The sequence below is a fragment of the Tardiphaga sp. 709 genome, from assembly GCF_032401055.1.
Classification (GTDB): Bacteria; Pseudomonadota; Alphaproteobacteria; order Rhizobiales; family Xanthobacteraceae; genus Tardiphaga.
In genome coordinates this window covers 4,052,016-4,108,592 of sequence record NZ_CP135529.1, presented here as the reverse complement: position 1 = coordinate 4,108,592, position 56,577 = coordinate 4,052,016, and the positions used below count along the sequence as shown (strand labels likewise).

54 protein-coding genes, 1 tRNA gene, 1 pseudogene and 1 riboswitch (1 of these 57 cut by a window edge) are annotated in these 56,577 nt (G+C 59.8%); of the genes and pseudogenes, 26 read left to right on the top strand and 30 right to left on the bottom strand.

The genetic code is table 11. The features are described 5' to 3' along the window. The 6 genes from RSO67_RS20020 to RSO67_RS19990 all read right to left on the bottom strand — a co-directional run. Window positions 1-829 carry the 5' portion of a DUF3300 domain-containing protein gene (locus tag RSO67_RS20020; RefSeq protein WP_315840272.1) on the bottom strand. Its footprint begins 797 nt before the window's first position, so only the first 829 of its 1,626 coding nucleotides appear in the window; it begins with the start codon at window positions 827-829; its stop codon lies off the left edge, out of view. A gap of 115 nt (window positions 830-944) precedes the next feature. Next, entirely contained in the window at window positions 945-2,846 is a 1,902-nt protein-coding gene (locus RSO67_RS20015; protein ID WP_315840271.1) for a HAMP domain-containing sensor histidine kinase, read from the bottom strand. Between the two features lie 374 nt (window positions 2,847-3,220). Continuing rightward, window positions 3,221-4,024, bottom strand: coding sequence for a DUF2092 domain-containing protein (locus tag RSO67_RS20005; RefSeq protein WP_315840270.1), 804 nt, complete (start codon window positions 4,022-4,024; stop codon window positions 3,221-3,223). A gap of 94 nt (window positions 4,025-4,118) precedes the next feature. Next, window positions 4,119-4,538: a hypothetical protein gene (locus tag RSO67_RS20000; protein ID WP_315840269.1), complete on the bottom strand. Its 420-nt coding sequence runs from the start codon at window positions 4,536-4,538 to the stop codon at window positions 4,119-4,121. A gap of 11 nt (window positions 4,539-4,549) precedes the next feature. Beyond that, a complete protein-coding gene (locus RSO67_RS19995; RefSeq protein WP_315840268.1) occupies window positions 4,550-5,782 on the bottom strand; it encodes an HlyD family secretion protein in 1,233 nt (410 codons plus the stop codon). Then, the gene (locus RSO67_RS19990; RefSeq protein ID WP_315840267.1) at window positions 5,775-6,221 is read right to left on the bottom strand and encodes a hypothetical protein; all 447 of its coding nucleotides are present in this window, start codon (window positions 6,219-6,221) and stop codon (window positions 5,775-5,777) included. The genes RSO67_RS19995 and RSO67_RS19990 overlap by 8 nt, the downstream gene beginning before the upstream one ends. A 157-nt stretch (window positions 6,222-6,378) precedes the next feature. Here RSO67_RS19990 and RSO67_RS19985 point away from each other — a divergent pair, with 157 nt between their 5' ends. Next, window positions 6,379-6,834, top strand: a complete 456-nt coding sequence (locus tag RSO67_RS19985) for a hypothetical protein (RefSeq protein WP_315840266.1) — start codon at window positions 6,379-6,381, stop codon at window positions 6,832-6,834. Window positions 6,835-6,870: 36 nt separating this feature from the next. Beyond that, entirely contained in the window at window positions 6,871-7,671 is an 801-nt protein-coding gene (gene ppk2 / locus RSO67_RS19980) for a polyphosphate kinase 2 (protein ID WP_315840265.1), read from the top strand. 42 nt (window positions 7,672-7,713) lie between these two features. Here the strand turns inward: ppk2 and RSO67_RS19975 are convergent, their stop codons facing one another. The 3 genes from RSO67_RS19975 to RSO67_RS19965 form a co-directional block, all read right to left on the bottom strand. Then, on the bottom strand, window positions 7,714-8,157 hold the full coding sequence (locus tag RSO67_RS19975; protein WP_315840264.1) for a hypothetical protein: 444 nt from the start codon (window positions 8,155-8,157) through the stop codon (window positions 7,714-7,716). 230 nt (window positions 8,158-8,387) lie between these two features. Next, a complete protein-coding gene (locus RSO67_RS19970) occupies window positions 8,388-10,052 on the bottom strand; it encodes a SulP family inorganic anion transporter (protein ID WP_315840263.1) in 1,665 nt (554 codons plus the stop codon). 23 nt (window positions 10,053-10,075) lie between these two features. Beyond that, window positions 10,076-10,735: a YoaK family protein gene (locus RSO67_RS19965; protein ID WP_315840262.1), complete on the bottom strand. Its 660-nt coding sequence runs from the start codon at window positions 10,733-10,735 to the stop codon at window positions 10,076-10,078. Window positions 10,736-10,894: 159 nt separating this feature from the next. On the opposite strand from RSO67_RS19965, the gene RSO67_RS19960 reads away from it, so the two are divergent. Both RSO67_RS19960 and RSO67_RS19955 read left to right on the top strand, forming a co-directional pair. Next, entirely contained in the window at window positions 10,895-11,752 is an 858-nt protein-coding gene (locus RSO67_RS19960; protein WP_410001900.1) for an alpha/beta hydrolase family protein, read from the top strand. A gap of 75 nt (window positions 11,753-11,827) precedes the next feature. Then, window positions 11,828-12,394, top strand: a complete 567-nt coding sequence (locus tag RSO67_RS19955; protein WP_315840260.1) for an invasion associated locus B family protein — start codon at window positions 11,828-11,830, stop codon at window positions 12,392-12,394. A gap of 41 nt (window positions 12,395-12,435) precedes the next feature. Here the strand turns inward: RSO67_RS19955 and RSO67_RS19950 are convergent, their stop codons facing one another. Further along, window positions 12,436-13,047 (bottom strand): response regulator transcription factor, encoded by a 612-nt coding sequence (locus RSO67_RS19950; RefSeq protein WP_315840259.1) that lies wholly within the window; start codon window positions 13,045-13,047, stop codon window positions 12,436-12,438. A 356-nt stretch (window positions 13,048-13,403) separates the two neighbouring features. On the opposite strand from RSO67_RS19950, the gene RSO67_RS19945 reads away from it, so the two are divergent. Further along, entirely contained in the window at window positions 13,404-14,087 is a 684-nt protein-coding gene (locus RSO67_RS19945) for a helix-turn-helix domain-containing protein (RefSeq protein WP_315840258.1), read from the top strand. On the opposite strand, the gene RSO67_RS19940 is transcribed toward RSO67_RS19945, so the two are convergent. The 3 genes and pseudogenes from RSO67_RS19940 to RSO67_RS19930 all read right to left on the bottom strand — a co-directional run bounded on the left by RSO67_RS19940 (window position 14,065) and on the right by RSO67_RS19930 (window position 17,922). Further along, on the bottom strand, window positions 14,065-14,523 hold the full coding sequence (locus RSO67_RS19940; RefSeq protein WP_315840257.1) for a potassium channel family protein: 459 nt from the start codon (window positions 14,521-14,523) through the stop codon (window positions 14,065-14,067). The two genes, RSO67_RS19945 and RSO67_RS19940, sit on opposite strands and share 23 nt — an antisense overlap. Before the next feature lie 29 nt (window positions 14,524-14,552). Then, a complete protein-coding gene (locus RSO67_RS19935; RefSeq protein WP_315840256.1) occupies window positions 14,553-15,413 on the bottom strand; it encodes an alpha/beta hydrolase in 861 nt (286 codons plus the stop codon). Window positions 15,414-15,422: 9 nt separating this feature from the next. Then, window positions 15,423-17,922 (bottom strand): annotated as a pseudogene (locus RSO67_RS19930) (alpha/beta hydrolase). A 131-nt stretch (window positions 17,923-18,053) separates the two neighbouring features. On the opposite strand from RSO67_RS19930, the gene RSO67_RS19925 reads away from it, so the two are divergent. From RSO67_RS19925 to RSO67_RS19905, 5 genes are all read left to right on the top strand, one after another. Continuing rightward, the gene (locus RSO67_RS19925; RefSeq protein ID WP_315840255.1) at window positions 18,054-18,980 is read left to right on the top strand and encodes an alpha/beta hydrolase; all 927 of its coding nucleotides are present in this window, start codon (window positions 18,054-18,056) and stop codon (window positions 18,978-18,980) included. Beyond that, entirely contained in the window at window positions 18,977-19,591 is a 615-nt protein-coding gene (locus tag RSO67_RS19920) for a hypothetical protein (RefSeq protein WP_315840254.1), read from the top strand. Before RSO67_RS19925 ends, RSO67_RS19920 begins: the two co-directional genes overlap by 4 nt. 85 nt (window positions 19,592-19,676) lie before the next feature. After that, window positions 19,677-20,324, top strand: coding sequence for a 3-oxoacid CoA-transferase subunit A (locus tag RSO67_RS19915; RefSeq protein ID WP_315840253.1), 648 nt, complete (start codon window positions 19,677-19,679; stop codon window positions 20,322-20,324). 3 nt (window positions 20,325-20,327) lie between these two features. After that, complete coding sequence (locus tag RSO67_RS19910) at window positions 20,328-20,978, top strand: 3-oxoacid CoA-transferase subunit B (protein ID WP_315840252.1); 651 nt, start codon at window positions 20,328-20,330, stop codon at window positions 20,976-20,978. Window positions 20,979-21,000: 22 nt separating this feature from the next. Further along, on the top strand, window positions 21,001-21,459 hold the full coding sequence (locus tag RSO67_RS19905; protein WP_315840251.1) for a MaoC family dehydratase: 459 nt from the start codon (window positions 21,001-21,003) through the stop codon (window positions 21,457-21,459). Between the two features lie 16 nt (window positions 21,460-21,475). Here the strand turns inward: RSO67_RS19905 and fabI are convergent, their stop codons facing one another. The 5 genes from fabI to RSO67_RS19880 form a co-directional block, all read right to left on the bottom strand. Further along, window positions 21,476-22,267 (bottom strand): enoyl-ACP reductase FabI, encoded by a 792-nt coding sequence (gene fabI / locus RSO67_RS19900; protein ID WP_315840250.1) that lies wholly within the window; start codon window positions 22,265-22,267, stop codon window positions 21,476-21,478. Beyond that, on the bottom strand, window positions 22,264-23,478 hold the full coding sequence (locus RSO67_RS19895) for an acetate/propionate family kinase (RefSeq protein ID WP_315840249.1): 1,215 nt from the start codon (window positions 23,476-23,478) through the stop codon (window positions 22,264-22,266). Before RSO67_RS19895 ends, fabI begins: the two co-directional genes overlap by 4 nt. 5 nt (window positions 23,479-23,483) lie before the next feature. After that, complete coding sequence (locus RSO67_RS19890; RefSeq protein ID WP_315840248.1) at window positions 23,484-24,446, bottom strand: phosphate acetyltransferase; 963 nt, start codon at window positions 24,444-24,446, stop codon at window positions 23,484-23,486. 34 nt (window positions 24,447-24,480) lie between these two features. Further along, complete coding sequence (locus RSO67_RS19885; protein WP_315840247.1) at window positions 24,481-26,703, bottom strand: DUF3141 domain-containing protein; 2,223 nt, start codon at window positions 26,701-26,703, stop codon at window positions 24,481-24,483. Window positions 26,704-26,767: 64 nt separating this feature from the next. Further along, a complete protein-coding gene (locus tag RSO67_RS19880; protein ID WP_315840246.1) occupies window positions 26,768-27,859 on the bottom strand; it encodes an AI-2E family transporter in 1,092 nt (363 codons plus the stop codon). A 145-nt stretch (window positions 27,860-28,004) separates the two neighbouring features. Here RSO67_RS19880 and RSO67_RS19875 point away from each other — a divergent pair, with 145 nt between their 5' ends. The 4 genes from RSO67_RS19875 (at window position 28,005) to RSO67_RS19860 (ending at window position 31,897) form a co-directional block, all read left to right on the top strand. Continuing rightward, a complete protein-coding gene (locus tag RSO67_RS19875; RefSeq protein WP_315840245.1) occupies window positions 28,005-28,526 on the top strand; it encodes a GNAT family N-acetyltransferase in 522 nt (173 codons plus the stop codon). An 85-nt stretch (window positions 28,527-28,611) separates the two neighbouring features. Further along, window positions 28,612-29,712 carry a calcium/proton exchanger gene (gene cax, locus RSO67_RS19870; RefSeq protein ID WP_315840244.1) on the top strand — a complete coding sequence of 367 codons (1,101 nt, stop codon included), beginning with the start codon at window positions 28,612-28,614 and terminating at the stop codon, window positions 29,710-29,712. 229 nt (window positions 29,713-29,941) lie between these two features. Further along, a complete protein-coding gene (locus RSO67_RS19865; protein WP_315840243.1) occupies window positions 29,942-30,796 on the top strand; it encodes a metal-dependent phosphohydrolase in 855 nt (284 codons plus the stop codon). 765 nt (window positions 30,797-31,561) lie between these two features. Continuing rightward, window positions 31,562-31,897, top strand: coding sequence for a hypothetical protein (locus RSO67_RS19860; protein WP_315840242.1), 336 nt, complete (start codon window positions 31,562-31,564; stop codon window positions 31,895-31,897). A gap of 53 nt (window positions 31,898-31,950) precedes the next feature. On the opposite strand, the gene RSO67_RS19855 is transcribed toward RSO67_RS19860, so the two are convergent. Beyond that, window positions 31,951-32,024 (bottom strand) — tRNA-Gly (locus RSO67_RS19855). Between the two features lie 164 nt (window positions 32,025-32,188). Between RSO67_RS19855 and RSO67_RS19850 the strand changes: the two genes are divergently transcribed. The 4 genes from RSO67_RS19850 to RSO67_RS19835 are packed head-to-tail and all read left to right on the top strand — an operon-like array spanning window position 32,189 to window position 34,580. Next, complete coding sequence (locus tag RSO67_RS19850) at window positions 32,189-32,767, top strand: methylated-DNA--[protein]-cysteine S-methyltransferase (protein ID WP_315840241.1); 579 nt, start codon at window positions 32,189-32,191, stop codon at window positions 32,765-32,767. Window positions 32,768-32,776: 9 nt separating this feature from the next. After that, window positions 32,777-33,619, top strand: coding sequence for an AraC family transcriptional regulator (locus RSO67_RS19845; protein WP_315840240.1), 843 nt, complete (start codon window positions 32,777-32,779; stop codon window positions 33,617-33,619). A 35-nt stretch (window positions 33,620-33,654) separates the two neighbouring features. After that, window positions 33,655-34,056, top strand: coding sequence for an SRPBCC family protein (locus tag RSO67_RS19840; RefSeq protein ID WP_315840239.1), 402 nt, complete (start codon window positions 33,655-33,657; stop codon window positions 34,054-34,056). After that, entirely contained in the window at window positions 34,053-34,580 is a 528-nt protein-coding gene (locus RSO67_RS19835) for a hypothetical protein (protein WP_315840238.1), read from the top strand. Before RSO67_RS19840 ends, RSO67_RS19835 begins: the two co-directional genes overlap by 4 nt. Before the next feature lie 7 nt (window positions 34,581-34,587). Here RSO67_RS19835 and RSO67_RS19830 read toward each other — a convergent pair whose 3' ends face one another. Both RSO67_RS19830 and RSO67_RS19825 read right to left on the bottom strand, forming a co-directional pair. Continuing rightward, complete coding sequence (locus tag RSO67_RS19830) at window positions 34,588-36,033, bottom strand: MATE family efflux transporter (RefSeq protein WP_315840237.1); 1,446 nt, start codon at window positions 36,031-36,033, stop codon at window positions 34,588-34,590. A 129-nt stretch (window positions 36,034-36,162) separates the two neighbouring features. After that, a complete protein-coding gene (locus tag RSO67_RS19825; RefSeq protein WP_315840236.1) occupies window positions 36,163-37,215 on the bottom strand; it encodes a hypothetical protein in 1,053 nt (350 codons plus the stop codon). Window positions 37,216-37,343: 128 nt separating this feature from the next. On the opposite strand from RSO67_RS19825, the gene RSO67_RS19820 reads away from it, so the two are divergent. Then, window positions 37,344-38,684 carry a sorbosone dehydrogenase family protein gene (locus RSO67_RS19820; protein ID WP_315840235.1) on the top strand — a complete coding sequence of 447 codons (1,341 nt, stop codon included), beginning with the start codon at window positions 37,344-37,346 and terminating at the stop codon, window positions 38,682-38,684. 2 nt (window positions 38,685-38,686) lie between these two features. On the opposite strand, the gene garD is transcribed toward RSO67_RS19820, so the two are convergent. Next, the gene (gene garD, locus RSO67_RS19815) at window positions 38,687-40,231 is read right to left on the bottom strand and encodes a galactarate dehydratase (RefSeq protein ID WP_315840234.1); all 1,545 of its coding nucleotides are present in this window, start codon (window positions 40,229-40,231) and stop codon (window positions 38,687-38,689) included. Window positions 40,232-40,392: 161 nt separating this feature from the next. Here garD and RSO67_RS19810 point away from each other — a divergent pair, with 161 nt between their 5' ends. Then, complete coding sequence (locus RSO67_RS19810) at window positions 40,393-41,247, top strand: NAD-dependent epimerase/dehydratase family protein (RefSeq protein WP_315844313.1); 855 nt, start codon at window positions 40,393-40,395, stop codon at window positions 41,245-41,247. Between the two features lie 19 nt (window positions 41,248-41,266). On the opposite strand, the gene RSO67_RS19805 is transcribed toward RSO67_RS19810, so the two are convergent. Next, window positions 41,267-42,259 carry an aldo/keto reductase gene (locus RSO67_RS19805; RefSeq protein WP_315840233.1) on the bottom strand — a complete coding sequence of 331 codons (993 nt, stop codon included), beginning with the start codon at window positions 42,257-42,259 and terminating at the stop codon, window positions 41,267-41,269. A 139-nt stretch (window positions 42,260-42,398) separates the two neighbouring features. Between RSO67_RS19805 and RSO67_RS19800 the strand changes: the two genes are divergently transcribed. From RSO67_RS19800 to RSO67_RS19785, 4 genes are all read left to right on the top strand, one after another. Further along, entirely contained in the window at window positions 42,399-43,292 is an 894-nt protein-coding gene (locus RSO67_RS19800; RefSeq protein ID WP_315840232.1) for a LysR family transcriptional regulator, read from the top strand. 231 nt (window positions 43,293-43,523) lie between these two features. Next, on the top strand, window positions 43,524-44,183 hold the full coding sequence (locus RSO67_RS19795) for an outer membrane protein (protein WP_315840231.1): 660 nt from the start codon (window positions 43,524-43,526) through the stop codon (window positions 44,181-44,183). A 343-nt stretch (window positions 44,184-44,526) separates the two neighbouring features. Next, window positions 44,527-45,222: a Crp/Fnr family transcriptional regulator gene (locus tag RSO67_RS19790; RefSeq protein WP_315840230.1), complete on the top strand. Its 696-nt coding sequence runs from the start codon at window positions 44,527-44,529 to the stop codon at window positions 45,220-45,222. A gap of 437 nt (window positions 45,223-45,659) precedes the next feature. Next, window positions 45,660-45,866: a hypothetical protein gene (locus tag RSO67_RS19785; protein WP_315840229.1), complete on the top strand. Its 207-nt coding sequence runs from the start codon at window positions 45,660-45,662 to the stop codon at window positions 45,864-45,866. Window positions 45,867-45,882: 16 nt separating this feature from the next. Here the strand turns inward: RSO67_RS19785 and RSO67_RS19780 are convergent, their stop codons facing one another. After that, window positions 45,883-46,989 carry a 2'-deoxycytidine 5'-triphosphate deaminase gene (locus RSO67_RS19780; RefSeq protein ID WP_315840228.1) on the bottom strand — a complete coding sequence of 369 codons (1,107 nt, stop codon included), beginning with the start codon at window positions 46,987-46,989 and terminating at the stop codon, window positions 45,883-45,885. A 107-nt stretch (window positions 46,990-47,096) separates the two neighbouring features. After that, window positions 47,097-47,176, top strand: a riboswitch (SAM riboswitch). An 82-nt stretch (window positions 47,177-47,258) separates the two neighbouring features. Between RSO67_RS19780 and RSO67_RS19775 the strand changes: the two genes are divergently transcribed. Beyond that, window positions 47,259-48,440 carry an O-succinylhomoserine sulfhydrylase gene (locus RSO67_RS19775; protein WP_315840227.1) on the top strand — a complete coding sequence of 394 codons (1,182 nt, stop codon included), beginning with the start codon at window positions 47,259-47,261 and terminating at the stop codon, window positions 48,438-48,440. 152 nt (window positions 48,441-48,592) lie between these two features. On the opposite strand, the gene RSO67_RS19770 is transcribed toward RSO67_RS19775, so the two are convergent. From RSO67_RS19770 to RSO67_RS19760, 3 genes are read right to left on the bottom strand one after another with little or no spacing between them, the layout of a single operon-like run. Continuing rightward, complete coding sequence (locus RSO67_RS19770; RefSeq protein ID WP_315840226.1) at window positions 48,593-49,564, bottom strand: SGNH/GDSL hydrolase family protein; 972 nt, start codon at window positions 49,562-49,564, stop codon at window positions 48,593-48,595. Next, on the bottom strand, window positions 49,564-50,322 hold the full coding sequence (locus tag RSO67_RS19765) for an SGNH/GDSL hydrolase family protein (protein WP_315840225.1): 759 nt from the start codon (window positions 50,320-50,322) through the stop codon (window positions 49,564-49,566). Before RSO67_RS19765 ends, RSO67_RS19770 begins: the two co-directional genes overlap by 1 nt. Continuing rightward, window positions 50,319-51,575 (bottom strand): OpgC domain-containing protein, encoded by a 1,257-nt coding sequence (locus tag RSO67_RS19760; RefSeq protein WP_410001760.1) that lies wholly within the window; start codon window positions 51,573-51,575, stop codon window positions 50,319-50,321. The genes RSO67_RS19765 and RSO67_RS19760 overlap by 4 nt, the downstream gene beginning before the upstream one ends. 230 nt (window positions 51,576-51,805) lie before the next feature. Here RSO67_RS19760 and apaG point away from each other — a divergent pair, with 230 nt between their 5' ends. Then, window positions 51,806-52,198 (top strand): Co2+/Mg2+ efflux protein ApaG, encoded by a 393-nt coding sequence (gene apaG, locus RSO67_RS19755; RefSeq protein ID WP_315840224.1) that lies wholly within the window; start codon window positions 51,806-51,808, stop codon window positions 52,196-52,198. 865 nt (window positions 52,199-53,063) lie between these two features. On the opposite strand, the gene RSO67_RS19750 is transcribed toward apaG, so the two are convergent. The 3 genes from RSO67_RS19750 to RSO67_RS19740 form a co-directional block, all read right to left on the bottom strand. Beyond that, window positions 53,064-54,062 carry an Hsp33 family molecular chaperone gene (locus RSO67_RS19750; RefSeq protein WP_315840223.1) on the bottom strand — a complete coding sequence of 333 codons (999 nt, stop codon included), beginning with the start codon at window positions 54,060-54,062 and terminating at the stop codon, window positions 53,064-53,066. A gap of 274 nt (window positions 54,063-54,336) precedes the next feature. Further along, window positions 54,337-55,275 (bottom strand): ornithine carbamoyltransferase, encoded by a 939-nt coding sequence (gene argF / locus RSO67_RS19745; protein ID WP_315840222.1) that lies wholly within the window; start codon window positions 55,273-55,275, stop codon window positions 54,337-54,339. Continuing rightward, a complete protein-coding gene (locus tag RSO67_RS19740; RefSeq protein WP_175369590.1) occupies window positions 55,275-56,513 on the bottom strand; it encodes an aspartate aminotransferase family protein in 1,239 nt (412 codons plus the stop codon). The genes argF and RSO67_RS19740 overlap by 1 nt, the downstream gene beginning before the upstream one ends. Window positions 56,514-56,577 lie beyond the last annotated feature (64 nt).

Here is a 56,577-nt window from a genome sequence, read left to right as displayed (position 1 = left end):
CCTGGCGATGCGCCGGATTGTGCTGCCAACCGTTTCCAATGTTGGTCGTGCGATGGTTGACGTAAACGTTGCGGTTACCCCAGTTGACGCCACCGCCCCAATAATTGCCCCAACGACCGATCGCCCATGCGGTGCCGAAGGCGACACCCGCCGCGACAACCCCCGCACCGATATAGGACGGGTACCCGAAGTAATACGGTGGATAGTCTGCATAAGGCCAAGACCCGTACACCGTTGCCGGATCGTAATACGGCACGTAGACCGCGGCAGGATCCGCCTGTTCGATCACGACCACCTGCTTGCTCTCCTGGGTCTTGACGCTCACCTTTTGCTGCTTGGTGGTGACGAGCTTTTTGTTGTCGTAGGCTTTCGCCCGCAGCCGCTGGATCGCATCCATGATATCCGGCTGTTGAGCGAGCAACGCATCGCCAAGGCTCTTTGTCCAGTCGACCTTGTCGCTCATCATCGCCAGGACGTCCGGAGTGCTGACCAGAGCCTTGACGCTGTCGTCCCACGCCTGCTTATCGACCGCTTCCTTCAGCGCGTCCCCCTTAAGCGACTTGCGTTCCTTCGCCCAACGATCTGCCTGCACCACCTCCAGCGGGTAGGTCGATGCTGCCAGTACATTCGCGAGCAGTTCATCGGGATAAAGTGCAATGGGTGCGACCAAAGCTTCGAGTTGCTCAGGCTTCAGCAGCTCTACGCTGGGCGCAGATTGGCTCACGGGAGCGCCTGAAGCCGGCGCCTTGTCAGCCGTTTGAGCCGAGACAGCAACAGGGATAGTCATCATCAATGCAAGCGTGATCAGGATCTTGCGCCAGCAGAACATCTCACCCTCCTCCGGGCTTCACTCCGGAAAGCATCGGTCGAAGCGAGGTGGGTCCTTTGATCAAGATCAAGGAAAGGTAGCGTTGCGCAGTGCTGCGATGCGGGAATTTCGGGCTTTATAGTGGCGTGAGCCGCCCGCGAGCAATTGGGATCGTGATGATAAAAAGCGCGCCGCCCGATTCTTGATTCACTGCGGAGATCCGTCCGTTGTGCGCCTCGACAATGGTGCGAGCGATGGCGAGCCCCATTCCCAAACCTTGCGGTTTGGTGCTGAAGAAAGGATCGAAAACTTTCTGCATATCGCCATTTACAATTCCAGGACCAGTATCGCCGATCCTGATTTCGGCGTGCTGATCCAGTCGAGCCGTCGATACGCTGACTTCACCAACTCGCGCGTCCGCCTCCGAGACTGCATCCATTCCATTGATGATCAGGTTGAGAATGACTTGTTGTAGCTGAACGGGATCGCCCTTGATGCGCAACTCTCCCGAGGCGGCAGCGAATTTCAGTACGACGCCGCGTCGATCGGCCAACGCCGCCACAAACCCGATCGCCTCCCGCACCGTGTCGTTCAGATCAATGTCCCTGATCTCGAACGGCGTTTTCTTCAATACGCTGCGAAGCCGTCGGATCACCTCGCTGGCCCGCTGATCGTCACGCCTGATGTCGGCCAGAATTTCCCTGACCTCGGCAAGATTGGGCGAGGTTTCCTTGAGCAGAAACTCCGCCGTCTCCGTGTTGGTGAGAATAGAGCCGAGTGGCTGGTTCAGCTCATGCGCAATAGAGGTCGTGAACTCTCCGGCGGCCGAATACCGGTTGACGTGCGCAAGTTCCGCCAGTCGCTGCCGCACTTCGACCTCGGCAAGACGCCGCCGACGACGTTGCTGCAACAAAGCGCTGATCAACCCCGCCTGGACCAAGATCACGGATGCGGTGAGCAAAATCTGCCAGCGATACTGGACCCAAATATCGGGCTCGCGGAACAGGATCGTACTGCCCGGCGGTAGATTGCTCTCGCTGATGCCCCAGCGCTGCATTTTCCGCCAGTCGTATTTTGGTGCGGCAAATTCAATCGGTTCGAACTTGATGTCCCCGGGCTTCTCACCACCAAGAATTCGGATCGCAGCATTGACGGTCTTCTTGCTGGTCTCGGCGATCGAATGCATCGGACCACCAACGGTTTCTCCATTAAAAAATGGCTCTTGGTAGGAAAAGATCGGCGCATTGGCCACGGCATGAAGGCTACGCAAGGCCAGGTCACCTTCGTGAACAACGCCAGCACTGTCGACTGACATGAGGCCCCAGAACAGGACGGTATGCGGCGGAAGCACAGACGCTCTTTTGAGGATTTCCGCGAACGAAAGATCGGCGTAGTAGACAAAGTTGACCCGATCTTCCAAGGGCTTCAATTCCCGCTTCAGCTCTTCGAGCCAGAATTTCTCCAAAGCAGAGGCGCCTATCACAACGGCGATGGTCTGCGTCTCCGGCAAGACCTGAAGGATGTTTCTGAAAGCGGCCAGAAAATCATTCCGAACCGAAATGACGGTGTCATTGTCCGTGACGTTCACGCGGTTCACAAGCCGCTGCTCCACCACAGTCAGAACCATCGGAGTCTCGGGAAAGAGACGCTCGCGATACTTCTGAACGAACCTTGCCGCGGGCGCCCCGATGCTCAACACGATATCGGCGGGATGGCTCTGGTAAAGCGAGTTCAAATAATCGACGAATGGAGCTTCCGGGCCTGGACTGTTGAACCTCGCCGTTAATAACCCGTGTTCCTGGATGTCCAGCGGCCATGGCGATTGCTGCTGAAGCTCGGCCTTGATACTCGCGGCGTATTCACTCCAGGGACGAAATTCCCGACCAAACGAATGCAGCAGCAGCACGCGTTTTACTTCGCTGCGCTCGGCGGCGCCAGCAGATCCGGTTGGGGCGGACATCCAGACCAGAATGCAGACACAGAGACGCGCGGCAAGGCGTGATAGATCTACGACAGCAACAGAGATCCGTCGTCTCATCCCTCTTCACCAACCGTCTGAGACCCGCGAACGACTACGATCGCACAGTGTCAGCGTGTGCACATTTCTGCAACAGCTGGCTTCGGCAGCGCCTGTCTAGCAAACCGTCGCAACCCGCCCGTAGGCGTCCACGACTTGCCTGCATGATGACCCATAGTAAGCGCCCGCCGCTCCGGCCGCAGCCCCCACTGCGACGGCCCGGCGCGTGGTCCGGCGCGCGACCCCCGCATAGCTCATTGGCGTTAGTGGTCGCCCCACTCTCGCTTCAGCTACCGAGAATAATCCGTGCTCTATGACGGCTTCTCCGCTCCACGACAGTCCCGCTGCAGAGGACATAAGTACGGCTGCCACCATGATCGCTCTTCGCACAAGTCTCATTTCCTTGCTCCCGATGGTGTTCCTGGGGGAATCTCATCGAATTCCGCCATAGCGCCGGAATTCAAATCGACTTTGGTCACGCCGGCAGGCGGCTTGAAGACGAAAGCATCGGCGTCAGCGACGGCGTCGGTCTTCCAATCCCTGATCCGGAGCGTGTATTGCGGCGCTCCAGTCACCGCCTTGCTCGTGATCACGTATTTTCGAGGCAGAGGCCGCGCTCCACTCTCTATCCATATTTGCCAATCAGTATCCACGCCACGGAACGCCAGATGCTCGCATTCGACGCCATCGATCATGCCTTGCCCGATATGTTGCGCCAGGACGACATTGGACATCAACTCGTCATAAGCGTTTGTCAGCAACAAGTCCGTGCCCGGCATCGCCACGCCTGACTTTGCCTGAATCAGATCAACGAGCTGGTCGACCGTGCCTACAAGATCGGCCTGCACATATGCCTTGGCATTGTTTCCATAGATCGACGCCGTCTTCCCGTCGTAGATGAAGTCAACGTCGGTATAGCCGCCCGTTCGACTGATGCGAAGCTTGTCCGGTCGCGAGAGCTGAATCTTTCCAGAGCTGGTAAACTGGATCTTCTCCAGCTCCGGCGTCACGACCTCGACATCACTATCGAATGTCGCGGAGATCGACTTTTGGGCCGCTGTGTAGTCCGACATCGCCTTAAGCAATTTCGCCGGGTCGTCCGCTCTCGCCGGCTGCATCATGAATGCGATAAAGGCGGCGACCAGTGTGATACCGGCAACGTGCTTTGCATTACTATTGGCTTGTCTTCCCTTGTTCATGGTATTTCTCCACTGATCCAATCCATCCTTCGGCACTGAATTTATTGATCTAGGTCCGGCCCGCCTTAAGCTCATCGAACAGGCGCTAACTCCGCTAGATCTGACAACGGTGGTATTCCACCTTCATATCCACCATTCCCGGAAACTCACGAGAGACCGTGTTTTCATCAATCACGTTCAGGATGAATTGGACGTGAGAGAGCATGATGCTGGAGGCACAAGCAGCGACCAGGTTGATGGTCTTATCGCTTTCCTTCTTTGATCTGATCTTGCAGATCTCGTGCTTGCCCCGAAGTCGATCTGCTTCGGCGATGAATCCGCCGCCATACACTCCGGAAAAATTTGTAAACCCTATCTTTTTCTCGCGCCCTTTACGGGTGAACACCTTGTTGCACTGATCCACGCTTGTCGCCCAAGCTCCAGCAAGCTCGATGGCCCTTGCACTTGGCAACGAAAGCAACGTTGCGGAAAACAAAACCGTCGCAACAACGATCATTTTTTGAAGCGCAATCATTTGATCTCCCCTCAGTGACCGCTCAGAACAAGCGTCTTGATTGGCAACAACAACGCCTGGATCCGAAGCAGCAACGCATGCACCAGTCCGGTTGCATCGACTGCATGCAGCGCAAAACCCTTCAGCGCGCCGGTCTTTGGGTCGGCAATTTCGTCATGGTTACTGGTGTAGGCATTGACGACGCAGGCACTACCCGGAGTAACTCCCTCAAGACCACCTTTGTAGAGTGGCTCCAGGAAGACGAGAATCGAGCCGGGCCTTTGCAAGTTCTGCGGATCGATCAAAAGCTCGCCTCCCCGGAACTGGCCGGCAGCGATGAAATCCTGCACGCCTGTGACGACCAACGGAATGACGGTCCAAGGTTTTGAAATACATGTCGCTTCCGCGATCATACCAGTCCTCATGACCTGGGCCTCGATCTGGCCAAATCCGGCTTGTATGCTGCGCCGACCCGCGCCTTCAGGAATCAGGACTCCCGCCGGTCGCATAAGCGGGTTGACAACATCACCGACGCGAAGAAGAAATTGTTCAACGCGACCATCGACGCCCGCGCGCACGTAGGTTTTATCGACATCCACCTGTGCTTGCGCTTGCGCCGCCTCGGCGCTCGCCCTCTCGGCCGGCAGAAGTGTGGAAACACGTAACTGGGAAGACTCCCTCGCCGCCGTCGCTGCATCGATACCAGCCTGCCGCTGATCCACGAGGACCTGCAGCTTTTCAATATCGCGCTGCGGCACAATGCCCGGATTTCGACGTTGCAGCTCGGTCTTGACGTCGAGCTCGTCCTTAGCTTGCTGGTGGGCTGCTTTCGCTTCCCCGATCTGAGCATCCGCCTTGGCAACGTCGGTTCGCGCCGAAATGAGTGATGCCTCCACTTCGACAATCTTTCGCTTGGCGGTCTCCAGAGCTGCGTCCTGCTTCGAACTGTCCAATCTAAACAGAACGTCGCCTTTCCTGACTTCAGCAGTAAAGTCGACATTTACCTCAGCGACACGACCGGAGGCTTCAGGAAGGATTGGTACCGTCCGGAAATAGATGGCCGCCGACGTTGTCGAAGGGTGAAAATAGAAAATCATCGTGATCAGCCCGATCGTCAGCATTAGGCAACCGGTGATCCCCCACCTCAGTTCGTACCAGACGGAGAAGAACGTGATTTCCTTGCCGAACCGCTTCCCCTGTCGGTAGCGGCGATAGAGGTAATCGGGCAGGATTGTCACCAGTGAACAGATCATGAGTTCAAGCATGGTCGCGCACCTTTTCTTCCGTCAAGGAAGGCTGATCACCGGCTTTGCCGCGGAGCACGGGCTCGACCTCGGGTTCAGCGAAAGGCGCACCAGCCGTGGCGTTCGCGATACGCTCGACAGATTCGGCAATGCTGCGCATCGGCGTGCCAAAGTCTGGCAGATCGATCATCGCCAGAAGTAACCCCGCTATCCAGAAGATATGCATGTGAGTGAATAGCGAGATCAGGCCAAGAACGCCGACAATCTCGAACTGCATCTTGTGCGACTTGTGCGCCATGCGTTCGGGAAGGCTGTGCAGTTTCCAATACAGCGTGCCCACCCACAGCAGGGTCGCGACGAGAAAAAGACCCATCACCACCATGAGGGTATCCGCTCCGTCAGCGCCGGGAACGAAGAATGGCACGTGATGAGGAGCTGCCGGGTGCATCTGTCCGCTCAAATCTACTCTCCTTTCCGCGCGCCCAACGTTCCACAGCCGCGCTCTGCATCGTGCCCTCCCACGGTGTGGTCTGCTTGATTTGGATCAATAAAATGCGGTCGGCCGTACTTAACCTTGTGGCAGCGTTGAAACCGATAGCCACCAGGAGCCCTCAATCATGTCTCGCAGCATCGACGATCTCATCCCCACCGCCACGCAGATCCGCAAAGAGGCGGCGCTTAAAGAGGCCGAGGCGGCTGACCAACATGCCCGCATCACCGCGGCTGCTGAGGCCGAAAAGCGCGCGCTGATCGAACGGCTCAGTCAACCGTCCGGCAAAACCGAAGCCGAAAAAGTCCAACTTGCCTCAACCGTCATCCAGCGGGCGGTGCGAAACGGCTTGACGGAAGTCCAGGTCTACCGCTTTCCAAACTCCCTATGTACCGACAAGGGTCGCGCCATCAATCAGCAAGAAAAGGGGTGGGAGAAAACTTTAACGGGAATTCCTGCTGAAATCTTCCAGCTCTGGAGCGACTATTTGCAACCGCGCGGCTACCGCATCGGTTACCAGACCATCGACTATCCCGGCGGTATACCCGGCGACATTGCCATTACAATCTCCTGGGGAGATTGAGTGTAGTTCGCGCCAAGCTGATCTTGGAGTTATGACATGTCAGCTGATGTCTCAACGGAGCGCTTAAAGCGCAAGGATTACGAGAAAGAGCTAGAAAAGCTCCAAGTCGAACTTTGCCATTTGCAGGAATGGGTTAAGGCCAAAAATCTGAAGGTCATCGTCATATTTGAGGGACGCGATGCCGCTGGCAAGGGCGGCGCCATCAAGGCCCTCACGGAAAAGGTGAGTCCGCGGGTTTTCCGCGTCTGTGCCCTGCCAGCCCCGTCTGACCGGCAAAAATCCCAGTTGTTTCTTCAGCGCTACATCGAGCAATTCCCAGCAGGCGGAGAGATCGTGATCTTCGACCGCAGCTGGTACAATCGCGCCGGCGTCGAATACGTCATGGGCTTCTGCAGCCCGGCCGAACACAAGCGCTTCCTGGAATTGTGCCCACTGGTTGAGAAATTTGCAGTAGATGCTGGCATCATCTTGATCAAGCTATGGCTTGAAGTCGGGATGGAGGAGCAGGAACAACGCTTCAAGGCGCGCATCGATGACCCTCTACGGCAATGGAAGCTAAGCCCGATGGACACCGAGTCGTTCGATCGCTGGTATGACTATTCCCGAGCGCGCGACATGATGTTCAACGCGACCGATACGAAACATGCGCCATGGCGACTGGTCCGATCCGATGACAAGCGGCGGGCTCGGCTCAACATCATCTGGCATATCCTCAAGACGATCCCTTACAAGAAGATCGCGCGAAAGAAGATCAAGCTGGCAAAGCGATCCAATAAGGGGCGCTACAACGATCAGACCGGCTTGCGCCGCATGAAATTCGTCGAAAATCGGTACTGAAACAAACGAAGCCGCGCGCAGCGCGGCCCGTTCGAATCTTGCTTACTTCAGCCGTATCGTAACCCCGCCGACAGCGGCGGATACTTCGGCGCCAACTTTGGGGCCGCTAAGCTGCAGGATCACACCATTGCCATTCTGCAATTGCACACTTCCGGCTCCGGCCGCCACCGCGCCACCCGCTCCGACCACTGCATAAGAGCCTTCGATCGAAGCCGGCCCCTTCAGATTGATAGCACGGCCGACAAGCTTGGTGGTAGACGCGCCAATCGTAAAACCGACGCTCATACCTGAGACCGTGAATGGATATTGTTTTCCGCGATACCTCAGCACGCCCTCACCGCCACCAATTCCGACGATGAAGCCGCCCTTGGTGAATATCACGGCAACCTGACCCATGTCCGCACGCGAGGGCGTACTGAATCCGGTGATCGCAGCAAGCACAGTGACCACTGTAGCCACAATTGCATAGACGCTGAATTTTCGCATGACTTTCATTTCCTCTGTTGTCAGACTGAACTATTGAGCCAAGATCATCGTGAACTATTCGATTGCCATGACGATAATGGGCGGTTTGATCCGGTCACTTGTGGAGACGTCATACTTCCGAGAAGTCTAGGAATTCAGCTCGTTCTCGCGCCATTCCGACAAACGTCTGTTGATCCAAGTCAACGCAACGTAACCTCATGAGCGACAATCCGCGTCGCAGCGCAACAAGGTCACTCTCGCCTCAGATCGCCAAGCACATTATCCATCCTTCGGGTCCAGTTGGCGCTGTCGGTCTTTTCCGCGAATCCATCGGCTTGCAAGACATCGCGGACCTGGCCACGAGCGCCGACGATCTGGAAGGCGATGCCGTGAGAGACAAGCTGGCCATGGAGGTCGTGAAGCATCTTTACGCCCGCGAGATCCATGAAGGGTGACGATGAGAGGCCGCAGACAACAATCTTGGTGTCCGGCAACGCCCGAACCTTTGCCAGCACGTTCTCCATCACCGTTTCCGCATTGATATAGAGTAACGAGGCTTCCGGGCGGAACGCGAGCACACCTGCAATCGACTCCACGTCAGGGTGCCGCGCGCTATCGGCATATCGACCTGTTCCTGGCAGGCGCCCGAGAATTGCTACGTTCGGCTGTGAGGCGCGCGCCAGTAACAGGAAAATGGAGGCAAGCGCAGCCAGAAGGATACCCTGAAGGATTCCTAACATCAGCACAGATACGAGAGCAATCGCTGCCGCATAAAAATCGATCCGGCTGATGCGCCACATTCGCATGAGGGCAGCTATATCAATCAATCTATAAACTGCCGTGCATACGATCGCAGCGAGCACCGCCTTGGGTAAATTGGTCAGTAGATCCGTGAGAAAAAGCAGGCAGATGGCCAACGCGCCCGAACAGATAACGAGAGCGAGTGGCGTCTTCGCGCCGGCCTGATCATTGACGGCGGATTGGGATAGTCCTCCCGCAACGGGATAGCCGTGACCAAACGCGACTGCCATATTTGCCGCGCCCAGCCCCAAAAACTCCTGTCGCACATCAATGACGTAACCGTGTTTCGCCGCGAAACTGCGTGCTGCTGCGACGCCTTCGACATAGGCAAGCAACATAATGCCGGCAGCGAGAGGAAACAGTTCGTCGAACTCCAGTAACCCAAAGGTCGGCACAGCAATGCTCGGCAAGCCCTTGGGAATTTCGCCGGTGACGGGAATGCCGAGCGCCGGCAAGCCGAGCGCGGTTGCGACAATGACCGAGAGGATCACGACCGCAAGTCCCACCGGTCTGCCGGGCCATAGACGTTCGCCTTGAAGCAGCAGGAGCGCAACAAGCCCGATCACAAGCACGATCCACTGTATGCCGCCGAGTTGCCAAACAAGTGTAGCAACGCGATCAAAGAAATTTCGCCCGCCGCCAGCAACGCCAAACAGGCTTGGCAATTGCGTCATGATGATGGTCAGGCCGGCGCCAGCCTTGAAACCCACCAGAATGCTGTCGCTGATCAGGCGCACCAGCATGCTTAGCCGAAAAACCCAGGCAATCACGCAGAGGCACGCAACGGCCAGGGCCGCGATACTCGCAATCTGCATATAGCGAAACGCGTCGCCTGCGGCGAGCGCTCCGACCGTGGCAGCGACCATCAAAGAGATCGCCGAAGTCGGGCCGACGGCGAGTTGCCGCGAAGAGCCCAGCAACGCATAACCAACGCCGCCCAGCATGTAGCCGTAGATGCCGACCTGTGGCGGCAGACCGGCAAGCGCCGCATAAGCGAGCGATACCGGGATCGCATAGGCGGCAAGCGTAACGCCCGCGATCGTGTCGTGGCGAAGCCAGGCAGCCCGGTATTCGACAAGCCACTGCGCCGGCGGGAAGATCGATCGGAAATTCATGCCCGCCTCCCTCGGTCAACTCTCTATCCTGCTTCAGCCGTGCGGATTCGGCCGCAACGCAAAAGAACAAGCAACAACGCGGCGACAGGAACGGTCAATGTGAGCGCTGGCGTCCTCTCTGTAAGGAAGGCACCCACAGCCGCACCCGTACCGAATGTGGCGCAAACCGCGATGAAGATGCAGGACTTCCGTAACAGACCGACCTGCGAATCCCCGGCCATCAAGGTAAATGCGCCGTCAATCGCCTGGCGAAGATTTCCCGTTATCATCACCGAACTGTAGTTTGCACCTTCGACCTTGGTGAAAACCGACGTCTGCATTGCGGCCACCATAGAGACGCCCAGCGTGCCGGCAACGTCCGGCACTCGATTGTGCAGCACACCGACAAGGACAAGAACTGCGATCTCGACGAGGATGCTGATTGGTCCAGCTCGATTACCGGCAACACGGCGCAGCCACGCGGCGAGCACAACACCGACCATGAATGCAAAAAGCGATGGTACGAAGTGGAACGCCTCCTTCCACTTCCCGACCATCGCGTTCACCCACAAGAACACCAGATTGGCGGTTTGCGCATTCGCCAGAACGCCGTGGGTGATCCAGGTATAGGCATCGAGATAACCACCGGCGAAGCCCAGCAGCAGCGCGACCAGCAGGCTCTCTTCGCGGCGGATCACCGACATGCGCCACATACATACTGAACCACATCGAGCCAACAAACGCCGGCTTCCCGCCGGTTTAGGTTGATCTGAATCAACTATTTTCGAATTTTCTGCGGTCAGCTCGCAACACGAAAATGCAGGGCTAAGGCGCGCATGCATATCATCCACCGGATCATCGTGATGGCGGTTCTTGTGTTCGTCGCCTCCGCGGAGTCGACGCAAGCCGCGGAAACACCTGATGCTGCGCGCATTCAGGAGGAACTCTGGGTTCTGCCGCTGCCGATGCCGATGTTTTCTTACCTGGTCCGCCCGGCAGGCACCGGCCCGTTTCCACTCGTGATCATGAACCACGGCGTCGCTCTCAACCCAACTGACCGCAGCTTTTTTCCACTCGTCGAATTTCGCGATGCGGCCAAATGGTTTGCAAGGCGAGGTTACCTTGTGGTGGCACCAGTCGGAAGCGGATATGGCGCGTCGGCCATCGATATTCCCGAGCATGGGATCTTCGGTCCATTCTTCTCCAAGGTCGGCAAATGTACGAATCCCAATTTCCGCGATGCCGGCCTTGCGGTCGCCAAAGTAGATCTCTGGATTATCGATTATCTGACCACCGAAAAACAGATCGTGCCGAATGATGTCATCGTCGTTGGGCAATCCGCCGGCGGCTGGGCCTCTATCGCTCTATCGAGTGTCAATCCATCGCAAGTCAAAGCGATTATCACCTTTGCAGCCGGCCGCGGTGGCCGTGTTGACGGCAAGCCAAACAACAACTGCGCACCGGACAGGCTCGTCGAGGCTACGGCAAATTTCGGTCGCACGTCACGGATCCCGATGCTGTGGATCTATATCGAGAACGATACGTTCTTCGGCCCTGCGCTATCAAAGCGCATGCATGCGGCCTTCACCGCAGCTGGTGGTCAAGCCGAATATCATCTGATGCCACCGTTCGGAAACGAGGGACATTTCTTCATAGGCTCACCGGAAGCTATTCCGATCTGGTCGCCGCTGGTGGCGACGTTTTTGGATAGCCGGAAATAAGACGGCCGACGCCGGAGAACAGATGTGACAGGATCGCACCGCAACGAGCGGCACCGCAGCCATGAAGGGTATCTAATGGCAGCACTGCTTCTTGCCGCATCGACGAACATTGTATTCAGTCAATCCGTAGCGTCTCAACCGGGCCCGCTGCCCGCCCTTACAGGGACAGAAATAAGCCCCCGCGGTCGGCGCGACGTGAAGGACGTTACTTTTGGGGATTGGAAAAAAGTCTGCTTCAAGCCAGGCGGGGCAAAGGTGCTTTGCCGCACATCGATCACTGGAATCTTTTCTACCGGTCAAATGGCTGTCCGGCTCGACATCACCGAGCGCGAAGGCGATACCGCCAGGCGGATACAGATATTCTCTCCAGTCGGAATGTACCTGCCGAATCCGGTCGAACTCGTAATCGACCAAGGCAAGCCTTACCGTTTTCCCTACACCTGGTGCCTGACAAACGCCTGTATCGCTGGCGCCAAGGCCCCTTCCCCACTGATCAAAGAGATGAAGCAGGGGCGGATCCTGCGGCTGCAATTCGTGGATTCGAGCCTCCTGCTACTCACCACGTCAGTACCGCTCAGCCCGTTTTCTGCCGTTTACAAGGGCGCTCCGGCCCAAACGTTTGAACAAGATATCGACGAATGAACACACTGGAATCCGCAATTAGACAGAGATCGGCACTTCTTTCATCCCCGCATACCAAGTCTTTCGGCGACGGAAACAAGCTCAGCAAACGAAACGACTTGCATCTTCTCCATGACCTGATGGCGGTGCGCCTTTATCGTGCGCTCGGTTGTTCCTAGCTCATAGGCGATCTGCTTGTTGATTTTACCCCGTACCATCAAGTCGAACACCTGCCATTCCCGCGGCGTGAGGGATAACAAGAGGCTGCGAAATGACGCGAGCTCACTACGTTGCCCGCTTTCCACCTCCAAACGCTGCAGTGCCCGCTCGATCGCATCGATCAACTGCTGCGACGTCACTGGCTTCGTCAAAAAATCTTCCGCACCAGCCTTGATAGCCTGCACAATCGTTGCCGCATCGACGTGCGCGGTGACGAACACGATCGGCATGCTGAACCCCCGCTCAATCAATTGGCTTTGTAACTCCGGACCGCTCAACCCGGGCATCTGTATATCGAGCAGAATGCACCCTGGCCTCACGGTGAACGGCAATTGATCCAGCAACTCTGTCGCTGATGCGTATGTGGCTACTTCATACCCGGCTACTTTCAGCCGCCGCTCGATCGCGGTTCGATATGAAACATCGTCGTCTACGACGTGAACGAGGCCCGGCATTTTACTCGAACTCCGATCAATATGGCGGAAAAGCGCTGCTAAGGCATTGGTTCCGGCCGAACGTCTTACGCAGCGCGCCAGACCTTCTCATCGATGCGTCACTGTTCATACGATATCGAAGATGGACCGAACGCATTCCGAGATCGAAATATGCAGTCGTGATGAGGCGCCATCTTCCATCCTCGGCACTATATTACGCACCGTTATGTTGCTCTTTGGTGCAATGAACCTTGAGACAATGGTCGCAGGTTCCAGCTTATTCTTAAATCTACTTCAGCGCGAGCGGCAAAAGCAGGGTGCTTTTGTCGCAGTGCAGAATTGAGGGAAAGTCATTTAGTAAAAGTGGGGAGTGGACCATGTTTGCTCGCACGACAATGAGCTCAACACCTCGCCCAAACTCTCTCCGTGAACTCGGCATGGATAGCGAATCTAATCCCATCGTCAGTCTGAACGAATTCACGTATAAGAAGCGCTCTGAAATCTACGGCGAGAAGGAGCCTGCAGAATACGTCTACCAAGTAAAATCTGGCGCGGTGCGAAGCTACAAGCTTCTGTCCGATGGGCGTCGGCAGATCGGCGCATTTCACCTCGCCGGCGATATTTTCGGGTTGGAAAACGGTGGTGAGCACCGGTTCACAGCGGAAGCGATTGTCGACACCACCGTTCGCCTCATCAAGCGACAAAGTTTGGAGATTGTCGCCGAGAGCGACACCATGGTCGCCCGCAATCTGCTCAACATGACCACAAGTAACCTGCAACATGCGGAAGACCACATGCTTCTGCTCGGCCGCAAGACTTCGCTGGAACGGGTCGCCGCGTTTCTGCTTGAAATGGACAAGCGGTTGACGGCCGCTGGCATTATGGCACTGCCGATGTCGCGCCGCGACATCGCCGATTATCTCGGCCTGACGCTGGAAACTGTTTCACGCGTATTGTCTCGGCTGCATGAACTCGGCACCCTTGGCTTTGTCGGCAACACCCAACGGCAGATCGTGCTCATGGACCGAAGTCGGCTCGCTAGCCTCGATCTTCAAAACTGAAACCGCGGGCACCGATTTTGGCGAGATGATCCAGTGTCTTTTGCAGCACTTCGAACAGGACTGCCGCTGACCAGCCAAACATCAGTATGCCGTTCATGGCGGTCATCGGCCCGATCAGCCGCCAGGCCTGCACCGGTGTAATGTCGCCGTAGCCAAGAGTCGTGTAATTCACAAAAGCGAAATAAAGTAGATCGCTCCCTTCCGGGGTTGCCCCCACTATTGCGTAGGCCAACGCCCAGGCAAGCATTTCCAGCGTGTGCGCAATCATTAGCACAGCTGCTACCTCGACCATCACGGCCATCAGGTGAAATTTCGGTCGCACGGTGTGCCGCAACCCGGCTTTGCGCGCGATGCCCACGGCGCCAACAGTCACCAGCGCGTGGATCATGATCGTGATCACGGTTACGATCGAGCCGACAAAAAACTGAATCGCCATAACTCTACCAATCTACGATAAGCCCGCCGCTATTGGAGAGCACCGAACCAGGCGCCGAAGTAACCGGCATATAGCGCCGGCACCTCCAGATTCATCGAATGTCCGATCCCTGGCACGACGACGAGCCGGCAATCCGGCATTGTCGCTGCCATGGTCCGTAGATCGGGCAATGGAATCCACCCGTCGCGTTCGCCCCAGAGCACCAGATGCGCGTGCCGGATTTCGGGCATCCGGCGCTCCAGCTCTCCGCTTTCCTTCTCCCGGTTGAGATTGACAGGCGTCCCGATCCAGATGCCTTCAGACACACCAAATGTCTGCTCGACGATCCGGTCGAACAGCGCCTGGATTTCACCGGTCCCCTCGCGGAACCGTGGGATCGCGTTGGGTGCCATGCTCTCCGGCAGGAATAGCGAGGACGCTGCGGTGGCCATCACCGTGCGTGTGAGTTGCTTGCTCGCCATCATTGCCCGGAAAAGGCTGAGCTGATCACTGTTGAAGGCCATGCCGATCGGTGTCACCGGATCGAGAGCAAATATCCGCCCGAAGCGCTCCGGCTGCATCAACAACATCCGCGCGGCAATGATGCCACCAGTCGAATGGGTTGCAAGATGGCAGAACTTGATGCGCAGCGTATCGAGCGCGGCGAGCATATCCTCGGCGTGCTGCTGCATGGAGTAGTTCCTGTAATCGCTCGCAGGCTCCGGCCGGTCGCTGTCGCCGCAACCGCGCCAATCGATTCCAATCACGCGCAGTCCGCACGGAAACAAAGGCGCGGCGAGCTCAATCCAGTCCTTGCTGGCGAGATTGCCGTGGATAAAGACCACGGTTACGTCGCCTGCTCCCCATTCGCGCCAGCCCAGTGAAACCTCGCCCGCCTGCACCCTTGGCATAGGGCGGACCTATTTGTTCAGACCAGCGGTCGGGGCTGCACCGGGCGGTGTCGGCGCCACCGGGAGCACCGACGCAACGGCGCCCCTGATCATGCGATCGGTCCCGAGCGGCGAACTGGTATCGACCTTTCCCTTCGTCACGAAGTCCACCACGTCGGCGGAATATTCAACCGGATTGTCCGTGTGAATGAAATGTCCGGTCTCCGGATAGATCTTGAGCATCGGCCGGTTGCCGGCGTTCGTCATCCGCGACATGAACGGCGTGATCACATCGCGGCCGAGGTCGGTCAAGCCGTTAAAGGCAGGTGTCGGGATAAACGGCTCCTTGTCGCCGAACGCAAGGAAGATCGGCGCCTTGACCTCGGTCAGCCGTTCGTAAAGGTTCTTCGGGTCATCCTGCTGCAGCTCCGCACCTATCGTGTAGATATCGAAGATGAAGACGTTGCACCATTGTTCGAGCTCCTTCGGGTTCCCCTTGGTCAAGCCGACGCGCTGCTCGGTATGCAAGCGGGCATATTCACTGTCGCTGAAGAAGTAACCGCTCTTCGCAGCTGATACGGCCCCGGTCTCCGGGTCACGCTTCTTGAAGTAGAAGAAATCGCGGATGCCCTCCTCTGGCCGGGCGATCTCTGCGGCCAGGATCCCGGTCTGATCCCATGCCTGCTTCCACTTGGCGAAGTCACGGCCGAAGGATTCGTCGAACAGACGCGCCTTCTTGTCCTTGGCGACCGTGATGTCGCGCGGATATTCCTCAAGACCGGAAGGCGCCTCGAGCGCAAGACTTTGCACCGCATCCGGCCAGGTCAGGGCGTAGCCCATCACGAACTGGCCGCCGAGAGAGTGGCCAAGGTAATGCGCCTTCTTGACGTTGAGCTGGTTGACGACGAGATCATAGATCACCTCGCGCATATCCTGCATGCTGCGCGCCGGGCTCTTGTCGAGATTGCCGGGCCCGGACATGCCATAATGAGGCAAATCGGGCACGATCACGCGCACGCCACTGCGCAAGGCATATTGCATGATATTGCCGTAGTGCCCGCCGAAAGCGCCCTTGCCGTGAATGATGACAAGGACCTTCGGATCCCTGTCCGTACCGGCATATTCGTCCATGTAGCCGATCTGCCAGGACGTCCCACGCTTGTCCTTCGCGGTCGCATATTTGACCGGATAGGGATAGATCACGTAGTCCTTCCAGAACGATTTTGTTTTGTCGATATTTTCGGCAACCCGAGGGATACGATAATTCTTGTCGACGAACTGCTGCGCCCGGTCGAGGCTCGCCACGTCGTCCATGAACGCGACGAATTTCGGATCGTTCTTCCGATTGTTGATGATCGGAAACACACCGTAGTGAGCAACCGGGCTCTCCTCGGAGATAAGGTCTGCGCCCGGAACGCGATCGACGGCGCGCTGGGCAAGCTTGAAATTCAGCCAGAGGTCGTTGGTGATATGCATCACCAACGTGCGAGCCTGAATGCGCCCGAGGTTCTCATTGATATTGTAGGTTTCGCCGATACGGTTGCGCCAGACCAGATCCACCGCATCATATAGTTTAGAGCGGTTATTCACGTTGAGACCGGCTTTCTCATTCGGCGGGTCCCAGTAGAAAACTTCCCGACGCGAAACTCTGGTTTGTCCTGTAGCCGAAATCATAGCCGGTCAGACCAAGAACCGACCAGCCGAAGGCCATGCCCGGCAGCGGGTGTTTCTCCTTCGGTAGCTTATAGTAATCGCCCTTGGTCGATTGCCAGACCGGGTCGGACTGGATAGCGGCCGTCATGAGCTGGAACGTCCAGTTGCCGACTGGATCCCCGGCGTCAGACTGCGTCGTACCGCCAATCGGCATCAGCGCACCGATATATTCGGGATGCAGCACGCCCCAAACATAAGTCTGCGTGCCCCCCATCGAGACGCCGGCGACCAGCGCCACGCGCACGACCTTCAAATGATCGCGCAACATCCGATAGTTGGCCTGCACCATGTCAAAGTAGCTGTACTGCGGAAATTTGATACCAAGGCCGTCCGAAGGTTTGCTGGCGCCCCAAGTGCCCAACGGATCGACCATAATGACATAGTAACGGTCGGTATCGATCGGTCGTCCGGGACCAATGATAGGCACGCCGCCTGATAGCGCGGCGCCCTTGACCCATTGCTCATACATGTCGGTAGAGTCGCCGGAATAGTAGGAATTTATGACCACCGCATTGGTGATCTCACCGGCGGCATTGCGGCGCGGGTTTCCGACTGCGACATAGGCCGTGCGTAGCTTACCACCACCGAGCGACTCCAGCGTGACTCCACCCTCGCCGCCGTCTTCCCACTTGGCGTGGTCGTTGAGGTCATACTTACCGCCCAGCCGGAAGTTTGATATCTCGTAGTATTTCTTCAATCCATCATGCTGGACTTGCGACGAGCGACGCGTGAAGGGCTGTGCGGTCGCTATCGCTGTGCCGACGAGCAGTATGATCAGACTGACAGCACAACGTTTCGTGGCGTCTGCCCCGGTCATGACCGCATCCTCCCAATGGCGTTTCGTAAAAGTGTTCGGCGAGACTTCCCGGAAAGGCTTGATCTAGCTCAATGGAATCGACTTTCGGGAGTTGAGTATCGCAGCGATCAAATCGCCAACCGGTCAGCGCAATGCCGTTCCTGAAGTATGGTACGTATCGGATACGCTATGAACTTGACGGCCCGGAGGACGCACCCGTCTACGTTCTGGTCAACGGGCTGACCCAATACGCCGAACTATGGACTGCCTATCGCGACGCGCTGGTCGCAAGGCGCTTCCGCGTTGCGACGTTCGATCTGCTTGGCCAGGGTGCGTCCGATAAGCCCGCGCTTTTCATCCGTCAGGACGATCACGTCGCTGCACTCCACCTTCTGATCGAAGAACTGGGTAAGGGCCCCGTTTTTCTCGGAGGTATCAGCTTCGGCGGTCTCATCGCACTACGCTATGCCATCGAACACAGCCAGCGGCTCGCCGGCCTCGTGCCAATGAGCTGTTTTGCGGAGCTCCCGCCTCAACTCTATCTACTTGGCAATGCCCTGCGCACCGGATTGATCCTTGGCGGCACAAGCTATCTTCAGGACTTGCTGCTGCCCATGAATGTCAGCGACCAATGGCTGCAGCCGGTTCTCGAAACGCTCGACAAGGTCAAGAGGCAGGGCTGGCTGATCAATGACGTCTACGCACTGCAGAACCTGATGGAATCCTTCCTCGATTTCCAGCCGCTGACGTCGCAACTACATCGTATCGGCGTGCCGACGATGATCCTGAATGGCGAATTCGACTTTCTGACGCCACGCGCGCTTCACGAAACCCTGCGTATCCACATTCCCGATAGCTCGCTCACGATCATTCCGCGCGCTTATCACGCCTTCACGCTCGAGAAGCCAGCACTCACCGCCGACCTGCTCGCACGCTTTGCGGAGGATGTGCTGGCAGGTCGCTGGCAAGGCAAAAAGTCTGTCCATGTTGCGCCGGAGGAAGCCGGTGGCGAGATTATGCCGTTTCCCGCCGGCTACGACCATCTGCGTGCAATTCCGGTGCAGGGAACGATGCGATGAGCGGGTTCTTCGGGCCACTCGATACCAATGGCTGCGTGCCCCCGCATCAGCAGACGCGCGTGGCCGCATTCTTGGTCTCGGCCCATGGCGCGCTGGCGCGGCAGTTCGCGTTTGCCTTGCCGCTCAAGCTGGACTCCGCCTGGCAAACCGAATTGAACGCGCAGTTTTATCGCGAAACCGAGATCGTTTCCCTGTTGCTGCGTGCGACATCGTGGACTCCCGATCTTGCCCTGAGCTATCTGGTGGGATCCTGGGAAACAACATGGCTGCCAAAGCCAATCGAAGGCATTCCCGATCCACCCCTGGCGCTGGCGGGTGATCTCGCCGCCCGCGCACATGCCATACATGCTGGCATCCGCCCGGCGGCCCTCCTGCCGGTCGATGCCAAGGCGCATGATCCGTTCGTCACGGCGCTGCGCCGTATTGAACTTGAAAGCGGCCGCCTGCTGCAGGCGCAGATTCTTCTTTTGAAGGGCCCGAACCTTGCGCCCTTTCGCGATCCCGTGAGCGTCGCCCTCGAACAGCGACATACCCAGGTTCGCGAGCTATGGGCGAATGCCCTCAAGAGCGTTGGCATTTCCATTCGCGAAGGAAATGATCAGAAGTCTTGACGCAGATCAAAGGAGCGCCGGGTTGATGGACCAACACTTCGTCATGGTCGCCTTTTCTTGATCGCCTGTCGACCGGAGCCTCCTCATGAAGGCCGTTTCCCTGGAAGAAGCCATTGCGGTGATCCCGGCCGGTGCAAGCATCATGGTCGGCGGGTTCATGGGTGTCGGCACGCCTGAGCGCCTTCTCGACGAGCTGGTACGGCAGAGGAAATCGAATCTTTCTCTCATCAGCAATGACGCGGCCACACCTGGAAAAGGCGTTGGAAAGCTGTTTGACGGCGCACACGTGACCCACATGATCGGGACCCATATTGGGCTCAATCCGAAAGCCCAGCAACAAATGCTGGGCAAGCAGATCACCGTCGATCTCATCCCGCAGGGCACTTTCGTCGAGCGCATTCGCGCTGGCGGCTGTGGGCTTGGCGGCGTACTCACGCCAACAGGCGTCGGTACGCTCGTCGAGGAAGGCAAGCAGAGGATCGATGTCGGCGGGAAGATATACTTGCTGGAAACCGCGCTGCGCGCGGATTTTGCATTGGTGCAGGCATTTCTCGCCGACTACGCCGGCAACCTTTCCTACGCCCTCACGGCACGTAACTTCAATCCGGTCATGGCGATGGCTGCGGATACCGTGATCGTCACCGCCGAACATATTGTTCCGGTCGGCGTGATCGCGCCTGACCATGTCATGACTCCTGGCCCCCTGGTCGATTATCTCGTTGCGAACGGGTGATCCATGGATGCGCAAACCATCATCGCCCGCCGCGTGGCGCAGGAGCTTCGACCTGGCAACCTCGTCAATCTCGGCATCGGCATTCCGACACTGGTGGCTAACTACGTGCCAGCGGGCCTGCACGTTTACTTTCAGTCCGAGAACGGCCTGATCGGCACCGGTCCCATCCCGGAGCAAGGCATGGCCCATCCTCTGCTGACTGATGCCGGCGGCAAGCCGATCAGCGCCCTGCCCGGCGCCGCCACCTTCGACAGCGCGATGTCGTTCGGCTTGATCCGAGGCGGTCATGTTGATCTCACCGTGCTCGGCGGTCTGCAGGTCGATGCCGGCGGGCGCCTCGCCAACTGGATGATCCCTGGCAAGATGGTGCCAGGGATGGGCGGCGCCATGGATCTCGTCAGCGGCGCTAAGCGCGTCATCGTCGCCATGCAGCATGCGGCCAAAGGAAAGTCCAAGATCGTCGCGAGGTGCAACCTGCCGCTGACGTCGGCGCGGCCGATCGATCTCGTTGTCACCGATATGGCAGTCATCGCGTTTCCCGGCGGCAATGCAACTTTGCTGGAGACGGCGCCCGGCGTCAGCATCGCCGAGGTGCTGGCGGTGACCGAGGCGGAGATCGCTGTTCCAGACAATGTCCCTGAAATGAAGCTGTAACCGTGCACAGGAACGAATCGCGATGCGAATTTTCAACGGGTTCGATGAGCTGAAAGCCGCCGTAGGTACGGAGATCGGCGTTAGCGACTGGATCGAGGTGACACAGGATCGGATCAACACTTTTGCGGAAGCAACCTGCGACGAACAATGGATTCATGTCGACCAGGAGCGGGCGGAGGCAGAGATGCCGGGCGGCAAGACCATTGCTCACGGCCTGCTGTCATTGAGCTTGACGCCGATGTTCATCCGCTCGGTGATGGGTTTGAAAGGGTTGAAGAACACGCTGAACTATGGCGCGGATCGCGTTCGCTATCTCTCCCCGGTGCCGGCCGGTTCAAGGTTGCGTGGACGCGTCAGCATTGCGGAAGCCGAGGAAGTGCCGCCCAACGGCTTGCGCACCCACTATCGGGTGACGATCGAGATCGAGGGCGGCAAGCGCCCGGCCTGCGTCGCCGAAGTGATCGGCCTGCACTTCAGCTGAAGCAGGGGTCCATACGTCAATCGATGATGTGGTAGCCGCCATCGATATACATCACGCTCCCGGTGATCAGCTTGGCGCCATCGAGCGCGAGGAACGCCGTCGCCCTCCCCACGTCGTCAATGCTGACGAGACTGCGCGCCGGTGCCTGCGACTGGGCCTTGTCCATCAATTCATCGAACTCCGGAATGCCTGATGCCGCACGCGTTGCCAGCGGCCCAGGCGAGATGGCATGCACGCGAATGCCCTTCGGGCCAAGCTCGGCTGCGATATAACGCACCGCGGCCTCAAGCGCCGCCTTCGCGATGCCCATGACGTTGTAGTTCTTCACTACCATCTGGCTGCCGTAATAAGTCATGGTGAACATCGTTCCGCCGTTCTTCATCAAAGGCTCGGCCAGATGCGCCATGCGCATGAACGACCAGCAGGACACGTCCATGGTCTTCTGAAAGCCCTCACGGTCCACGTCGACCACACGGCCATGCAATGCACCTTTGGGTGAAAAGGCGATGGAGTGCAGCAGAAAATCGAGATGGCCCCATTCCTTGCCAATTCGTTCAAACACCTTCTCGGTTTCGCCCTCAACCATCACATCGAGCGGCATGAAGATCGGAGACTCCAGTGTCACGGCAAGGGGCTCGACATGCTTCTTGGCCTTCTCGTTCAGATAGGTGACGGCAACCTCAGCGCCAAGCGCCCGAAATGCCTTGGCGCAGCCCCACGCGATGGACTGATCGTTGGCAATACCGACGACCAGCCCCTTCTTGCCTTTCAACGCGACACTGGTCTCGGGAAATACCGGAATTGTCATGACACTCTCTCGCGCTTCTGATTTTGCGTTTTCGGATTCATCAGCAGCGTCAGGGTGTGCTGCGCAATCATTAACTCTTCGTCGGTGGGAATCACGAAGACGGGAACACGGCTGTCTGCCCCTGAAATCTTGCTGGCATTTGCCGCATTCGCGCTTGCATCGAGTGTGACCCCAAGCCAGGTCAGTCTCTCAGCAATGCGCGCTCGGATCGTGGCCGAATTCTCGCCGATCCCGGCGGTGAATACGAAGGCGTCGAGGCCCTGCAGCGCGGCCACCAGCATGCCGGCGTGGAGGCCGACCCGATAGACGAAATAGTCGACCGCAAATGCAGCGCGCGGATCGCCGCTGGTCTGGAGCTCTCGCATGTCATTGCTGACCCCGGACAGTCCTTTCAGACCGCAATCCCGATAGAGGAAATCCTGCACTTTGGAGACGGACATCCCTTTTTCCGCGATCAGATAGAGCACGACGCCCGGATCGAGCTGGCCCGCACGTGTTCCCATTGCGAGACCATCGAGCGCTGTAAAGCCCATGGTGCTCTCGACACTCTTTCCGTTCTTGATCGCGCACATCGATGCACCGCTACCGAGATGGGCGACGATCACGCGCCCGCCAGCGACGTTCGATGCGACTTGCGACAAGCGCTTGGCGATATACTCGTAGGACAGGCCATGGAAGCCGTAGCGCCTGATGCCTTCGGCATGAAGCTGATGCGGGATCGCATAGTAGTCCGCCAGCGCATCATGATCGCGATGGAAGGCAGTGTCGAAACAGGCAACCTGCGGCAGGGTTGGGAAGTTGTTTAGAATTGTCCTGATCGGTGCCAGATTATGTGGCTGGTGCAGGGGAGCCAGAGAGACGTACCGTTCCAGCCGCCCCACAACTCCATGGTCGATCAAGACCGGATTTGCATAATCCGGTCCGCCATGAACGACGCGATGGCCGACGGCGATTGGGTTGATATTCAGCTCGTCACGCAGCCAGGCGCCGGCGACAGACATCGCCGCTGGTACATCTGCCACGGCCTCGATCGGATAAGCACGATCAGCCATCGGATCGCCGTTCTGGCCATTCGCACGTAGCCGCGGGCGGCTGCCGATTCCATCTATCTGGCCCTTGATCCGCCTTTGTAAGTTCCCCTCTCCCTCAACCGAGAAAATCTGAAACTTGACGCTTGAGGAGCCAGCATTGACGACAAGAATTGTATCCATGACTATCACCCGGAAACTGTTGGTGCATGCTGACGCCTCGCATGCGCGTATAGCGAGGCTATGGCGCAGGACGCCATCCGGGCGCGCGCCGTGTCCGCACGCGACGTCAACACGACGGGCACCCTGGCCCCCAACACGATACCGGCGCCATCAGCCTTGGCGAAGTAAGCGAGATTCTTTGCCAGCATGTTGCCGGCCTCAAGGTCGGGAACAACAAGTATCTGCGCGCGTCCTGCGACCTCGGACTTGATGCCCTTGATCCGCGCTGCCTCAACATCGATGGCATTGTCGAAGGCCAATGGGCCGTCGAGCACCCCGCCGGTGATCTGGCCGCGGTCGGCCATTTTACAAAGCGCCGCCGCCTCGATCGTCGAGGGAATCATGGCGGTGACAGTCTCCACCGCCGAGAGGATCGCCACGCGTGGAGACTGGCCGAACCCCGCTTGATTGTAGAGATCGATGGCATTTTGAATGATATCCCGCTTGGCTGCGAGATCCGGAAAGATGTTGATTGCCGCATCTGTGACAAAAATGGTCTCGGCGTAGGCCGGAACGTCCATCACGAACACGTGGCTGATGCGCCGATTGGTGCGCAAGCCGCCGACTTTTGCCGTCACGGCTCGCATGAGTTCGTCGGTATGCAGGCTGCCTTTCATCAGCATCTCGCCTTTGGCTGCATGAATCAACTCGACACCCTTGGCAGCAGAATCATCGCTATGCGCAGCGTCGACAATCTCGAAGCCCGCGATGGCGAGGCCGCTCTTCTCCGCGGTATCCTTGATCTTCTGAGCGGGACCGACCAGGACTGGCCGGATGATGCCTGCTTGCGCACTATCGACAGCGCCGCGCAGCGAGGTCTCATCGCAAGGATGCACGACAACAGTCGGGACCGGCGGCACAGCCTTCGCCGCCGTGATCAGTCGATCATATTTACTGGGAGATCGTGCTTGGCTTGCGTCAGCTGACATGATGTTGCTCCCACTCCCCGTGACTGAACCTGCCCTACGACGCTCTCGCCTCAGGGTCGAAATGGGTAACGTTTGACGTCCCCACCCCGCCTGCTTCCACACCGAACAACCCGGCGATCCGCCCGAGCCTGACTGCGCGCTCGCCAGTGATTTCGCCGCTGGCGGACAACACCTCACGCATCGCCGCGAAAATCGCCTGCTTTTGATTGTGATCCGCAGGCAGCAACGCCGGAATAGCGGCAAGCGCCCCTTCCGGATCGAGCAACAGCATGAAGAACTGCTCGCGCACCAGAGTCTTGAATTCGGACAGCGTTAATTGTGCTCCGGCCTGATCGCGCCGAACCTGGCGCAGCGCCTCGATGCTTCGCTCATCGACCATTCCCCGCGCAGAGCCAACATAAAGCAACGAACGCAAGGTCGCTTCGCGAAGGCCACCCACTGCAATCCTGGACCTGAGTTCAGCGATCTTCTTGTCGAGCATGGCTCGGTGCTCGGCCGACATTTCCCGGCGGCGCGACGGCTCGGACTTCGGGTCGATGCCGAGGGCTGCTTGCAATTCCGGCGACCCATAGATGTTGAGGAACATGGCCTCGCTCAGCGCCTCTTGAGCGTCCCGCCAGCCGTCCAGTGCGTGAACGATCTGCTTCCCCATCTGCTCCTGAAAGGCCAGAAAGGGATTATCTTTGGAGACCGGCTTGCGATTGTCTTCGATGCTGTCCGCGGCAGACTTCACCCAGCTCATCCAGGGACTTTTGCTGCTGAAAGCTTCATATTGAAGCCGCAACGGATGCAAATTGCGCATCATTTCCGCCATCTGCGGCGTCACTGCATTCTTGAGCCAGGGTTGAACATACTTCCGGTAGGCTGCGAGATTCATCTCCGAGACGCGCTTGGCGGCAGCGAAGCGCCGCTCATCCTCCGGCGAATTACCGCCCATGGCCCTGATGTCATCAAGCGTCCGGGCCTCGCAGCGCATCACCCATTGACCGACGACGAGGTCGGCGCTCGCGGTCGCCTCCCCCTTGGCTTCAAAGGTCGCTTCATAGAGACCCGGCGGCAATACATCGATGAGATCGATGTTGCTGGAAAACTCCGTATGTTCCTTCTTGGCTACGCCGCCGGACACGAAGATCCCCAGATGGCCGATGCTTTGGTGAACCGTATAGACAATCGTCTGCCCGTACGCCCTGATCTCATCCACATCAGCATAGCAATCGAGGATCCAATTCAGCGCTTGCTGCGGCGGCGTAACGTTGTCGCCCTCGGAGCAGAACACCAGGATCGGCGACCTGATATTGCGCAAGTCGACCTTCCGGCCGTCCGACATCTCGACCTTGCCCGCGGCGAGGTTGTTGCCAATGAAAAGCTCGTCGACGATGAACTGGATTTCTTCAGCATTCAGATTGACGTGGCCGCCCCACCAACGCTCGAACTCAAGATAGCGATCCGCCTCGGTATCGATATTGGAATAGACATTGTATTGCTTGGTCCACAGCGTGTTCGAGGGGTTCTGGTTCTCGAAATTTTGCACCAGCCAGGCGCCGTCAAATTTTCCGGCACCGAGATCACTGGTCATCGCGGTAAGCCAACTGCCTCCCATCAGGCCACCGGAATAGCGCATCGGGTATTTTCCGTGCACTCCTTCCCAATACGCGAGCGGAGCGCCTGCGATGATCAGCGGCCCGAACAGCTCGGGCCGCAGCGATGCCAAAATCATGACGGCCCAACCGGCCTGGCAATTACCGATGACGCAAGGCTTGCCGTCAGCCTTGGGATGCAGAGCGATGACCTTCTCGATGAACTGCGCTTCGGCCCGCGCTATGCGCTCGATGGTCTGTCCCGGCATCGGTTCCGGCAGGAAGCCAATGAAATAGCAGGGGTGACCTGCTTTCATCGCCACGCCTATTTCACTGTCGGCCTTGAAACCGCCGATGCCCGGACCGTGACCTGCACGAGGATCGACCACGATGAACGGCCGTCGTTCGAAATCGATTTCAACGCCCGCGGGCGGAACGATGCGAACCAGCGCGTAGTTCACAGGCTCGTTCAGGTCACGACCATCGATAATCAATTCGGCTGCATACTGAAGGACATGCGGTGCGGTCTGCGCGACATGCTCGCGATACTGATCGCCACGCTGACGCATAACGTCCAGGAACAGCATGCTCCGCTGTCCAGCATCGACCATGTATTCCACCGCCGAAGCAACGAGCCCGGACATCGGACCGCCCAGCAAGTTTGACGCTTCCTTCGACATGTTCCGACCTCATCGTCGCGCCACGTCATTCAAGGGGCTTTGCGCAAGGCATCGTTGATCTAGGTCAAGGGTCCGCAGTCAGCCCCGGCGCCGGTCTGGATTGATCCTCGCGCATCCATGCCGCCATCAACTCCCAGGCGACCGAAAGAACAATCGGCCCGATAAAGAGGCCAACAATTCCGTGTGCAAGAGTTCCTCCGATGACGCCGATGAAGATGACAAGTGTCGGCGTCGTAAGTCCGCGTCCCATCACGAGCGGTTTCAATATGTTGTCGAGCACGCCGACGAAGCCAAGAAACACTGTCAACAGCAGTGCCGTGGTGAAATCCTTGTCCATCCAGATCCAGATGACCACAGGAAGAATGACGATTGCTGCGCCGATCTGAATGATGGTCAGCAGCATGACCGCAAAGGCCAGGAGGCCAGCGCTGGGAATGCCGGCCATTTTGAACCCGATGCCCGCCAGCAGGGCCTGCAAGACCGCGACGCCGATCACGCCCTGAGAGACGGCGCGGATTGTCGCCCCCGCCAAATCCAGCAAATGTTCGCTCTGCTCGGGAACGATGAGGGAAAGAAGACGCCTTCCGCCTGCGGCCAGTTGGGCACCGTAGGGGAAGAGAAAGCCGGCTATAAGCACGGACAGCAAAAATTTGAGCGTACCGACGCCGACGCTCCCCGCAAGCGTGAGCATCGTCCCCGCCAAGGGTTTCAAATACGGCGCGACCTCGCGCAACACCGTCCTGATATTGCTGAACGCCCGGCTCCAGATTTCATACAGCTGGGGCCCGACGAAACGCCATTCCTTGATGTGTTCGGGCGGTGACGGAATGACCAGATTGCCGGCACTCAGGTCATCGGCGAGTTGTCTGACCCCATCCACCGCGCTCAAACCCAGCCAAGTCGCCGGCCCGATCACAATTCCAAGATTGACGATTGTGAGGATCGTCGCAGCCGTTCGGGGACGGCCACCGAGCAGTTTGGCCAGCCAGTTGAAAGCCGGATAGAAGGCGACTGCAAGGACACCGCTCCAAGCCAGAATTGGCACGAAGGAGCGGATCACGATGAACGTCCAGATCACCAGTAACGCCAGCAATCCCACCCGGACCACAAGCTGGATGACATCGTCCCCGGATAAAACGCGGCGAAGTGTTTTCACGAACGCGCCTTGATCTGTTCAGGTGCGTCAGCGTTGCTGCTGCGGACATCCGGTAGTCTTGATCCAGATCAACCCTCCGTCCGGCAGCCCCCCTTTGCTTGACGCTGGGCCGAACAGGTTTCTCGATCATGCCAGCGGAGCTCCCATGTCCGATGCTGCCACCTACGCCGCGCAAGAGCAGTTACGCGATGGCAGCCTTGTGAGTATCCTGGCGCTTCGGCCGGAAGACGAGCCGGACATGCTCGCCGCGCTCACACAGGCCGGCGTCCAATCGCTGCAACGCCGCTTTTTCGTTATGAAACGCCATTTCTCCGACAAGGAACGCGCCTTCTTCATGGACATTGATTTCGAAAATCATGTCGCGCTGACTGCGCGCGCTGAGGAAGCGGGCCGGAATATCCTGGTGGGTGGTTGCCGATATATCGTTTCCGAGCCAGGCCAGGCCGAGATGGCGTTCATGGTAGTCGATGGGTGGCAGGGACGCGGCGTGGGCTCGATCCTCATGCGGCACCTCATCAAACTCGGACGTGACGCCGGGCTGAAAGAATTGACCGCAGAAGTTCTGCCCGAGAACACCGCGATGCGAAAGATCTTCACCAGGTTCGGCTTCAAGGCAGCCCCGCGGAAAGATCCCCAGATCGTCAGCCTCGTGCTTAAGCTCACCTAGGAGGTCTTGTTGAGCTAGATCAATACCGGTCCCGCGATGGGATCGGAGTTTCCGCCGTCGCGTTCAATATGGAGACGGCACCGCTATGAAACCCCTGCTCAAGCAAATCCAGCACACACCACTGCTTTGGATGTTGATCTTCGTGCCTGTCGTGCTGGTCGTGGAAGCAATAGCGCCGCATTCCCATACGCTGCTGTTCATACTCTCGGTTCTCGCCATCGTGCCGCTGGCCGCCCTGCTCAGCCATGCGACCGAAGCGGTTGCCGCCAAGACCGGTGATGCCGTCGGCGGGTTGCTCAACGCCACGCTGGGAAACTTAACGGAGCTTATCATTGCGATCACCGCGTTACAGGCCGGCCAGTACATGCTGGTGAAGGCGTCAATTGCCGGTGCGATTGTCACCAACGCCCTCTTCATGCTCGGCGCCTGTCTGCTCCTTGGCGGCCTGCGCTACCATGTCCAAGAATATAATCGCTCCGGCGCGCGGCTCTACTCCGGTCTCTTACTGATGGCGACGGTCGCCCTGCTCGCTCCATCGGCAGTCGCCGACCTTGATCTCGTGCAGGGTGAGACCGTCATGCGGAAGCTCAGCGTCGGCCTCGCCATCCTGCTCATCATTGCTTACGCACTCGGCCTGCTGTTCTCGCTGAAGACCCACAAGGAGTTATTCGCAAGCGCCGCGCACGACGAAGGCGAGGAACACTGGCCGATCGTCCTTGCGGTGGGCACACTGCTTGCTGTCACCGTGCTGGTTGCACTTGTGAGTGAGATTTTTGTCGAGTCGGTGCAGAAGGCTGCAGCAACGTTTGGAATGAGCCCGGCCTTCGTTGGCTTTATCATCGTCTCAATGGTCGGGGCCGCTGCCGAGTTTGCCGTTGCCTTTTCTGCCGCTCGCAAGGACCGCCTCGACATGAGCGTCAGCATCGCGCTTGGCAGCGCCTCCCAGATTGCGCTGTTCGTAGCCCCCGCCCTGGTGCTACTCAGCTATGTCGTCGGACCGTCGCCAATGAGCCTGCAATTCTGGCCCGGCGCCGTCACTATGGTCATGATTGCGACCGTGACAGCGAGCTTCATTACGAGCAGCGGTCGCTCGGCCTGGTTCGTCGGCGCCCTACTCATCTTCATTTACGCAGTCTTTGCGCTAACGCTATATGTAGTTCCGCCGACGGGCCAAGGGGTAGAATGAAGCCCGCGCTCGGTGAGGCAGCGCACCGCTGGCGCTTATTTCTATTCGACGTCGAACGCTTCGGGAGTCCGGCTTTCAGAGCGTTGATTCAGATCAACTCTCAGAGAGCTCTCGCCGGTAGTTTGCGTTGGTATCCTTCGACAGTCACAGCTTTCGCGATGCTGTAGCTGAAGGATACCGCTGAGGACCCGACGATCATGACAACAACTGGGCAGGACTGGATGCCAAGATGATCACAATTCCTCAAGTGACAGCGCAAGCCCTTGGCACGTTTCTGGCGCAGGAAACCGAAGGTCGCTTCCGCTCCTCACATTCCGATCTGATAAAATTGCTGCCCTTTGCCGCCAGGCTAGCTTTGGAGTGCATCGGAAATAGTGATGCACTCTATCATAATATCGAGCATACCATGCTGGTTACGCTGGTCGGGAACGATATTCTGGCGGGCCGCGCGCTGCAACGGACGACCACCGCAACCGACTATGCGAACTTCATTATGGCCTGCCTGACCCATGACATTGGATATGTGCGGGGCATCATCCAGGGCGATGAAGACGGCGCTTATGTTGCGGACCTTACCGGGCGCAAAATTGAATTGCCGGTTGGATCCTCCGATGCCGCGCTCGCACCCTACCATGTCGACCGCTCAAAGCTCTTTGTGATTGAGAGGCTCCATGCCGTGGAGGAAGTCGACGCCGCCCGGATTGCCCGGGCCATCGAATACACGCGCTTTCCCTACATCGATGCAACAAACGGAGGAGGTGATGACCTCGACGAGGAAGAGGGATTGCTGTTGCGTGCTGCGGATCTGATTGGCCAGCTCGGTGATCCCAATTACATAAGGAAATCAAATGCTCTGTTCCATGAGTTCGAGGAGATCGGACTGAATAAAGCGCTTGGTTATGCAACGCCGGCTGACATCGTCTATAAATTTCCACAGTTCTACTGGACCAACGTTGCACCGCAGATTCAGCTTGCGATACGGTATCTCAATGTTACCTCTAGCGGCCGGCAGTGGATCGCCAGCCTGCACAGCAATGTTTTTCGGGCTGAGCGTGAGGTGAACCTATCAGGACCGCAGAGATAAACGCTGACGTACTCCCCCTAGCCCGCATCAGGAAGCTCATCATCGCCGATGATTCAGAGCATTGCGCCGCCATTGAGCACGGCTTCCGTGACGGATCTTTGCGCCAGCCCGTAAGCCCCATGCCGGACGCCGAATTGGCGAAGCCATAGCGCAGTTCAAAAAAGGGGCCCTACTGACGGGAACATGAAAATATTGGATGGCCACTTCAACCCAAAGAAGTACGGCCGCCGATTTGGTTTTTGGCACAAAGTGCACAGGACTTTCCCGGAGGCGGATCATAAAATGCTCCCTCATCTGGGGTAGCTGCCGTGTCAAAAGAACACCTTTATAGCGCCTTCGTCATCGTGGCTGGGCTAGTCCCTGTCGTGATAGTCGCAGCCCTCGTGTTCATAAAGTAAGGCCGCCTCAGTAGGCGGCCTCTTTCATTTTGCCCGCCTCGACTTCGGTTCATCCCGCGCGTCCATTAGCGCCACGATATCTCATGGTGATTTTTGCAGATAAGGACCTGAGGGGGCCTCGGTCTCCAAGCCTATCTTCCCAATCGGCATCGCTTGTTCTGGGGAATTTTCGTCTCAAGCAATTATCAAGATCGCGTTCGACCATGACCAATTACGGCTTTGCTTCTCCATGCTGTCGATCACGGCGCGGGCGGCACCGAATACGACTCCTCCCTCGGCGAGGACCCCGATGCGGATGCCGGGACGGGCCTGACTCACAACGGCATTCACTCCTACGCGCAGCGCAGTGAGCGCGGCAGAAGATCCAGTGATTGCATCACGTGTTCTCGCTATCGTCGTCATCCGCTCCAGAGAGAAATTCGCATCCGTGACGGATGCGCAGCGCTTCGGCCTCAGTACCGTCGCTAGTTGCAGCCGTCCTTGGTCCGCTGACGGCTTCGGTAGTTTTTTCAACAAGGCAAAAATCGACGCCAAGATGGCTGGCACCGCAGCTACCAAATTTTACGTCGCCGGCTTCACCATGCGCGAGATCGCGGAGACGCTCGCCTGGGAAGAGGAATCCGTCGAAAAGATCATCCGACCCTATGTGGGTCGCGCCGCAGCGATGAAGGCGCGCATCAGGAAATTGGAGGCCAGACAATGAACAAACTTTGCAAAACAGCCAGCAAAACTTTCAAAGATTTCCCGGCTAAGTGCTGGAGCGGACGGAGGGAATCGAACCCTCGTATGCAGCTTGGGAAGCTGCCGTTCTACCATTGAACTACGCCCGCATCGTCGCGTCATCTGATCTAGCCGAGACCGACCGATCCGCCAAGCGGATTGATGGCAGCCGGTTACAGTTTCCTTGCGCCGCACACCCGGCCGCACCCTGAAAGGTAACCGCTCAAAGATTCCAGATGACGGTTTCAATTCGCCTGCTAACATCGCCTTCGGGATGGCTGGGCACGGATACACAACCTTCGACACGTCGGTGGGCCGATGCGGTATCGCATGGGGCGATGCCGGCATTGTTGGCGTGCAACTGCCGGAAGCGCGCGAGATCGAGACCCGGCGCCGCCTGCTGCAGCAATTTCCCGATGCGCGCGAATTCCGGCCGCCCGCCGATGTCGACTACGCCATCGAGGGCATCGTTGCGCTGCTGCGCGGGCAAGCCGTCGACCTCGTCGATGTGCCAGTCGATATGCATGGCCTGCCGCTGTTCAATTGCCGTGTCTATGAGGCGATCCGGATGATCCCGCGTGGCGAAACCCGCACCCATGCGGAGATAGCAGCAAAGCTCGGCGCCAGCGGCGCGATCTATTCGGTCGGCCAGGCCATCGCGCGCAATCCGTTTGCGATCCTCGTACCATGCCACCGTGCACTGGCCGTTGCGGGCCAGACCAGCGGCTTTGCCGGCAATGGCGGCATCATCACCAAGTCGCGGCTGCTCTCGATCGAGGGCGCGGTGGCCGGCCGGACGACCACCCTGTTCGACGCCCTGCTGTCGGTTGCCCCATTGCGCCCGCAGGGCTAAATTGAGCCCATGCAGGCAACAACACTGTTCCAAAGCAACGCGATCACCGTCACGGACTATCGCTGTACGGCGGGTCCGGACGACCGGCCGTTTTCCGAACACCACGCCGGCCATTCGCTCTCTTATGTTCGCAAGGGCAGTTTCGGCTGTCACTGCCGCGGACAGTCGCACGAACTCATCGCCGGCGCGCTGCTGATCGGGCACCCCGGCGACGAATATACCTGCCATCACGAACATCACGGCTGCGGCGACGAATGCCTGTCCTTCTCCTTCGCGCCTGAGCTGATCGACACCGTCGGCGACGCCAGGGACATCTGGCAGCAGGGCGCCATCGCGCCACGCGCCGAACTGATGGTGCTTGGCGAGCTCGCTCAGGCAAGTGCCGGCGCCCATAGCGATCTCGGGCTCGATGAGATCGGTTATGCGTTTGCCGCGCGTTTTGTCGACGTCGTCTCGGGCGAGCCGCGCAGGCATGTGACCGGCAATGCACGGGATCGCCGGCGCGCGGTCGAGGCCGCGCTGTGGATCGACGCCCATGCCAGCGAGGAGATCGACCTCGATGCGGCCGCCCATCAGGCCGGACTGAGTCCGTTTCATTTCCTACGCCTGTTCAGGAACGTGCTCGGCGTGACACCGCACCAGTATCTGGTGCGCGCGCGGCTGCGGCGGGCTGCAAACCTGCTGGCCGAGCAAGACCACGCCATTACCGACATCGCCTTCGATGTCGGCTTCGGCGATCTCTCGAATTTCGTGCGCAGCTTCCATCGCGCCGCCGGCGTCTCGCCCCGCGCATTTCGACAGGCTTCGCGCGGCGACCGCAAGATTTTCCAAGAACGGCTGGCCGTGCACTGAGTAGCTTGCCGTCCTGATCAACCGGGAGGCACAGCATGGCATCGATTCACAAAGAGATTTTCCTCGGCGCACCGGCAGACGATGTCTGGTCCGCACTGGCCGACTTCGGCGCGCTGCACACCCGGCTGGTGCCGGGATTCGTCACTGACACAAAGCTGGACGGCGACGCACGTATCGTGACGTTCGCCAATGGGTCCATCGCACGCGAAAGACTGGTCACTTGCGACCACGACCGACGGCGCCTCGTCTATGCCATCGTCAGCGAACGTATCAGCCAGCACAGCGCGTCAGCGCAGGTGTTTGCCAATGGCGATGCGCGCTGCCGGTTTGTCTGGACGGCCGACGTGCTGCCGAATGAAATCGCGCCTTATATGAGCAGCCAGATGGATCTGGGCCTCGCAGCGATGCAGAAGCAATTCGGGAAAGCCGCGCGATGACTGCATCGTTTCTCGGTGCGCTCGCAGCGGACGGCCCTGCCCCGGATCGCATCGGCCAGATGGATCTCTATGGCTGGCTGATCGGCGCCTGGGATCTCGATGTGGTCAGGTATATGCCGGACGGCGGAGAGCGCCGGCGCAAGGGCGAATGGCATTTCGGCTGGGTGCTGGAAGGGCGTGCCATCCAGGATGTCTGGATCGTGCCGCCGCGCGGCCGGTTGCGCGACGGCGACGCCGCAGCGAATGCCTACTCGTATGGAAGCACGCTGCGGATCTACGATCCGCGCATCGACGCGTGGCAGATTCAGTGGACCGATCCGGTGATGCAGAATTTTCTCACCATGACCGGCCGCAAGCAGGGCGACGACATAGTCCAGCTCGGCCGCGACAGTGACGGGCGCCCGATCCGCTGGAGCTTCTCGCAGATCACGCCACGCTCGTTTCTATGGCGCGGCGAGACCTCGCATGACGACGGCGCGACGTGGCGGCGCGATTTGGAATTTACTGCGACGCGCGTTGGCTAGAAACTGCTCAGACGAGCTCCGGCCGGATCTCGGGCACGGGGCCAGCCTTCGGTCCCCACGACGTCAGCAGTACGCTGAGTGCCGACAGCACGCCGAGCAGCACCATAGACGCCGCCGCGAGCCAGAAAAAGCTTGTGGCCGAGGCATCGATAGACAGCAGCCACCAGCCGCCAACGCTGACGAAGACCAGCCGCGCGGTTTGCGCTAGCACCGGGCCGAGCACCTTGGCGGCGCCCTGCGAGGCAAAATAGGCCACCGTGGACAGCCCCAGAAAGGCATACATTGGCGCGCAGGTGGCCAGATAGGTCCGGCTTGCCGCGCGCACACCGGCATCATTGGTGAACAGACTGACCCAAGCATCGGGGAAGATCGCGATCAGTGTGCCGAGCAGGCCGACGACACCGAAGGCGATTACGCTGCCAGTCCAGGTCACGCGGCGCGCACGCGCGACGCGGCCAGCGCCGATTGCCATGCCGACGATCGGCACCGACGCGATACCCACCGCGAAAGCCAGCGTGCTCAGCATGAATTCGAGCCGCGCACCGATGCCGTAGCCGGCCAGCACCGCGGTGCCGTAATGCGCCAGCATATGAGTGAAAATCAGGAGAGTCAGAACGCCCTGTAGCGGATTGAAACAGGCGATGGCACCCACTTTCAGAATATCGAAGAACATTCCGCGCTGAATGCGAAAGCCCTTGATCTGAGGCCGGACTCGCGCACGACCGGAAAAGACATACCAGCCCATGACGCCTGTGCCGATCGTGAACGCAATCAGCGTGCCCGCCGCGACGCCGGGCATGCCGAATTGCGGGATCGGACCGAAGCCGAGGCCCAGCACGCCACCGAGAACCACCTGCAAGGCGGCCCCCGCCATCTGCATGGCGGAGGGGATCTTCATGTTGCCGGTGCCGCGCAGGATCGCCGCAAAGGTATTCAGCAGCCAGGGGATCACGCCACCAGCGAAGAAGACGGTGATGTAGCCCTGCGCCTGGCTCAGCACATTGCCGCGGCCACCAAGCAGTTGCAGCAGCATGGAGCCGAAGGTCAGCATGCCGACCGTGAAGGTGAGGCCGAAGCAGAGGGCGATTAGCAGCGCGTGCCCGGCCAGTGTCGAGGCCCGCTCGCGGTCGCCCGCACCGATCGCCCGCGCAATCGCCGATGACACACCGCCGCCCATGGCGCCGCCGGACATGGTCATGGTCAGCATCACGAAGGGAAACACCAGCGCCATCGCCGCCAATGCTTCGGTGCCGAGCCGGCCGACATAGGTGGTCTCGAAAATAACGACGACGGCGCCCGCCGTCAGCGCGACGACATTGGGCCAGGCCAGCCGCAGAATGGTCGGCAGAATGGGATGATCCAGCAGGGGATTTTTGGCCGGCGCCTTCAGGCTCGGAAGCGGCTGCTTGTCGGCATCGACCAATCGGGGTTCGGCGACGACAGCGTCGGACATGCATTCTCCCTGAGCTTCCGGTCTTGCCTGCCGGACACCCCGTTCCTAGCACCGATCGCTGATAATGCCATGCGCGACACACGCATGGGGGATGTTCGATTTGCGCTGCAGTATCAAGGGGTCGAAGCGCTAGCCGACCGACCAGATGAACGGGAGCGCACCACCGCGTGCCGGCATCATCGTGATGGGTAAATTGCGACCGCATCCGGCGGCGAGACCTTCGACCAGCCCCTGCAAGGCCCTCGCGCAGGCGATATTGTTGTCTGCAACGCCATCCATCAGTTTCCAGCTCTGCTGCCGGATCTCGAACTGGCCCTCGGACTTGCTGATCTCCACGACATCGTCTTGCGCCGCGAACAAGGTGCTCAGAAATTCTGCGAAGACCCTGGCGTTGCCGCGCTGCAGGCCGAAGCCCGCAGACACCTCGTCGAAATACTGCATGCCGATCAGCTTGCCGGTGAGATGCAGCAAATAGCCTGCATCGACCGGACCGAACAGTTGAACCGCCGCAGGCGCTGCGGTCCGCACATATTCCATGGCGTAGTTGCGATAGGCCTTCTCCAACCGGGCCTTTGGCCAGCTATCGACGGGCAGCGCAGGCGCCTTGGCGGGATCGAACAACGGCGCTTCCAGATGGCGCGCGAACACCAGACGCTGATCGATATCCAAATCATGGTCGTATTCGCAGTAGTAGCCTTCGAGCCCATCCTGGCCATCAACGCTCTGCTTGGTGCAGACAAAGCCCATGCGGGAATTGCCGAGCGACACGCCATTATTGGCGTGCCAGCCGCGCAGCATCGCGCGGGAGACTTCGCCGGGCACGCCGCAGATCGCAGTGCCGCGCCAGATCCAGCGCGGCGGTGGATAGCGAATCCAGGCCTTGCGGTCGCTCTCATACATGTACTCGACCGACACGCCGCCGATCCAGTTCGAGAGATAGTGATACTGGGCCGCAGCGACCGCGGGTGGCAGGCCGGACAGACCGAGCTTTGCGAGGCCGGGCAGAAAGCGCTCCTGCTGCTGGCGGCGGAAGATGCGAAACATGAACTCCGCGGCATCTGCCGTGCCGCGGCGCGTGACCGTGGTCAGGATCAGGCCGGTGAAATAGGCGTGATAGAGATCGGCGACGCTACGCCAGCGCGTCCAGGTGGCTTCGTCGCTCGTATTTGTCGGTCCGGTCATCGTTTCTTCCCTGATTGTTGGGAAGGACCATAGCCGCGCATCACTCCGGCTTCACATGAAATTCATGCAGGGAGGTCGAACGTTCCTGCATCGCGCGCATTTTATGTCCTCAGCCACAAGGACATTCCATGCGCCAGAAATTCCTGCTTTCCGCCTGTCTCGTCGCCCTGGCGCTGCCGCTGGCCGGATGCAATGAGAAATCCACCATCGCATCCGGCGAGGATTTCGGACCGTCGCCGAAGCTTGTCGAGCCCAACAAGTCGCTTATTCCAACGGTCAATGTCTCCAAGGCGGTCGGCTGGCCCGCCGGCGCCAAGCCGAAGGCTGCTGACGGCATGACGGTCAACGCTTTTGCGCGCGGGCTCGATCATCCCCGCACGGTCTATGTGTTGCCCAATGGCGATGTGCTGGTGGCAGAAAGCAATGCGCCACCGAAACCGGAAGATGGCAAGGGCATCAAGGGCTGGGTCATGAAACTGGTGATGGGCCATGCTGGCGCGGGCACGCCGACAGCAAATCGCATTTCGCTGCTGCGCGACGCAGACGGCGACGGCATCGCCGAGACCAGGACAGCGTTTCTCGAAGGGCTCAACTCACCCTTCGGCATGGTGCTGGTGGGCGACGAATTCTTTGTCGCCAATGCCGATGCCGTGGTGAAGTTTCCCTACAGGACCGATGATACTAGGATCACAACGCCTGCCGTGAAGGTGGCTGACCTGCCCGGCGGCCCGATCAATCACCACTGGACCAAGGATCTCACGGCGAGCCCCGACGGCACCAAACTTTATGCAACCGTCGGCTCCAACAGCAATGTTGGCGAGAACGGGATAGATGCCGAGAAAGACCGCGCCGCAGTGCTCGAGATCGACCGCGCGACCGGCGCCTCACGCGTCTTCGCATCCGGCCTGCGCAATCCCAACGGCCCGTCGTGGCAGCCGCAAAGTGGCGCGCTGTGGGTCACCGTCAACGAGCGCGACGAGATCGGCAGCGACCTTGTGCCGGACTATATGACCTCGGTGAAGGATGGCGGTTTCTATGGCTGGCCCTACAGCTATTACGGCCAGCATGTGGATGTCCGCGTGCAACCGCCACGTCCCGATATGGTCGCCAAAGCCATCGCGCCGGATTACGCGCTCGGCGCGCATACCGCGTCGCTCGGCCTAACGTTTAACACCGGCGATCTCTTCCCTGCCAACATGAAGAACGGCGCTTTCATCGGCCAGCACGGCTCGTGGAATCGGCGCCCGCAAAGCGGCTACAAGGTGATCTTCGTGCCCTTCACTGACGGCAAGCCATCGGGCAAGCCGCAGGATGTGCTCACCGGCTTCCTCAATGACGGTGGTGAAGCGCAGGGCCGCCCGGTCGGAGTGCGCGTCGATAGCAAGGGCGCATTGCTGGTGGCTGACGATGTCGGCAACACGATCTGGCGCGTGACGCCATCGGGCGCGAAAGCGGCGTCACTGCAATAAGATCAGGTGACCGGTGCGGGGTTGAACAGCACCAGATCGTTGTGCAGCCCCCACTTGTCCGCCCAGACCTGCTTGCGGCCACTGGCGACGTCGAGGATCAGCTGGAACAGCTCCCAGCCGGCTTCTTCGATGGTCATTTCGCCACTGGCAATGCGGCCGGCGTCGAAATCGATCAGGTCTGACCAGCGTTTCGCCAGTTCGGTGCGCGTCGAAACCTTGATCACGGGCGCCTGTGCCAGCCCATAGGGCGTACCGCGTCCCGTGGTGAATATCTGCATCTGCATGCCAGCGGCGAGCTGCAACGTGCCGCAGACGAAATCGCTGGCCGGTGTTGCTGCAAACAGCAGTCCCTTCGTCGTCGCGCGTTCGCCCGGGCCGATGACGCCGCTGATCGCTGATGATCCGGACTTAACGATCGAGCCGAGCGACTTCTCGACGATATTGGCGAGACCCCCCTTCTTGTTGCCGGGCGTCGTATTGGCGCTGCGATCGGCGCCGCCCCGCGCCAGATAGGAGTCGTACCAATCCATCTCGCGTATCAGCGCTCGGCCGACATCGGCATTGATGGCGCGTCGCGTCAGCAGCTCGATGGCATCGCGCACTTCGGTGACTTCGGAGAACATCACCGTTGCGCCGGCGCGCACCAGCAGATCGCTGGCGAAGCCGAGCGCCGGATTGGCGGTCACGCCGGAAAACGCATCACTGCCACCACATTGCAAGCCGATCACGAGGTCGGAAGCCGGACAGGTCTCCCGCTTGCGCTGGTTCAGGATTTTCAAGCGCGCTTCGGCCATGGTGATGATGGTATCCACCATATCGCCAAAGCTCTGATTGCCCTCGTCTTGCAGACGCATCATGCTGGAAGGATCCTCCTTCGGCAGCAAACGCTCCGGTGCGAGCTTCTCGCAGCCAAGGCCGACCACCATCACCTCGCCGCCGAAATTCGGATTGCGCGCGATGTTCTGCAGCGTCCGGATCGGGATATAGGCATCCGGCGCATTGATGGCGACGCCACAGCCATAGCCATGGGTGACGGCGACGACGTCATCGACATTCGGATAGCGCGGCAGCAGCTCGGCCTTGATGCGCTTCAGTGCAAATTCAAGCGTGCCGGCGACGCACTGCACCGAGGTGCTGATGGCGAGAATGTTCTTCACGCCGACGGAGCCGTCGCGATTGCGAAAACCTTCGAATGTGTAGTCGTTCAGCGGCGGCTGCGGTTCGGGAACCGCATTGGCAATCTCAAGGCTGTCGAGGTCCGGCGCATCGGGCATGTGGATACGCGCCTCCTCGACCCATTCGCCGGCCGAAATCATATCCAGTGCATAACCGATGATCTCGCCGTAGCGGATAATCGGCGCATCCTTGGCGATATCTTCCAGCGCCACCTTGTGCCCCTGCGGCACGAAATGGCGCAGCTCCAGACCACCTATCATCCTGGTGCCTGCAGGCAGGCCAAAATCATTGACGATGATGGCGACGTTGTCGCGCGCATTCAGTTTGATGTAGCGCGGCGCATATGCATCTGCTGCCAGCGTGGTGGCCATCGCCTTGTCCTTCCCAAATCTGCCGGCATTCGCGCCGGTCTCGTAGCAGAGCAGTAGCACAAAAGATGACGGTGTCGCGCACTTGACCGGCGCGCTTTGCACCCCGAATGATGACCTTTAAACGGGCCGATCCGCCCGATTTATACAGAAATGGGATGAACGTGCGTCTTTTCGTCTTCGGGCTCGGCTACAGCGCAAACCGCTTCCTCGCGCAGCATGGCGGTCAATTCACCGGGATTGCCGGCACCGTCCGCACGGCCGGCAAGTCGGCAGCCTTGGCGCCAGCCCGCGATATCGAGACGCTCGTCTTCAACCCGGACGTCGCCGATCCCCGCATTGCCGATTACCTCGCAAAGGCCGACGCACTGCTCGTCTCGATTCCGCCCGGCGCGGACGGCGATCCCGTGTTGCAGACTTTTGGCTCCGAGATTGCCGCCAGCGGCATCCGACGGATCGTCTATCTCTCCAGCGTCGGGGTTTACGGCGACCATCAGGGCGCCTGGATCGACGAAACTGCCCCGGTTTACGGCGAGGGCCGGCGCAAGGCACGCATCGATGCCGAAGCCGGCTGGTCTGCCGTGGCCGGCAATCGCACGACAATTCTGCGCATCGCTGGCATCTACGGCCCCGGCCGCAATGCGCTGGAAAATCTCAAAGCCGGCAAGGCCCATCGCATCGTCAAGCCGGGTCAGGTATTCAACCGCATTCATGTGGATGACATCGCGGCGGCCATCGCCGCTGCCTTCGATTACGCGAAGACCGGCATCTGGAATCTGTGCGACGACGAACCCGCGCCGCCGCAGGACGTCGTGACATTTGCCGCTTCGCTGATGGGAATCGCGCCGCCGCCCGAACAGAATTTCGATGACGCCGAGATGAGCCCGATGGCGCGCAGCTTCTATGCCAGCAACAACCGCATCTCGAATGCACGGCTGAAACGCGAGCTCGGCGTGAAGCTCGCGTTTCCGACCTATCGCGAAGGCCTCACGGCGCTGTGGCAGCAGCGCGAGACTTAAGCAGCGCGTGACCTGCGGACTACCGGCCGGTCATCGCCTCCAACCTGTCCGGATAGCGGTTACCCTGCACGGTGATTTTTGCAGCAGCGCTGTCAATGTCCCGCAGATCGTCTGATGTCAGCTCTATAGCCGCCGCACCGAGATTTTCCTCAAGCCTATGCAGTTTCGTGGTGCCCGGGATCGGCACGATCCACGGCTTCTGGGCCAGCAGCCATGCCAGCGCTATCTGTGCCGGCGTCGCCTGCTTCCGTCTGGCGATCTCGCCGAGCAAATCAACCAGCGCCTGATTGGCCTTACGCGCTTCGGGCGTGAAGCGCGGGAGAATGTTGCGGAAATCACCGCTGTCGAGCGTCGTGCTCTCATTCATGGCACCCGTGAGAAAGCCCTTACCGAGCGGGCTGTAGGGGACGAAACCGATCCCGAGTTCTTCGAGCGTCGGCAGCACTTCCTTTTCCGGGCCACGCGTCCACAGCGAATATTCGCTCTGGATGGCAGTGATCGGCTGCACGGCATGGGCGCGGCGAATTGTCGTCACGCCGGGTTCGGACAGGCCAAAGTGCTTCACCTTGCCCTCGGCAATCAGATCCTTCACCGCACCGGCCACATCCTCGATCGGCACGTCGGGATCGACGCGGTGCTGGTAGAACAAATCGATGGCATCGATATTCAAGCGTTTGAGCGATGCTTCGGCGACCTCGCGAATATGCGCGGGTCGGCTGTCGAGACCGACCTGCTGACCGGTCGCGGGATCGAGCCTGAAGCCGAATTTGGTGGCGATGACGACCTGATCGCGAACCGGCGCGAGCGCTGCGCCGACGAGTTCTTCATTGGTGAACGGACCATAGACTTCGGCGGTATCGAAGAACGTCACGCCGCGCTCGACAGCCGCGCGGATCAGTGCGGTCATTTCTGTTGTGTCGGCCGGAGGCCCGTAGCCGAAGCTCATCCCCATACAGCCGAGCCCGATGGCCGAGACTTCCAGTCCATTGCGTCCGAGTATGCGTGTCTTCATGTCAAATCTCCTGTGCCGTCCGGCCAATGAGCGGCTCCCGCACTGGTGGGATGTTGCCGCCGACATGCGACATCTGGAGATCGTGCGCCCATGAGACTAGATGATATAATCTGCACGCACTTATCAGCCGGATTCATGAATGGCCCGCCAGACAATCGACGACCTCCTTGCTTTCTTCGCCGTCGCGAAAGAAGCGAGCTTCACGCGCGCAGCCGCCAAGCTCGGCGTCTCGCAATCCGCGCTCAGCCACACCATTCGCGGCCTTGAGGAGCGGCTCGGACTGCGGCTCCTCACCCGAACGACCCGCAGCGTGGCGCCGACCGAGGCGGGTGAACGCCTGATCCGGACGATCGGCCCGAAGCTGGAAGAGATCGACGCCGAACTCGCGGCTGTCACGGAGCTGCGCGAGAAGCCGGCCGGCACTATCCGCATCACCACCGGTGAGCATTCCGCCGAGACGATCATCTGGCCCGCCCTCGCGAAGTTGCTGCCACGCTATCCCGACATCAAGGCCGAACTCGTCGTCGATTACGGCCTCATCGATATCGTTGCGGAACGCTACGATGCCGGCGTTCGCCTGGGCGAACAGGTCGCAAAAGACATGATCGCCGTCCGGATCGGGCCGGACTTTCGCATGGTCGTGGTCGGCGCACCGTCCTACTTCGCCAAACGCCCGCTGCCGAAACGCCCGCAAGATCTCACCGCGCATGACTGCATCAATATCCGTCTGCCGACCATGGGCGGCCTCTATGCGTGGGAGTTCGAGAAGCGCGGGCGCGCTTTGAAAGTGCGCGTCGATGGCCAGATCGTGTTCAACAACATGTCGCTGCGCCACAAGGCGGTGCTGAGCGGACTGGGGCTGGCCTATTTACCCGAGGATCGCGTGCGCGATCACATTGCCTCAGGCCGGCTTGTTCAGGTGCTGGACGATTGGTGCCAACCGTTCTCGGGCTATCACCTTTATTATCCGAGCCGCCGGCAATCGACACCCGCATTTGCGGCGCTGGTTGAAGCGTTGCGTTACCGCGGCTAATGGGGGATCAATGTCGGGTTCCGTCGCCTTAATCCGAACATGATTGAAGCGAAATCGCACATCGTGAAAAGTTCCTGAATCAATTTGGGCAATGCTGTGTCGTAAGCGCGACGCGGCCGCCAAAGCTGCCTTTTTCGTTTGGAGCTCTGTTGCACGCGTGTGACAGCAATCACTGCGCAATAGTCTAGGTTCGCCTTCGTCATCCCCGTTGGGATTGAGAAGGAACACCTGATGAAGAAGCTTCTACTGTCTACCGCTGCTCTGGCCCTCGTCGCCTTGGCTGCTCCTGCGTCTGCTGCTGACCTGGCTGCACGCCCCTACACCAAGGCTCCGGCCTATGCTCCGGCTACTCCGATCTACAACTGGACCGGCTTCTACATCGGTGGTCACGTCGGCGGCGCGTTCCCGGGTGAAGACAACGCACTGATCGGCAGCCGCGACGGCACGTTCATGGGCGGTGTGCAGGGTGGTTACGACTACCAGTTCGCGCCGAACTGGGTGTTCGGTCTCGAAGCCAATTACAGCTTCAAGGACACCAACAGCAACTTCGACAATCGTGGCCTCGGTTCGGTCACCGGTCGTCTCGGCTACACCTGGGGTCCGGCCCTGGTATACGCCAAGGGCGGTTACGCCTGGGCTGACTCGCGCTTCACCAATGGCTTCGGCGGCAACGGCGGTCGCGATGGCTACACGGTTGGCGGCGGTCTCGAATATCTGTTCACCCAGAACTGGTCGGGCAAGGTCGAATATCAGTATTACGACTTCGGCAACGTCACCTTCCTCACGCCAGCTCTCGCTGTCGGCGGATTCAAGAACGACGAGCACACGATCAAGGCTGGCCTGAACTATCGCTTCAATCTGGGCAATTTCGGCGCAGGCTTCGTTCAGTAAGCCTGACGATCTATCGTCTACTTCGTCTCCAGAAAAAACTTAGGCCCGCAGCGATGCGGGCCTTTTTTTGGTGCCAGGAGAGATCAGGGAGGTTGCGAAGCACATACCTCGTCCAAAGCGAGAAATATTATATTTCGGCGCAATCGTCTTAAGCGCCTGAATGAACTTGGCTATCCGGGGTCTGCCAATCGTGATTCCGCGAGATGGCCTGCCGGCACGGCTTGGCGCCGCCCATTCTCGCATCCGGCACCCCATATGTACGGTAACCCGCGTGGAACGTGCTCTCGGAGCGTATTCCAACCCCCTTGCGGAAGCGGCCCGACCGATCGGGCAGGAAACCTGCATGCTGTCGCCGAATTCAGGCGGTCCCTTGGACAACAAGCTGCTCTCGACCTTGCCGCGCTCCGAACTCGAGATGCTCCTTCCCAATCTTTCAACCCGGAATCTCCCGCAAGGGCAGGTGTTGCTGGAATCCGGTGAGGAGTTCGACCAGATCTACTTCCCTCACAGCGGGATGCTCTCCTTGCTCGTTGTCATGCAGGACGGCAAGGCCATCGAGACATCGACGGTCGGACGTGAGGGCGTCGTCGGGGCGATGGCGGGAATCGGCCTCTACAAGTCGTCGGTCCGCGTCGTCGTTCAGCTTTCTATGACCTGCACGCTGATCGCGGCATCGCAGTTGAGGAAGGCAGTCGCGGCGAACGAGGTCATCCGGAAGCTGTGCATCGACTACAACGAAGTGCTGCTTATGCAGTCGCGCGTCACCGCCGGCTGCAACGCGCTACATCCCATCGACCAGAGGTTCTGCCGCTGGCTGCTCCAGTCGTCCGATCGTGCCGCAAGCGATACGGTCGAGCTGACGCAGGAGTTCCTTTCCGAGATGCTGGGTGTGCGACGTACGTCGGTCACGGACGTCGCGAGCAATCTGCAGAAGGCGGGCATCATTACCTACGCGCGCGGGACCATCAAAATACTTGACCGACAGAAGGTCGAAGACTTGTCGTGCGAGTGCTTCCAAAGGCTTTCAAGCGCTAACTAAGCCAGTGTCGAACACCGGACTGATCCAAAGCCCGAGGTTCCGCGAATTAATGATGGAACCGGAGAATTATGTCGACTCTCCGACATATGGAGCGCATGGTCCGCCATCACCGAGCTGCACATCGGCTTTTGTCGGTGACTGAGAGCATCGTGCTCCCGCCTGTTACACAGGGGTGCACCATGATTGAAATTCGGCCCGAACCGAACAATCTCACTTCAAGCGAACGTCCGCGCTGCCCCAGATGCATGTCCCGCATGATGCTCGCCCGGATCGGTCCGGGGTCGTCGGGGGTGGACTCGCGCTCGTTCGAATGCGGGTCATGCGGCCATTTCATCAAAGCCTTGCTTGCCGAAGACCCTATGAAATCCAGATCTGCAGGATGGCTCGACGCCGACCTTCGCGCGCCGAATTAGGCACGCCGTGAAAGGACAAGCACGATGCGCAACAGGCAGAAAATGGTCTTTCTTTCGGCCGATCACCTGGATATCCAGGCGGCTTCCCGGACCAGCGAGGCCGCATTGCTGCCGCCCGGCGAAGCGCGCGATCACGCTCTGAAGAGCGCCGCGCAGTTGCGCACTTACGCCGCGATGAAGCGGGCATTATCGCCGTCGCCTGCGGCATTGGTACAGACTGCGAAGCGTTGACGCGACGACGCCCCCGTCAGACCTTGAAGTGCTTCGAAAGTTTCAGGCTCTGGCCCTGATAATTTGAGCCGATGCGCTGGCCATAGAGGGCATCCGGACGATCCAGCATGCGCTCATAGACCAGACGGCCGACGATCTGGCCGTGTTCGAGAATGAACGGCACTTCGCGCGAGCGCACTTCGAGCACGGCGCGCGAGCCCTTGCCGCCGGCGCCATCATGGCCGAAGCCGGGATCGAAGAAGCCGGCATAATGCACGCGGAATTCGCCGACCAGCGGATCGAACGGCACCATTTCGGCGGCATAGTCCGGCGGCACCTGCACCGCTTCCTTGGAGGCGAGAATGTAGAACTCGCCGGGATCGAGGATCAGCGTGCCGTCCTTGCGCGCCGAGATCGGCTCCCAGAATTCATTGACGCTGTAGCCACCGCGACGATCGATATCGACCACACCGGTATGACGCTTGGCGCGGTAGCCGACGAAGCCCGAGGCGTTTTCGCCAGAGAGATCGACCGATAGTGCGAGGCCGTTGTTCAGATCCGCCGTCTCGCTATCAACTAGCGGCTCCTGCGCGTGGAGTTCTTCCAGCGCTTCGGTATCGAGCACCGCATCGCCGACGCGGAAGCGCACCTGCGACAGACGCGAGCCTTCGCGCAGCAGGACTGGAAATGTCTTCGGGCTGATCTCGGCATAGAGCGGCCCGTGATAGCCCGCACCGATCACATCGAACCGTCTGGTGCCATCAGCAATCACCCGCGTGAACACGTCGAGGCGTCCCGTGGAGCTCTTCGGATTGGCGGCGGCGAAGATGTTCGGCGGCAGCGCCAGACTTTCAATCAGCGGCACGATGTAGACGCAGTTGGTCTCCAGCACCGCACCGTCGGACAGATCGATCTCGTGCAGCTTCAACTCGTCGATGCGCTCGGCGACGGTCGAATTCGGCCCCGGCAGGAAGCTGGCGCGCACGCGATAGGCGATGGAGCCGAGCCGCAGATCGAGGCTGGCAGGCTGGATCTGGCTCTCGACGAAGGGATATTCCGGCAGGATCAGGCCAGCATCGGCCATCGCTGCAATCATGCGGTCGGGCAGAATTCCATCGGCATCGGGGGCAAGCGTAAACGGCACAGGTCTCGTCCTTCGGTCGTCCTTCAGCGAGAATACACTGAAAAATAGCGACTTTACCGGTTATCTCAGCCCCGCCTTGACGAAAAGGGCAAGCGGGAATATGCACATCGTTATCCCGTGGTGATTTGAGCCGGCCGGCTTGCAGCCACGTAAAATAAGTCGCTAAACAGGCCGGGGACACATGTCCTTCCAGCATGCGATCCCGGCCTGAGGACGTCCGTCCAGGCCGGTTTTTTGTGCCCGTGTTACGCGGGTACGTTGGAGGTCACATGTCTACGAAGTCCTATCGCCCCGAAACCCGGCTCGTTCATTCCGGCGCGCTGCGCTCACAATTCAACGAGACGTCCGAAGCCCTCTTCCTCACGCAGGGCTTCATCTACGAGACCGCAGAAGCCTGCGAGGCGCGGTTCAAGGGCGAAGATCCCGGTTTCATCTATTCGCGCTTTTCGAATCCGAATACGTCGATGTTCGAGAGCCGCATGATCGACCTCGAAGGTGCGGAGGCTGCGCGCTCGACGGCCACCGGCATGGCCGCCGTGACCACCGCCATTCTCGCGCCGCTGCGCATGGGCGATCACGTCGTTGCTGCGAAAGCCCTGTTCGGGTCCTGTCGCTACGTCATCGAGGAGTTGCTGCCGCGCTATGGCATCGAATTCACCCTCGTCGACGGCCTCGACCTCGACCAGTGGCAGAAGGCGATGCGCCCCAACACCAAGTCGCTGTTCCTGGAAAGTCCGACAAATCCGACGCTCGACGTGCTCGACATATCTGCCATCGCTGACATCGCCCATGCCGGCGGCGCGCGACTGATTGTCGATAACGTGTTCGCGACGCCGCTCTGGCAGAGCCCACTGGCGCTCGGTGCAGATGTCGTCGTGTATTCGGCAACCAAGCACATCGACGGTCAGGGACGTTGTCTCGGCGGCATCATCCTGTCGTCGAAGGACTTCATCGACGAGCATATTCATAACTATCTGCGCCAGACCGGCCCCTCGATCTCACCATTCAATGCGTGGACGCTGGTGAAGGGACTGGAGACGCTGGCGATCCGCGTCGAGCGGCAAACCCAGACGGCCGCGGCGATCGCGGATGTGCTGGCCCAGCATCCGAAGATTTCGCGATTGATCTATCCGGGCCGCGAGGACCATCCGCAGGCGACAACGGTGAAGAAGCAGATGCGCGCCGGCTCGACGCTGATCGGCTTCGAGGTGAAGGGCGGCAAGGCAGCGGCGTTCCGCGTCCTCAATGAGCTGAAGGTCGCCCGGATCTCCAACAATCTCGGCGATGCCAAGAGCCTCGTCACGCATCCGGCGACGACGACGCATCAGCGCCTGCCGCTGGAAGCACGGCTCGAACTCGGGATCACAGAGGGCTTTATCCGCTTCTCGGCCGGCCTCGAGCATCGTGACGATCTGATCGAGGATCTTGAAGCGGCGCTGGCGAAGGCTTAGCCAATCTCTCCATCGTCATTGCGAGGAGCACTTGCGACGAAGCAATCCAGACTTTCTTTCAAGCAAGACTGGATTGCTTCGCCCAAACGAATTGCTTCGCAATTCGCCAAGGCTCGCAATGACGGCTGAGAGGTATTCGCCCCTCTTCGAACTTACAGCGGCTTCTGCGCCTGCTGAATCTGCGGCTCGTTGATGCCGAGCTTCACCTGGCCGACCGACTTGATGATGTTGTCGCCGAGCAACTGCGCGAAGCAGGCATAGCCCCAATCGTTCATATGCAGGCCGTCGGCAATGACAAAGCTGTCGAACGACATCTGCTGGCCTTCGTGCCATTCCTTCATCACTTCGAAGCGCGGGAAGATGCCGACCTTGCGCAGTTCGGCCACCTTATGCAGCAGCGAGACCATCTTGCTGGTGCCTTCGGGACGCGTATTCACCAGCGGCGAATATTGCGGATCGACCAGCACCAGATCGGCGCCCGCCGCCTGAATGCGGGCGACGCCGTCTTCCACCATCTTGCTGGTTTCGCCGGGATCGAGATTGCGCAGCACCGCATTGGTGCCGACCTGCCAGATCACGAGATCAGGCTTCGAATTGATCACTTCGCTCTGCAACCGCGCCATCATTTCCGGCGCGTCTTCGCCGCCCTTGCCGCGGTTGAGCACGGTGATATTGGCCGAGGGATAGGCGCGATGCAACTGCGCTGCGAGGCGGTTCGGATAGGTGAATTCCGGCGCCGTCGAACCGTAGCCTTCGGTGGAGGACGAACCGAACGCAACAATGACCACGGGCTTGCCGGCAACAAGCTTGCTGGCCACATGCGGCAGCGCGCCCATCGCCTTCATGCCGCCTTTCGGCGCGCGGCAGGGGACGCGGCTCAAGATATCGGTAGCGGTCTTTGCGACTTCCTTGACCTTGTCGATGGCCTTCGCAGCGACGCCCCTCTTCGCGGCGTCCGCGGGATCATTGACCGCAACGCTTTGGTCGGCGCCCTTGCTGTCAGCCGGGGCGGCCTGCGCCGCTTCGGCGTGCGCGATGGACGATGAGATCGGGAGTGCGAGAGTCGTAGAGGCGGCAAAGGCAGCGACGACAGCAAAGCGAGACAAATGGCCGACGAAACTCATTAACGCTGAATCCTCAAATCCGCTGCTTTGATCTTGGCCGCATCGACGACAAAGGTCGAAAGCGCCCGGCCAAGACAATCATGCACCCGCCTCGCCAGCTCCATGCCGGGCGACGCGCTGAACAGGTCAAAATCACCGCTCTCATTCCAGTGCCGCATGATGGCGAAACGGTCGAACAGCGGGACGTCGTGCTGCTGCGCCACCACGCGCATATTATCTAGGTAGGCGGAGCCGGAAATCATCGTCTCCGTGCGCGGACTGTACTGCAGATTCATTAAAATGACGTCAGTTCCGGCCTTTTGCATGACGGCAACGCCCTCATCCAGGGCGTTCCGGAAGTCCTCGGCGTCGGCCTGTTTCATGGCATCCACGGTTCCGGTCTGCCAGATCACCAGGTTCGGCTTCTTGTCCGTCACCAGCTGTTCCAGGGTCGGAGCCATTTCCTCGGCGGTCTTCTTGACCTGCAGTTCCAGCGCCACGTTCACCTCGACGCCCGGCAGCTTCTCCTTGAGATAGGTCTGTAGCCGGTTCGGATAGGCCGCGGAGTGGTCGGAGACCCCGATCACCGAGGATCGGCTGCCAATGACCAGAATATCGAGCCTTCCGCCCGGTTTTGCCGCGGCCTCGACCTTGGGCAGGGTGCTTTCGGATGTCAGGAGGTAGGCAGGAACCTCACAGGTATGCGCGGGCGGTTCGGCCCGGACAGGAGCCGCCACCAGCAGGCCAGCCAGCATCGTGAGCCGCAGAACGGCCTTCATGCTTCCCCTCCTGCGAGATCCGCGTCGGATCGTTTGGCGCGGGATCCGCCTTTGACAGTGACGCCCTTGTACCACGAAAACACCCAGGCGGCGGTTGACATAACAACTATGCCGAGGAAGCTGATCAGGGCATGCATGCCGGCTCCGCCGGCGACCTCAGCCAGCACGAAATGGCCGGCAAAGGCCAGGAACACCCCGATACAGAAAATTTCGAGGGAGTGCTGGCCGCACAACACCATCGGCCGCAGCCAGACCGATTTCAGCCCCGGCCACTCCTTGGGCAGGAAACGGACGGTGAGCGCCGCCAGCGCCAGGAAGTGGGCGAAGCGCAGCACGTCGAGATCGGTCTTGTTGATGGGATACATCCACTGCTCGATGACCTTCGGCAGCAGATGATGGATCTGCGGAATGTACCAGGTCAGCGTCACCCAGAACGCCGCCAGAAGATAGGCCACGCAGAGCCACAGCGTGATGTTGGATGACAGTATCCGCGACATCCTGACGGCGCCGCCCAGTGCACACCAGGCGCCGAACACGAACAGCAACTGCCAGGCGAACGGATTGAAGGCCCAGACGCCGTTCGGGTAGGCGGTCAGATGCAGGTCGAATTCCCAGGTCAGCGCATAAAGACCGACCGACAGCGCCAGCGTGAGATCGGCGCGGCGCCGCATCAGCCAGAGGATCGGCGGCAGGAACAGCATGAGGACGATATAGAGCGGCAACACGTCCATGTTCACCGGGCGAAATTTTAGCAACAGCGCCTGAACGATGGTCACATCGGGCTGTTTGAGAAAATCGAGAATTCCCATTTCCTCGGAATAGAGCGGGTTCTCGAACCGCGTCGCAACATAGGAGATTTCCGCGAGGAAGATCGTGAACAGGAAGACGTGGGCGACATAGATCTGCCAGACCCGCTTGAAGATGCGCGCGCTGGCGACCAGCGTGCCCTGCTCCTGCATCGCGCGGCCATAGACGAAAGCGGCGGTATAGCCGGAGATGAAGATGAAGATCTCGGTAGCGTCACTGAAACCGTAATTACGGATCGTCAGCCAGGTCAGGATATTCGGCGGCAGGTGGTCGATGAAGATCAGCCACAGCGCCAGCCCGCGAAACAGATCGAGACGCAACTCACGCTCGGTGCCTGCAACGGGAAGCGACACGGTATCGGCACGCGCCGAGGCCCGCGACGCGGATACGTGCATTGACGTGTCTGCGTGGAGCTGGTCGGCGATCGGATCGACAACAGAGGTCATTCAGCACCGCTCAACGGCAATCGTCGCATAATGAAAATTAACCGTCCCACCACACGCAGGCCATTTGCATGGGACGATCCGTCACGTCATAACCAAATCAGGGATCGATTATGCGGTAACTATGTTGAAACAGCGATGGCCCGCCGGCGTTGGACGCCGAACTTCACGTGATTTGGCCAAAGGCGCGGTTTTCGCTATGCTTGCGACGTATTTTGAACGATGACACCGCCATGTACCGCGCCATAACACGACAGATCGAAGTCACCGTCGAACCGAATTTCATGCCCGAACGCTCGTCGCAGGAGAAGCGCGAGTTCTTCTGGTCCTATACGGTCGTCATCACCAATGCCGGCAAAGAGACCGTGCAGCTGAAGACCCGCCACTGGATCATCACCGATGCGGCCGGCCGCATGCAGGAAGTGCGCGGCGAAGGCGTCGTCGGCGAACAGCCCGTGCTCGGCCCCGGCGAACGCTTCGAATACACATCGGGCGTGCCGCTGCCGACGACGTCCGGCTTCATGGAAGGCACCTATCAGATGGTGACCGATACCGGTGAGCCGTTCGAGATCGACGTGCCGCTATTTTCGCTGGACGGACCGGACAGGAAGCGTGTGCTGAATTAGGGGCAGGTCTTCTTCTCCCTCCCTCAAGCGGCGAAGCTGCGCTGAAGGGGGATATCGCTGGCGCCTGTGCGCCATCGCAGATTCAACTGTCAAACAGCCACTGTTCTGGAGAGCCTTGTCCTTCAGACATGCGTCATCGCCCCCATTGTTTGCGGCGCGGGGGCGCCGTCGTGCTTCGCATTCCCGCCCCCTTGCGAGAGGGCGTGCGGAACGCCGGGTGCCCGTTGCACCCTTGGGCCTGATGCGAATGCGGTCTTCCGCAAAGTTGGTGCATCAGGACTTTCGGAGGCGCCGAGCAAGTGCCCGACGTTCCGCATACGGTGTTTTTTCAGCCTGCTTGCACTTTGCCTTGGCGAACGGTCCGATCACCAAAATGATGGTCCCACGGCGGAGGGACAGGGAGCCTCAAGCGAGTAAGCCGGACGCGTTTCGAGTTGGTCGTCCGTCACACTGTCCAGAGGGTCTTTCCGTCCGAAGGTCGGCCGTCTCCTTGCCAGTGGCAGTGCTGGCGCAGATCCGTCCTGCCCGAAGACAGACGTCACCCCCAAACCGCGTAACGCCGCATCTCCGGCGTCCACCGCATCCCACCCCGCGAACGTGACGATCGCGATCGCCCCTCTCGGTGGGGCAGGACGATGGGGAATATAGTCCATGGAGGGATGTTGTCAATTAGAGATAGGAAAAAATGTTTAGGCGCGCCAAGCTATCATTCCCGGGCACGGGCGCGCCTTCGCGCACGTGAACCCGGAATCCTGACCTGTTCAGCGCCAAACACTCTGACATTCCGGGTTCGCATTTCAGCGGCTTCGCCGCTTTCATGCGCCCCGGAATGACGAGCTTGAGTCGGGAGGACGCGGGCGAATGCCTACTCCACGCCCGCTTCCTGCGGTGTGAACTCGTACACCGACGAACAGAACTCGCAGGTCACGACGACCTTGTCGTCCTTGACCATATCGGCGCGGTCCTGCGGCTCGAAGCTCTTGAGCATGCCGGACACGGCATCGCGCGAACAGGAACACTCCGCGCGCAGCGGCGATGGGGCGAACACGCGGACGCCACGCTCGTGAAACAGGCGATACAGCAGCCGCTCGCCGGATAGATCCGGATCGATCAGCTCGACATCCTCGACGGTGCCAATCAGCGACTGGCCCTCGACCCAGGCGTCATCTTCCGGCACGGCATCCACGGTCGCGCCCTCCGGCGCATCGCCGGCATGGAGGTCGCGCTGCACGCGCTCCGGCGCCTTCGGCAGGAACTGCAGCAGCATGCCACCGGCGCGCCAGCGATGTTTCGGGCCGCCTTCCTCGCCGCTGCGCCATTCTTCGCCGACGGCGAGGCGCACCTTGGTCGGAATCTGTTCGGAGCGCAGGAAGTATTCATGCGCGGCATCTTCCAGCGTGCCGCCATTCAACGCGACGAGCCCCTGATAGCGGCTCATATCCGCCCCCTGATCGACGGTCATCGCCAGATGGCCCTTGCCGAGCAGCGCCGCGGTGCCGAGACCGGGCAAAAGGCGCTCGGCATCGAACCGCGCATAGGCGCGCATTTTATCGGGCGCGCGGAAGTCGACGATCATCAGCGACACCGGACCGTCGGTCTGGGTCTGCAGGATGAAGCGGCCGTCGAATTTCAGCGACGAGCCGAGCAGCGTGGTCAGCACGATCGCCTCGCCGAGCAGCTTGGCCACCGGCGCGGGATAATCATGCTTGGCGAGCAGCTCGTCGAGCGCCGGGCCAAGCCGCGTCAGCCGCCCGCGCAGATCGAGCGGCGCAACCTCAAAGGGCAGCACCGCGTCATCGACCGGAACGGAGGACGGCGCGCGGATGGGGGCGTCGGGCTGGAGATTTGGATTTGATGGGGTCATGGCGCTCTATTTGGGGGCGGAGGGCCGCAAGTGAAAGGGGGCGATGGAACCGGGAAATCCAGGTGACGCACGGCTTCTTCCCCTCTCCCCCAGCGGAGCAAAGCTCCGCGCAGTGGGAGAGGGTGCCTGAGCGAAGCGAAGGCGGGAGAGGGATAGCCGCAAAGCTCGGCGCTTGTGGATATGCCTCTCCCGTCTCGAACCCGCTTCGCGTGTTCGATCCACCCTCTCCCACGGCGCGCAGCTTCGCTGCGCTCGGGGAGAGGGGAAGAAAAGATCACGCCACCGCGTTGAGGCACCAGGCCAGAATGCCCTTCTGCGCATGCAGACGGTTTTCGGCCTCGTCGAACACCACCGACTGCGGACCGTCGATCACCTCGTCGGTGACCTCATCGCCGCGATGGGCGGGCAAGCAATGCATGAACAGCGCATCGGGCTTGGCCAGCGACATCAGGCGCGCATTGACCTGATAGGGCTTAAGCAGGTTGTGGCGGGTCTCGCCGTCCTTGTCGCCCATCGACACCCAGGTGTCGGTGACGACGCAATCGACGCCCTTCACCATCGCATCGGGATCGTCGCTGAAGGTGATCGGCGCGTTTGCAGCCTTGACCCAGTCCTTGAACGGCTTCTTCGGCGACAGCTGCGGCGGCGTCGCGATATTGAGCTTGAACTGGAAGCGCTCGGCCGCATGCGCCCAGGACATCAACACATTGTTGTCATCGCCGGTCCAGGCCACGGTCCGGCCCTTGATCGGACCACGGTGCTCTTCATAGGTCATGACATCCGCCATCACCTGGCAGGGATGCGAGAACCGCGTCAGGCCATTGATGACCGGCACCGTCGCATTTTCCGCAAGCTCCACCAGCGAGTCATGATTGAGGATACGGATCATGATGATGTCGACGAAGCGCGACAGTACGCGTGCGGTGTCGGCAATGGTCTCGCCGCGACCGAGCTGCATTTCGGCACCGGTGAGCATCACGACTTCGCCGCCGAGCTGGCGCATGCCGACCTCGAATGACACGCGGGTGCGCGTCGACGGCTTTTCGAAGATCATCGCCAGCGTCTTGTTCTTGAGCGGACGATCGGGCTCGGCATTGGTGCCATCCCGCCCCTTCAGCTTCGCCTTCATGGCGGCAGCCGCGTTCATGATATTGCGCAACTCACTGGCCGGCACGGCCGTGAGATCGAGGAAGTGCCGCGGTGACGTGCTCATCACGCGGCTCCCTGCGTCTTTGCAGATGCCTTGGCGGATGAGCCGAGAGCCACGCAAGCCTGTTCCAGCCGCTGCACGGCCTGCTCGATCTCGGCCTCGCTGACGATCAGCGGCGGCAGGAAGCGCACGACATTATCGCCGGCGCCAACGGTGAGCAGCTTCGCGTCACGCAGTGCGGCCACGAGATCGCCCGCCGGCACGACAGCCTTGAGGCCGATGAGAAGACCTTCGCCGCGCACTTCGCTGAGCACATCTGGATGGCCATCGACCACGCCTGCGAGTTTCTGTTTCAGCAACAGCGACATCTTCTTCACATGGTCGAAGAAGCCGGGCTTCAGCATGATATCGAGCACGGAATTCGCCGCGGCCACCGCCAGCGGATTGCCGCCAAAGGTCGAGCCGTGGGAGCCGGGCGCCATGCCTTCAGCCGCTTCCGCCGTGACGAGGCACGCGCCGATCGGGAAGCCGCCGCCGAGCGCCTTGGCCAGCGACATCACATCAGGCGTCACGCCGATGCGCTGATAGGCGAACAACTCGCCGGTGCGGCCCATGCCGGTCTGCACTTCGTCGAATATCAAAAGGATGCCGTTCTTGTCGCAGAGTTCGCGCAATGCGCCGAAGAACGCGTTGCTCGGCGCACGCACGCCACCTTCACCCTGCAGCGGCTCGATGAGAATGCCGGCGGTGTTCGGACCGATCGCCTTCTTCACGGCTTCGATATCGCCGAGCGGCAACTGGTCGAAGCCGTCGAGCGGCGTGCCGTAGCCTTCGAGATATTTGGCAGCGCCGGTCGCGGCGAGCGTGCCGAGGGTCCGGCCATGGAACGCGCCTTCAAAGGTGATAATGCGCGTGCGCTCGGGATGGCCTTTGGAGAAATGATAGTGCCGGGTCACCTTGATCGCGCATTCCATCGCTTCCGCACCCGAATTGGCGAAGAACACGAAGTCGGCAAAGCTCTGTTCGCACAGCCGGGCCGCGAGGCGCTCGCCGTCCGGGCTCTTGAACAGGTTCGACATGTGCCAGAGCTTGGTGGCCTGCTCCTGCAATGCGGCGACCATATGTGGGTGCGCATGGCCAAGTGCGTTCACGGCGACGCCGCTGGTGAAATCGAGATAGCGCTCGCCATCGGTTCCAATCAGCCACGCGCCTTCACCGCGCTCGAAAGCGACATCCGCACGCGCGAAAACAGGCAGCAAGTGAGCCTGAGAGAGGGGCGAAGACGTTGCGTTGCTGGTCATAACCGATCCGATCGAAAAGACTGCGGCCGCGTCGATGACAACTGTGCGAAATCGAACAACGGAC

Bases quoted from the DNA above. Each gene is read 5' to 3' on its own strand.
- RSO67_RS20015 (WP_315840271.1), bottom strand. From the start codon at position 2,846: ATGAGACGACGGATCTCTGTTGCTGTCGTAGATCTATCACGCCTTGCC.
- RSO67_RS20005 (WP_315840270.1), bottom strand. From the start codon at position 4,024: ATGAACAAGGGAAGACAAGCCAATAGTAATGCAAAGCACGTTGCCGGT.
- RSO67_RS20000 (WP_315840269.1), bottom strand. From the start codon at position 4,538: ATGATTGCGCTTCAAAAAATGATCGTTGTTGCGACGGTTTTGTTTTCC.
- RSO67_RS19995 (WP_315840268.1), bottom strand. From the start codon at position 5,782: ATGCTTGAACTCATGATCTGTTCACTGGTGACAATCCTGCCCGATTAC.
- RSO67_RS19985 (WP_315840266.1), top strand. From the start codon at position 6,379: ATGTCTCGCAGCATCGACGATCTCATCCCCACCGCCACGCAGATCCGC.
- ppk2 (WP_315840265.1), top strand. From the start codon at position 6,871: ATGTCAGCTGATGTCTCAACGGAGCGCTTAAAGCGCAAGGATTACGAG.
- RSO67_RS19975 (WP_315840264.1), bottom strand. From the start codon at position 8,157: ATGCGAAAATTCAGCGTCTATGCAATTGTGGCTACAGTGGTCACTGTG.
- RSO67_RS19970 (WP_315840263.1), bottom strand. From the start codon at position 10,052: ATGAATTTCCGATCGATCTTCCCGCCGGCGCAGTGGCTTGTCGAATAC.
- RSO67_RS19965 (WP_315840262.1), bottom strand. From the start codon at position 10,735: ATGTCGGTGATCCGCCGCGAAGAGAGCCTGCTGGTCGCGCTGCTGCTG.
- RSO67_RS19960 (WP_410001900.1), top strand. From the start codon at position 10,895: ATGGCGGTTCTTGTGTTCGTCGCCTCCGCGGAGTCGACGCAAGCCGCG.
- RSO67_RS19955 (WP_315840260.1), top strand. From the start codon at position 11,828: ATGGCAGCACTGCTTCTTGCCGCATCGACGAACATTGTATTCAGTCAA.
- RSO67_RS19950 (WP_315840259.1), bottom strand. From the start codon at position 13,047: ATGCCGGGCCTCGTTCACGTCGTAGACGACGATGTTTCATATCGAACC.
- RSO67_RS19945 (WP_315840258.1), top strand. From the start codon at position 13,404: ATGTTTGCTCGCACGACAATGAGCTCAACACCTCGCCCAAACTCTCTC.
- RSO67_RS19940 (WP_315840257.1), bottom strand. From the start codon at position 14,523: ATGGCGATTCAGTTTTTTGTCGGCTCGATCGTAACCGTGATCACGATC.
- RSO67_RS19935 (WP_315840256.1), bottom strand. From the start codon at position 15,413: ATGCCAAGGGTGCAGGCGGGCGAGGTTTCACTGGGCTGGCGCGAATGG.
- RSO67_RS19925 (WP_315840255.1), top strand. From the start codon at position 18,054: ATGCCGTTCCTGAAGTATGGTACGTATCGGATACGCTATGAACTTGAC.
- RSO67_RS19920 (WP_315840254.1), top strand. From the start codon at position 18,977: ATGAGCGGGTTCTTCGGGCCACTCGATACCAATGGCTGCGTGCCCCCG.
- RSO67_RS19915 (WP_315840253.1), top strand. From the start codon at position 19,677: ATGAAGGCCGTTTCCCTGGAAGAAGCCATTGCGGTGATCCCGGCCGGT.
- RSO67_RS19910 (WP_315840252.1), top strand. From the start codon at position 20,328: ATGGATGCGCAAACCATCATCGCCCGCCGCGTGGCGCAGGAGCTTCGA.
- RSO67_RS19905 (WP_315840251.1), top strand. From the start codon at position 21,001: ATGCGAATTTTCAACGGGTTCGATGAGCTGAAAGCCGCCGTAGGTACG.
- fabI (WP_315840250.1), bottom strand. From the start codon at position 22,267: ATGACAATTCCGGTATTTCCCGAGACCAGTGTCGCGTTGAAAGGCAAG.
- RSO67_RS19895 (WP_315840249.1), bottom strand. From the start codon at position 23,478: ATGGATACAATTCTTGTCGTCAATGCTGGCTCCTCAAGCGTCAAGTTT.
- RSO67_RS19890 (WP_315840248.1), bottom strand. From the start codon at position 24,446: ATGTCAGCTGACGCAAGCCAAGCACGATCTCCCAGTAAATATGATCGA.
- RSO67_RS19885 (WP_315840247.1), bottom strand. From the start codon at position 26,703: ATGTCGAAGGAAGCGTCAAACTTGCTGGGCGGTCCGATGTCCGGGCTC.
- RSO67_RS19875 (WP_315840245.1), top strand. From the start codon at position 28,005: ATGTCCGATGCTGCCACCTACGCCGCGCAAGAGCAGTTACGCGATGGC.
- cax (WP_315840244.1), top strand. From the start codon at position 28,612: ATGAAACCCCTGCTCAAGCAAATCCAGCACACACCACTGCTTTGGATG.
- RSO67_RS19865 (WP_315840243.1), top strand. From the start codon at position 29,942: ATGATCACAATTCCTCAAGTGACAGCGCAAGCCCTTGGCACGTTTCTG.
- RSO67_RS19850 (WP_315840241.1), top strand. From the start codon at position 32,189: ATGGCTGGGCACGGATACACAACCTTCGACACGTCGGTGGGCCGATGC.
- RSO67_RS19845 (WP_315840240.1), top strand. From the start codon at position 32,777: ATGCAGGCAACAACACTGTTCCAAAGCAACGCGATCACCGTCACGGAC.
- RSO67_RS19840 (WP_315840239.1), top strand. From the start codon at position 33,655: ATGGCATCGATTCACAAAGAGATTTTCCTCGGCGCACCGGCAGACGAT.
- RSO67_RS19835 (WP_315840238.1), top strand. From the start codon at position 34,053: ATGACTGCATCGTTTCTCGGTGCGCTCGCAGCGGACGGCCCTGCCCCG.
- RSO67_RS19830 (WP_315840237.1), bottom strand. From the start codon at position 36,033: ATGTCCGACGCTGTCGTCGCCGAACCCCGATTGGTCGATGCCGACAAG.
- RSO67_RS19825 (WP_315840236.1), bottom strand. From the start codon at position 37,215: ATGACCGGACCGACAAATACGAGCGACGAAGCCACCTGGACGCGCTGG.
- RSO67_RS19820 (WP_315840235.1), top strand. From the start codon at position 37,344: ATGCGCCAGAAATTCCTGCTTTCCGCCTGTCTCGTCGCCCTGGCGCTG.
- garD (WP_315840234.1), bottom strand. From the start codon at position 40,231: ATGGCCACCACGCTGGCAGCAGATGCATATGCGCCGCGCTACATCAAA.
- RSO67_RS19805 (WP_315840233.1), bottom strand. From the start codon at position 42,259: ATGAAGACACGCATACTCGGACGCAATGGACTGGAAGTCTCGGCCATC.
- RSO67_RS19800 (WP_315840232.1), top strand. From the start codon at position 42,399: ATGGCCCGCCAGACAATCGACGACCTCCTTGCTTTCTTCGCCGTCGCG.
- RSO67_RS19795 (WP_315840231.1), top strand. From the start codon at position 43,524: ATGAAGAAGCTTCTACTGTCTACCGCTGCTCTGGCCCTCGTCGCCTTG.
- RSO67_RS19790 (WP_315840230.1), top strand. From the start codon at position 44,527: ATGCTGTCGCCGAATTCAGGCGGTCCCTTGGACAACAAGCTGCTCTCG.
- RSO67_RS19785 (WP_315840229.1), top strand. From the start codon at position 45,660: ATGCGCAACAGGCAGAAAATGGTCTTTCTTTCGGCCGATCACCTGGAT.
- RSO67_RS19775 (WP_315840227.1), top strand. From the start codon at position 47,259: ATGTCTACGAAGTCCTATCGCCCCGAAACCCGGCTCGTTCATTCCGGC.
- RSO67_RS19770 (WP_315840226.1), bottom strand. From the start codon at position 49,564: ATGAGTTTCGTCGGCCATTTGTCTCGCTTTGCTGTCGTCGCTGCCTTT.
- RSO67_RS19765 (WP_315840225.1), bottom strand. From the start codon at position 50,322: ATGAAGGCCGTTCTGCGGCTCACGATGCTGGCTGGCCTGCTGGTGGCG.
- RSO67_RS19760 (WP_410001760.1), bottom strand. From the start codon at position 51,575: ATGACCTCTGTTGTCGATCCGATCGCCGACCAGCTCCACGCAGACACG.
- apaG (WP_315840224.1), top strand. From the start codon at position 51,806: ATGTACCGCGCCATAACACGACAGATCGAAGTCACCGTCGAACCGAAT.
- RSO67_RS19750 (WP_315840223.1), bottom strand. From the start codon at position 54,062: ATGACCCCATCAAATCCAAATCTCCAGCCCGACGCCCCCATCCGCGCG.
- argF (WP_315840222.1), bottom strand. From the start codon at position 55,275: ATGAGCACGTCACCGCGGCACTTCCTCGATCTCACGGCCGTGCCGGCC.
- RSO67_RS19740 (WP_175369590.1), bottom strand. From the start codon at position 56,513: ATGACCAGCAACGCAACGTCTTCGCCCCTCTCTCAGGCTCACTTGCTG.